Below are 54,959 nucleotides of genomic sequence, written 5' to 3'. Positions count from 1 at the left end.
AAATCCTCGCGCCGGCCCGACGACTTGATGACCACCAGATCGCGCAGCTGCACCCGTTCATAGGTGGTGAAGCGCCCGCCGCACGCCGGGCAGAAGCGGCGCCGGCGGATGGCCACGTTATCCTCGGCCGGGCGGGAGTCCTTGACCTGGGTATCGACGTTCCCGCAGAACGGACAGCGCATGGGTGGTTCCCGTCCCCGATTGATCTACAGCCAGTATACAGGGAGGCACGGGGTTGGGTAGCGGGCGCGTGCGCCCACAACATGATCGTTCGCGGCGCCTGGTCGTCCGGCGCCCGCCTGTGGCTCGGTTCAGGACTCCAGCCAGCCGTGCCAGTCGAAATCGCGCACCCGGTCCTGTTCGGCACGGGCGGCGGCCTCGCCCTCGAAACGGTCGACGATCGCCTGCGCGGGCAGCATCACAAAGCGTTCGGCGTTCTCGGGCGGGATGACGGCTGTCGTGGCGTCCGGCAGGCCGGTGGTCGCAAACCACGCGCTGAGCGTGGCCATCGCCTCGCCCACGGCACTGGCCTGGACGCCCGCGCCGACATGATGGGCGAGGTCTTCGTAGGTCAGGTGCAGCTTGCCGCCAGCGACGCGGCTGCGGACCAGCGCGACCAGGATGCGTTTTTGAAGATCGGTCAGTTCCATGAAGGCCTCCGGTTAGGACACTCCAATGCCGGGCGGGCGCGGGGGTTCCCTTGGCGCGGCGCTGTCGGGTCACGGGCGCTGGCAGGGCGGGACGGCGTGGACGACGATCAGAGGTGCGGCAGGCCCTTGTCGTGACAGGTGGCCCAGCGGCCGGCGCGGTCCCGCGGTGGCCCGGACCGTGCTGAACGCCCGCAGGCGGCCAGCCGCCATGCGCCTGCGGACCTTGCCGCAGCGCCGTTCATCTGCGCTTATCCCGCGACGGATCTACCCTGATTTCCATTCGCAGTTCCGGACGGGTGGGCTGTCGCCACAGCCCCAGCCGTTCGGCGGACCCTCATGAAAGGACTGATTGCCATGACCCCCACCGTCGCCGTTCTTGTCGGCTCGCTTCGCGCGGGCTCGATCAACCGGACCCTCGCCCATGCGCTGGGCAAGCTTGCCGAAGGGACGCTGGCCTTCGACTTTGTCGAGATCGGCGATCTGCCGCATTACAATGACGACCTGTGGCAGGACGGCAAGGGGCCCGCGCCGGTCGAGCGGTTCAAGGCGCAGCTTGCGCGGGCTGATGCGGTGCTGCTGGTGACGCCGGAATACAACCGCGCGGTGCCCGGCGTGCTGTGCAACGCCTTCGACTGGGGCAGCCGCCCCTATGGCCGGTCCAGCTGGGACAACAAGCCTGCCGCCTGCTGCGGCGCCTCGCCGGGTGCGATCGGGACGGCGGCCGCGCAGGTCCATCTCAAGGCGCAGATGGTCACGCTGGGCATGGTGCCGATGGGCAAGCCGGAATTCTATCTGGCGTTCAAGGCCGACCAGTTCGCCGCCGACGGCCGTGTGACCGACGACAGCACGCGGGGTTTCCTGCAGGGCTTCGTCAACGCCTTCGCCGCCCATGTCGAGCGCCTGCGCCCGCACTGACCGGACGGCGCCGCGCTCAGCCCCGGGCCGCGGCGCTGCGTTCCAGAAGGAACGACAGGACACAGGCGGCATAGCCACGCCTGTCGTAGGGGGCAACCCCGTGATCGGCGAGCCACGCCAGGATTGAATGGTCGGCACGTGTCGAATATCCCATGTCCCAGCCGCGAAACGCGCGGCTGGTCTGACCGCCCCCGGACAGGGGCATCAGGTTGGAATGGCGCGGATCGCGCCACAGCCGTGTCACGATCCGGTCCAGAGGTCCGGGCGGTCCCTCGATCCACTGGAAGAAAAATCCGTCCTCGTGGTGCAGAAAGCCGGTGAGTCCCAAATCGGCGTTGGTGCGCGCGGCTCTGGCCCTCAGGTCCCGCGCGCTGTCGCTGTCGGGGGCCAGCGCCGTTTCGCTGCGATATAGGAAGAACGACAGCTTCGTCATCGGCACGGGTCCCGCTTTCCTGTCCAGGATAGCGGGAAAACGCGCAGGTTCAACTCGCCCGGCCGGGGGCGAGCGCGGGTATCCGCCCGCCTACTGATCCAGGAACGACCGCAGCTTGCGCGACCGGGACGGATGCTTGAGCTTGCGCAGCGCCTTGGCCTCGATCTGGCGGATGCGTTCGCGGGTGACGCTGAACTGCTGGCCCACCTCCTCAAGCGTGTGGTCGGTGTTCATGCCGATGCCGAAGCGCATCCGAAGGACGCGTTCCTCGCGCGGCGTCAGGCTGGCCAGAACCCGGGTGGTCGTCTCCTTCAGGTTCTCCTGGATGGCGCTGTCCAGCGGCAGGACGGCGTTCTTGTCCTCGATGAAATCGCCAAGCTGGCTGTCCTCCTCGTCCCCGATGGGGGTTTCAAGGCTGATCGGCTCCTTGGCGATCTTCATCACCTTGCGAACCTTTTCCAGCGGCATCTGGAGTTTCTCGGCCAGTTCCTCGGGGGTCGGTTCGCGGCCGATCTCGTGCAGCATCTGGCGGCCGGTGCGGACCAGCTTGTTGATCGTCTCGATCATGTGGACCGGGATGCGGATGGTGCGGGCCTGATCCGCGATGGACCGGGTGATCGCCTGCCTGATCCACCATGTCGCATAGGTCGAGAACTTGTAGCCGCGGCGGTATTCGAACTTGTCCACCGCCTTCATCAACCCGATGTTGCCCTCCTGGATCAGGTCAAGGAACTGCAACCCACGGTTCGTGTATTTCTTGGCAATGCTGATGACCAGGCGCAGGTTGGCCTCGACCATTTCCTTCTTGGCCTGGCGCGCCTCTTTCTCGCCGCGCTGGACCTGGTTCACGATGCGGCGGAATTCCTCGATGTCCACGCCGACGTGCTGGCCGACCACGGCCATGTCGGACCGCAGCCCTTCGACCTGCGCGCGCGATCGGTCGAACAGGGCCTGCCAGCCGCGGCCCTTGTTGCCTGCCATGCGGTCCACCCAGGTCGGGTCCAGTTCACTGCCGCGATAGGCCTCGATGAACTCGCGCCGGTTGATGCGGGCGGCGTCGGCCAGCTTGACCAATCCTGAATCGATGGTGACGATCCGGCGGTTGATGCCATAGATCTGGTCGACCAGGGCCTCGATGCGGTTGTTGTGCAGGTGCAGCTCGTTGACCAGCGCCACGATCTCGGACCGCAGCGTCTGATAGGCAGCCTCGTCGGTCGCCGAAAAGCTCGCATCCTCGTTCAGCGTGGCCGACATGCGGTTGTCCTGCATGTGGGCCAGGCCCTCATAGTTGCGGGCAATCGCCTCGAGCGTTTCAAGGACGCGCGGCTTGAGGCTCGCCTCCATCGCCGCCAGCGACAGGTTCTGGCCGTCGTCGTCCTCGTCCTCGTCGGTTTCGCGGCGCAGGGGGTTGCCGTCGGCATCGACCTCGTCGCCCGTCCAGGCGGTCGTCTCGACCGGCTCGGCAGGCACGGACCCCAGCGGAAGATCGACCGGCAGGTCCTCGTCCTCGTCCTCGCCCATGGTGCGGCCAAAGGTCGTTTCCAGGTCGATGACGTCGCGCAGCAGGATGTCTTCGTTCAAAAGCTCCTGCCGCCACATGGTGATGGCCTTGAAGGTCAGCGGGCTTTCGCAAAGGCCCGCGATCATCGTGTTGCGGCCGGCCTCGATGCGCTTGGCGATGGCGATCTCGCCCTCGCGGCTCAGCAGCTCGACGCTGCCCATCTCGCGCAGGTACATGCGCACCGGGTCGTCGGTGCGGTCCAGCTTTTCCGTTTCGGTGGTCGAGACGGCGATCTCGCGGCTGGTCGAGGCCGGGACGACCTCGTTGCCGGTCTCGGCGCCGTCCTCGGATTCGTCGTCCTCGATGACGTTGATGCCCATCTCGGACAGCATCGACATCACGTCCTCGATCTGCTCGGACGACACCTGCTCGGGCGGCAGGACGGTGTTCAGCTGGTCATAGGTGATATAGCCGCGCTCGCGCGCATCCGCGATCATCCGCTTGACCGCCGCCTGGCTCATGTCGAGCGAGGGGTCCTCATCCTTGGCGTCCGGCTTGTCGTCGTCGTCCTTGGCCATCGGGCATCCTTCCAAAGATGATTCGCATCGCGGGGTGATTCGGTGCGAATCGGCGCCGGTCTGCAGGCTGTTCTAGTGCAGGCTACGCCCACGGTCAAAGCGCGCCCAAATGATTCGGGGCAGTCGTCCCGCCCCTGATTCGTTCCATGCCACGCGGGGGCCGTGCGCCTGCTGCCGTCAGGGCTTGCGGCGCAGCATCAGCGCCTCGGCCTGCGCGCGGGCGGCGGCAAACTGGTCGGCCAGGGATCGCTGGTCGCCCACGACGCCGCTGTCCCCTCCCAGGTCGGGGTGATCGGCCTGCTGGCGCGCGCGCGCCGATTGCGTCACCCGCCAGGTCAGCCCCTCGTCCGCCAGACCCTCGATTTCGGTCTCGGCGCGCGCGATCTCGTCGCGTGCGGCGCGATGCGCTTCGATGCGGTCAAAGGCGTTCAGCAGCATCGGCTCTGCCATGTCCTCGCCTGCGCCAAGCCGCGTGACGGCCGGCGCAGCGCGGACATGGGGATCGGCCATGATCGCGTCAAGGGCGGCCCGGCCCGCCGGGCTGGACGAGCCCGCCAGCAGGTCATGGACCAGCGCCGCGCGTCCGGGGTCCGCGGGGTCAAGCCGCTCGAGGCGCGATTCGACGCGCCCGATCAGCGCCGGATGGGCCGCGCAGATGGCCAGGATCATCGCCTCGATCAGCGATTCGCCCAGGTCCCCGGCCACCAGGTTCGACGCGCGCGTCTGCGGGCGCGCGGGCTGCGGCGCATCGCGGCGGGTGAAACGCCCGCGCTCGGTCCGCACGGGGGCGAACTGCGCCCAGCGCTTGGACCTGATCTCGCGCGTGTAATGCTCGCGCGTGGCAGGGTCGGGGATGCGGGCCACCGCCTCGGCCAGCGCCCGGTCCAGCGCGGCCTTTCGCTCGGGGCTGTCGAAATCCCGGCCCTCCGTCTCGCGCCGCCACAGCAGGTCGACCAGGGGCTGCGCCTGGTCCAGAACGGCCCGGATCGCCGCCGGCCCGCCGGCGCGGATCAGGTCGTCGGGGTCCTGCCCGCCCGGCAGCAGCGCAAAGCGCAGCGCCTGCCCCGGCCCGGTCAGCGGCAGCGCCATGTCGATCAGCCGCATCGCCGCGCGCAATCCGGCCGCGTCGCCGTCCAGTGCGATGATCGGTTCGGGCGAGACGCGCCACATCAGGCGCAACTGATCCTCGGTGATGGCGGTGCCCAGCGGCGCCACCGCGCCCTCGATGCCCGCGCGGACCAGCGCGATCACGTCCATGTAGCCCTCGGCCACCACCAGCCGCCCGCCCTTGGCCACCGCCGCGCGGGCGGGCCCCAGGTTGTAGAGGGTGCGTCCCTTGTCGAACAGCGCGGTTTCCGGGCCGTTGAGGTATTTGGCCCGCGCGCCCGGGTCCATGGCCCGCCCCCCGAACGAGATGCAGCGCCCGCGCGCGTCCCGGATCGGAAAGACGATGCGGCCGCGAAAGCGGTCATAGACCGCCCCGCCATCGTCGGGGCGCGCGGCAAGGCCCGCATCCACGATCAGCGCCTCGGGGACGCCGGCGTCGCGCAGATGGCGGGTCAGGGCCTGGCGCTGGTCGGGCGCGAAGCCGATCTCGAACCGATCCAGCGCCGCGGCATCCAGCCCGCGCCCGGACAGATAGTCGCGCGCCGCCGCCCCGCTGCCTGTCTGCAGCTGCAGCCGGAACCAGCGCAGCGCCCGGTCCATCACCTCGACCAGCTGGGTGCGGCGGTCTGTCTGGCCCTGCTCGCGCGGCGAGCGTTCGGGCATCGGAACGCCCGCCTCGGACGCCATCAGGGCGACCGCGTCGATGAATCCCATGCCCTCGGCCTCGCGCAGAAAGCCCAGCGCGTCACCCTTGGCGTGGCAGCCGAAGCAGTAATAAAATCCTTTCTGGTCATCGACATGAAAGGACGCGGTCTTTTCGGCGTGGAACGGACAGGGCGCCCACCAGTCGCCCTTGGCCTGGTTCGACTTGCGCAGATCCCAGGTCACGCGTCGGCCCACGATCCGGCTGATGGGAACGCGGGCGCGCAGGTCGTCCAGGAATCCGGGTGGCAGACTCATGCCCCGACTATCGCGGCGCGGCGCACCGGCGGCAAGGGCCGCAGCCGCCACGACCGGCCGCGCGGCGCCCGGGGCCGCGCGTCACGCAGGCCGTGGTCGCGCCCGGGACGGTCGGGCTCGAAGCGGCCCGGCCATGCGCGCCCTGGGCGTGGGCAGGGGCGGCCCCGGTGGTGCCGCCCGTTCCCGCAGGATCACCCGAGCAGGGCGTCGAACGCGTCCAGGTGGTTCAGCGATCCGTCCAGCAGGTTGCCGTAGACCCGGGCCAGTTGCGTGCCCGCCACATCGTCCATGGCCTCGCGCAGCTCGGTGGCGTCGGTCTGTTCGATGTAGCGCCCCACCTCCAGCGCGTCGATGGCCGACTGGCTGCCTTGCGCCAGCAGGTCGTCATACATCTGCTGAACCTCGTCGTTGACATAGCTGCCGGCGGGCTTGAAGACGATCTCGTCCACGTCCAGCCCCAGCTTTTCCGCCTGCTTCAGCATCGCGTTGAAGTGACGGTCCTCGGACTTGGCGATGTTTCCGAAGACGGACAGGCCAGTCTGCTGCTGGAAGATCTCGTAGAGATCGCCCGCCATCTTTTCCTCTTCCAGGATGTAGAGGACCGTCGCCCGGTCGTCTGCGTCGATGGTCTGGGTGGATGCGTTGTCGCGGGCGACCTTGCCTTCGCCGCCCATCCCATGTCCGAAACCGTGGCCTTTTCCGAAGTTGCGTCCCATGTCTGCTCTCCCAAGGTCTGATCACTCGGTGGCGACGGCCGCATGCCGCCCTCAACCCGACCATATTCACTTTTGTGAATATGATAAGTGACACCTAGGTGCCGCTCTGCTTCGTGCAACCCCCGGGCCGCAACGCCGCGCTGCGACAAGATGGCACGGCCTGCGTCAGGCCCCGACAGCCCCGCGCACAAGCCCCCAGTAATGGTCAGCGACCGCCGTCCGGTCCAGCCGCCCCCCTTCGCGGAACCAGTTGGTTACGCCGGTCAGCATGGCGATCAGGGCCATGGCGGTCAGGCGGGGGTCCTGGATGCGCATCGTGCCCTCGCGCGCGCCGTCCTGCAGGATGGCGGTCAGCGCGTCCTCGTACCGGCGTCGCAGCGCGGCGACGGTGGCGTGATTGTCGGGCGTCAGGTTGCGCAGTTCCATGTAGCTGAGGAACACCTCGTCGGGGTGATCCAGCGAATAGGTCAGGTGAAAGCGCGCAAAGCGTTCAAGCCGGTCCAGCGGCGGATCGTCGGGACGATCGTCCCAGGCGGCCAGCAACAGCTCCATGTGTTCGATCAGCAGGTCCGCCAGCAGCGCCTGCTTGTCGGGCGTATAGGCATAAAGCGCGCCCGCCTGGACGCCGACCGCCGCCGCGATCTGGCGCATCGACACCGCCGCATAGCCGTGCCGCGCAAACAGGCGCCGCGCCGCCTTGCGGACAAGCGGGCCGGTGATCTCGGCGCGGGAACCTGCGGTGCGGGCCATGGCGGCAGGTCTAGGGCAGCCTGCCCGTCGGGGAAAGGGGCGCGACCGCGGCGGGGCGCACCACCCGAACGGGCAGGGCGACAGCGGGATCGGGCGCCCTATGGGGCCTGCGCCGATGCGGCGCGGGTCTGCGGCCGGTGCTTGCCGACCCTGCCGCAGGAACCTATCGTCCCCCCATGCGTCCGGCCCCCGCCCCCCGAACCCTGTCTTTCCTGGCGTTGCTGGCGCTGGGCCTGGCAGCGTGCGGGCCCAGGGACGACACCTATCCTCGGCTGTTGCCGCTGTCCGAACTGAACCGCCCGCCGGCGATTCCCGCCCATGCGGCCGACGCGGCGGCCGACCCGCAGGCGGTCGGCGCGGCCTTGCAGGCGCGCCGGGAGGAGGCCGCGGCGCGGGCGGACGACGCACGCGGGGCCGTCACGGACGCAGACGCGCTGGCTGGCCGGGCCGGTGCCCTGCGAAGGCGGGCTGACGCGCTGGCCGCAACCGAACTGCCGCGCGACCCCGCGCCTGCCGCCGCCCGCGAGTCCGCGCCGGCACCCGATCCCGCGACCGCGGCGCGTGCGCAGGCCCTGCGCGACCGCGCCCGTGCCCTGTCGGACAATCCCGTGGCGGGCGACCTTGCGCCGCTGCCGCCCTGCCCGCCCGGCACCGTCGATGCGGCGGCCAGCCGGTGCAATCCCCTGTCCGGTTCCCCGGATCCCCGCGCGCCCTAGAGAGGACATCATGCCCGTCATCACCTGCATCGACGATCTCAAGCGGATGCATCGCGCGCGCACGCCGCGGATGTTTTACGACTATGCCGAATCCGGCAGCTATACCGAGCAGACCTTCCGCGACAACACGACCGACTTTCAGCAGATCCGCCTGCGCCAGAAGGTTGCGGTGGACATGTCCGGCCGGACCCTGGCCAGCGAGATGATCGGCTTGCCCGTGTCGATGCCGGTGGGGCTGGCGCCCGTCGGGCTGACCGGGATGCAAAGCGCCGACGGCGAGATCAAGGCCGCCCGCGCCGCCGAAAAGGCGGGGGTGCCGTTCTGCCTGTCCACCATGTCGATCTGCTCGCTGGAGGACGTGGCGGCGCATACGACCCAACCCTTCATGTTCCAGCTTTACGTCATGAAGGATCAGGAGTTCCTCGAGGGGATCATCGCCCGCGCCAAGGCGGTCAACTGTTCGGCCCTGGTGCTGACGCTGGACCTGCAGATCCTGGGCCAGCGCCACAAGGACCTGAAGAACGGGCTGTCCGCGCCCCCCAAGCTGACGGCGTCGTCCATCGCCGACCTCGCCACCCGCTGGCGTTGGGGAATCGAGATGCTGCAGACAAAGCGGCGCTTTTTCGGCAACATCGTGGGTCATGCCAAGGGCGTGACGGACACCGCCAACCTGGCAAGCTGGACGGCCGAGCAGTTCGACCCGCAACTCGACTGGACCAAGATCGCGCGCATCCGCGACCTGTGGGGCGGCAAGCTGATCCTCAAGGGCATCCTGGATGCCGACGACGCGCGGATCGCGGCCGACTTCGGCGCGGACGCCATCGTCGTCAGCAACCACGGCGGCCGCCAGCTGGACGGCGCGCTGTCGTCGATCCGCATGCTGCCCGAGATCGTGGCCGCCGTGGGCGACCGGGTCGAGATCCACCTCGACAGCGGCATCCGGTCGGGCCAGGACGTGCTGAAGGCCATCGCGCTGGGGGCGCATGCGACCTGGATCGGCCGCGCCTATATTCACGGCCTGGGCGCCATGGGCGAGGCGGGCGTGACCGCGGCGATCGAGGTGATCCGCAAGGAACTGGACGTCTCGATGGCGCTGTGCGGCGAACGCGACATCGGCAATGTCGGTCGGCACAACGTGCTGGTGCCGACCGAGTGGGCGACCGCCTACGCCTGAGCGTCAGGCCCGCAACAGCTCCAGCAGATCGCGGTTCAGATCCGCGGCGTGCGTCGCCGGAATGCCGTGCGGCGCGCCGTCGTAGTCCTTGAAGGTCGCGTGCGGCAGCAGGCTGGCCAGCCGCGCGCTCGTGGCCTTGATCGGCACGTTCTGGTCGCCGCTGCCATGCACGATCAGGGTCGGGCAACGGATCGAGCCGACATCGCCGGTGAAATCGGTGCGCCCGAAGGCATCGACGCAGGCGATGGTGGCAATAGGGCTTGCCATCATCGCCATGCCCCAGGTCCAGTCCAGCACCGCCTGGCTGACGGGCCGTTTCACCCAGCCCATGCCATAGAACGAAGGAAAGAACTCGCGGAAGAACGCCGGGCGGTCGGCCCGGATGGCGGCCTTCATCTGGTCCAGCACGGCGCCCGGCGCGCCCTCGGGGTTGGCCTCGGACTGCACCACGCCGGGCACGACCGACGAGATGAACGCCACCCGCGACACGCCCCGTCCCGCATGGCGCGACATATAGCGGGCGACCTCGCCCCCGCCCATCGAGAACCCGACCAGCGCCGCGTCCGTCAGGCCCCGGTCGTTGATGACGGCGGCCAGGTCGTCGGCCAGCGTGTCATAGTCATAGCCGGCGTCGGGCTGGTCCGACCGGCCAAAGCCGCGCCGGTCATAGCTGACGACGCGATAGCCCGCATCCACCAGCGCCTGGGCCTGCTCCTCCCAGGCATCGGCGTTCAGCGGCCAGCCGTGGATCAGCACCACGGGCCGGCCCTGCCCCCAGTCCTTGACATACAGCTCCACATCGTCGCTGGTCCTCACGCGGGTCATCGCCACCTCCTGTCGGCTTCACTGCCCGGGCAACGCCGCAGGCGGCCGCGGGGGTCCCTGCCCGCCCCCTTCACAAATGCGCGGCTTTCGGCTATGGGCCACGCTTCCGGCCATGCACCCTTGGAGGATGGCCGGTCGAAACCTGAAAGGAACACAACATGGCCAAAGAGATCCCAGATCTGGTGGCCGAGGCACGCACGGGGACAGGCAAGGGGGCCGCCCGTCAAGCTCGCCGCAATGGCAAGGTGCCCGGCATCGTTTACGGCGACGGCAAAGAGCCGACGCCGATCCAGCTCGACTTCAACCCGCTGCTGACCCGCCTGCGCGCGGGCCGCTTCATGTCGACGCTGTTCAACCTGAAGGTGGCCGGCCAGGACGACGTCCGCGTCATCTGCCGCGGCGTCCAGCGCGACGTCGTCAAGGACCTGCCGACGCATATCGACTTCATGCGCCTGCACCGCAACACGCGGGTCAACCTGTTCATCCACGTCGAGTTCATCAACCACGAGGAGGCCCCCGGCCTCAAGCGCGGCGGCACGCTGGTCGTCGTGCGCCCCGAGGTCGAACTGGTGGTGACGGCGTCGGACATTCCCGACCACATCACCGTGGACCTGTCGGGCAAGAAGATCGGCGACGTGATCCACATCGAGGACGTCGTGCTGCCGGCCGGCGTCAAGCCGACGATTGACCGCAACTTCGTCATCGCCAACATCGCGGCGCCCTCGGGGCTGCGGTCGTCCGACAACGAGGATGAGGCCGAGGCGGAAACCGCCGAGGCGTGAGCGATCCCTGTCCGCACCGGGTGCGGACCCTGATGCAGGGCGGTGCCGCAGGGCGCCGCCCTTTTTCCTGCGCAGCATCGCGGCCTGCGCGCGTTCGGGGATCGGGCGCATCCCCGCACTTTCACGCCCCGCGCGGGGCTGATAGATCACCCGGATGATCGAACCTGTCCACATCATCGGCGCGGGCCTTGCCGGGTCCGAAGCCGCATGGCAACTCGCCCGCGGCGGCGTGCCCGTGATCCTGCATGAAATGCGCCCAGGCGTCGGCACCTTCGCCCACCGCACCGGCGACTGTGCCGAGATGGTCTGTTCCAACAGCTTCCGGTCCGACGACGACCAGATGAACGCCGTGGGCCAGCTGCACTGGGAGATGCGCGCCGCGGGCGGGTTGATCATGGCGATGGCCGACCGCCACAAGCTGCCTGCGGGCGGCGCGCTCGCGGTGGATCGCGACGCCTTTTCCGCCGACGTCACCGCCGCCCTGCGGGCCGAGCCGCTGGTCACGTTCGCCCCCGGCGAGATCGCGGACCTGCCCGCCGAGGGGCGCTGGATCGTGGCCACGGGGCCGCTGACCTCGGATGCGCTGGCGCAATCGATCCGCGCGGCCACCGGGGCCGAGGCGCTGGCCTTCTTTGACGCCATCGCCCCCATCGTCCACGCCGAGACGATCGACATGGGCGTGGCATGGCGGCAGTCGCGCTATGACAAGGGCGACACCGAGGAGGAGCGCACCGCCTATATCAACTGCCCGATGACGCGCGACGAGTACGAGGCCTTCATCGATGCGCTGCTGGCCGCCGACAAGGCCGAGTTCCGGGAGGGCGAGACCGCGGGCTATTTCGACGGCTGCCTGCCCATCGAGGTCATGGCCGAGCGCGGCCGCGAGACGCTGCGCCACGGGCCGATGAAGCCGGTGGGCCTGACCAATGCCCACAAACCCACCGAAAAACCTTATGCGGTGGTTCAGCTTCGACGAGATAACGCACTGGGAACACTTTATAATATCGTTGGTTTTCAGACCAAGATGAAATACGGCGCGCAGACGCAGGTGTTCAGGATGATCCCCGGATTGCAGGACGCGGGCTTTGCCCGGCTGGGGGGCATCCACCGCAACACCTTCCTCAACGCGCCGACGCTGCTGGACGACCGGATGCGGCTGCGGACCCGCCCGCACCTGCGCTTTGCCGGGCAGGTCACCGGGGTCGAGGGATACGTCGAGAGCGCCGCGATGGGGCTGCTGGCGGGCCGCATGGCGGCGGCCGAAGCGCGGGGACAGGACCTGCCACCGCCGCCCGGCACGACGGCGATGGGGGCATTGGTCCATCACATCACCGGCGGGGCCGACGCCCGGACCTTTCAGCCGATGAACGTCAACTTCGGCCTGTTCCCCCCGATCACGGCCAAGGGTGGCCGGCGCGGCCGCGCGGCGCGCTATCCCGCCTATACGGAGCGTGCCAAACAGGACTTTGCGGCATGGCTGGCCACGGCCCCCGCGCAGGCGTGATCCGCACGCGCTTTGCGCCGTCCCCCACCGGGCCGCTGCACCTGGGTCACGCCTTTGCCGCACTGACGGCCGCGCGGCTGGCCGATCCCGGTCAGTTCCTGCTGCGCATCGAGGACATCGACCGCAGCCGCTGCCGCCCCCAGTGGGAAAGCGCCATAGTCGACGACCTGCGTTGGCTGGGTCTGGACTGGCCGCAGCCGGTCATGCGGCAATCCGAGCGCCTGCCTGCGTATCGTGCCGCACTGGACCGGCTGGCGGCACTGGGCTTGGTCTATCCGTGCCGCTGCCGGCGCGCCGACATTGCAGCCGCGCTGTCAGCCCCGCAAGAGGGCGCCACAGGCCCTGACGGGCCGGTCTATCCCGGCACCTGTCGCGGCCGGTCGATGGCCGAGGCGGGGCCGGACGATGCCATCCGCCTGAACGTCGCGGATGCCTTTGCCCATCTGGGAACCGACCGGATCGCATTCTGCGACCGCGCCCATGCGCCCGCCACGCAGCACGGCCTTATGGCGGACGACTTCATCGCCGGCATCGGTGACGTGGTTCTGGCGCGGCGCGGCATGGGCACCAGCTATCACCTGTCGGTTGTCGTGGACGATGCGGCGCAGGGGATCACGCTGGTGACGCGCGGAGAGGATCTTTTCGAATCAACCCATATCCATGTTCTTCTTCAGGCTCTTCTGAACCTTCCGCAGCCGGAGTATCACCATCACCGCCTGATCCGCGACGCAGGCGGCAAGCGGCTTGCCAAGCGCGACGATGCCCGCGCCCTGTCTTTGTACCGCGCCCAGGGCGCGACACCGGCCGACATCGCGGCGATGGTCGGGCTTCAGCCTTCGGGCGACAAAAGCTCGACCTCGGCCCCGGATCGGACGGCGGTGTAAAAGCACGAACGCCGGTTCGTGTGGCACGCCGGGCCGGTCTGCTCGACGCGCAGCAACAGGCAGTCGCGGTCGCAATCCACCCGCATCTCGACCAGCCTCTGCGTGTGGCCCGACGTCTCTCCCTTGGTCCAGAAGGCCTGACGCGAGCGGGACCAATAGGTTACGAACGGACCCTCAAGTGTTTTCCTGACCGCCTCCAGGTTCATCCAGGCCAGCATCAGCACCTCGCCCGTCGCATGATCCTGGGCGATGGCGGGGATCAGGCCATGGCCGTCAAGACGCAGGCTGGCAGGGTCGAACATCGGGTTTTCCTTTCGCGCTGTCGTGCCTATCTAACGGCGCAACGGGGCGCGTGAAAGCCGCGGGACAGCCGGGGACCGCCATGGCCGACGACGATCTGATGGCACTGTATTCGCGCCGCCTGCTGGCGCTGGCCGCCGACATCCCGCATCTGGGGCGCCTTGCCAAGCCGACGGGCACGGCGACGCGCCGCTCGCCGCAATGCGGGTCGACGATCACCGCGCATGTCGTTCTTGCCGATGGGCGGGTGGCCGAGTTCGCGCAAGAGGTGCGGGCCTGCGCCCTGGGGCAGGCCTCAGCCGCCGTGCTGGGCACAGGGGTGATCGGGCGCACCCCGGCCGAACTGGCGGCGGCCCGCGACCGCCTGCGCGCAATGCTGACCCAGGCCGGCCCGGCACCGGACGGGCCGTTTGCCGGGGCGGATGCATTGATGGCCGCACGGGATTTTCCGAACCGCCATGCCTCGATCCTGCTGGCGTGGGAGGCCGCGGCCGAGGCCGCCGGCGCATGAAAAAGGCCGACCCGGGGGACGGGTCGGCCAGGTGCGCGTGACCAATGCCGAGGGACGGCGTCGCGATCAGGCGGGATCGCGGGGGCAACGCGGGGCAGGACGGAAATCAGGCGGCTGTCAGGGCCGGCAGCCACAGCGCCGCGACGGTCGCGGCAGAGATGGCCGCGACGCCCAGGGCATCGGCGATCACATCGGACAGGGTTGTCAAAGGGCTCATCGGGTGGCCTCCACTACAATGTTGCCACTTTGTTCTCATTTTGGCGCGAGTCTGTAAAGAACTTTTTAAGAACTTTCCTGCTACCCTGCCGACATCAGGCGCAGCGCGCGATCCTGTTCCATCAGCCACAGCAGCGTTCGCACGGCGCGCCCGCGGTCGGACGCAAGCTGCGGGTCCGTCTCCAGCAGCGCGCGCGCATCCTGACGGGCCATCGCCATCAGATCGGCCTGCCGTTCCAGGTCCGCCACGCGGAACCGCGGCAGACCCGACTGTGCCGTACCGATCACGTCCCCCGCCCCGCGCATCGCCAGATCCTCCTCGGCGATGCGGAAGCCGTCGTCGCTGTCGCGCAGGATCTGCAACCGCCGACGCCCGGCCTCGGACAGCGGCTCGTGATACAGCAGCAGGCAGCTGGACGAGGCCGTCCCCCGCCCCACGCGGCCGCGCAGCTGATGCAGTTGCGCAAGGCCAAAGCTTTCCGCCCGCTCGATCACCATGATCGTCGCCTCGGGGACGTTCACGCCCACCTCGATCACCGTGGTCGCTACCAGCAGCTGGGCCCGCCCGGCGGCGAAATCGGCCATGGCCGCATCGCGCGCCTCGGGCGGCATCTGGCCGTGAACCAGCCGTACCCGGTCCCCGAACCGGGCCCGCAGCGCCTGGAACCGCGCCTCGGCGGCGGTCAGATCGACCGCCTCGCTTTCCTCGACCAGCGGGCAGACCCAATAGGCCCGTGCGTTGCGCGTCAGGGCCGCGTCCAGCCGCGCCACGACGTCGTCCATGCGCCCGTCCGGCAGCGCGGTCGTCACGATCGGCTGCCGGCCGGGGGGCTTTTCATCAAGAACCGACAGGTCCATGTCGCCGAACTGCGCCAGCGCGAGGCTGCGGGGGATCGGTGTCGCGGTCATCACCAGCATGTCGGGCCGGTCGCCCTTGGCCCCCAACTCCAGCCGTTGCGCCACGCCGAAGCGGTGCTGCTCGTCGATCACGGCAAGCCGCAGGTCATCGAACACGACGCCGGGCTGGAACACGGCATGGGTGCCGACCAGGATGTGGATCAGCCCGGCCGCCAGATCCGCCAGAACCTGATCGCGCCCCTCGCCCCGGTCGCGCCCGGTCAGCAGCGCCACCCGCACCCCCGCCGCATCCGCCAGCGGCGCCAGGGCGGCCAGGTGCTGGCGGGCCAGGATCTCGGTCGGTGCCATCAGCACGCCCTGCCCGCCCGCCTCGACCGCGATCAGCAGGGACAGCAGCGCCACCAGCGTCTTGCCCGACCCGACATCCCCCTGCAGCAGCCGGTTCATGCGATGGGGCGACGCCATGTCGGCCGCGATTTCCTCGACCGCGCGGCGCTGCGCCGCCGTGGGGGGCCAGGGCAGCGCCGCCAGCACCTGCGCCCGCAGCCGCCCGTCCCCGACCGAGGCGCGGCCCGCCGCGCGCCGCCGGTCGCGGCGGACCAGAGCCAGCGTCATCTGATGGGCGAACAGCTCGTCATAGGCCAGGCGCGTGCGGGCCGGCGCCCGCAGCGACAGGTCCTGTGGCCCCGTGGGGGCGTGCGCGGCGGCCAGCGCGGTCGTCCAGTCGGGCCAGCCCTCGCGTGATTTCAGCGCCGGGTCGATCCAGTCCGGCAACGCCGGGGCGCGGTCGATGGCCGCCGCCGCGGCCCGTGCGACCGTGCGCTGCGTCAGCGTGCCGGCCAGCGGATAGACGGGTTCAAACGCGGGCGGGGGGGGATCGCCGGGGCGCAGGATATGGTCTGGATGCACCATCTGCGCCAGGCCGTCGAACAGCTCGACCTTGCCCGAGACGACACAAGGCTGGCCCAGCGGCAGCTGCGATTCGATCCAGTGCTGGCGGGCATGGAAAAACACCAGCGTCAGATCGCCCGTCCCATCCGTGCAGACCACGCGCCAGGGCCGGCCGCGCTGTGCGGGGGCGATGTGGCGCTGAACGGTCACGGTTACCGTTGCCGTCTCGGGCGGGCGCAGATCGGCCAGCCGCGCGACGGCGCGTCGCGAGATGCCGGCCGACGGCAGATGGAACAGGACGTCGCGGGGACGGGATATTCCCAGCCCGGCGAACGATTCGGCAGCCTTTGCCCCCACGCCGGGCAGCGTGTCGGCTGCCGCAAACAACGGAAACAGAACCGGCGGCCGGCCACGCGGCGGACTCAGGCCTTCGCGATCGCCAGCCATTCGTCCTCGTCGATGACGCGCACGCCCAGTTCGGCCGCCTTTCGGCCCTTGGACCCTGCGCCCGGTCCCGCCACCACCAGATCGGTCCTGGCCGAAACCGATCCCGCAACCTTGGCGCCCAGCGCCTCGGCCCGCGCCTTGGCCTCGGCGCGCGTCATGCGCTCCATCGTGCCGGTGAAAACGACGGTCAGGCCAGCAATGGCGCTGTCGGCCTGAACCGCGCCCGAATCAGGCTGGATGTCGAGATGGGCCACCAGGCGGTCGATCATCGCCCGTTCCGCCGGCTGGTGAAAGGCCGTCACCAGCGCGCGCACCAGCACGGGCCCGACGCCGTCGATGCTGGACAACTCGGCCCAGCAGGGACTGTCGGCCAGGGCGGCCCGGCGCGTCCGGTCGTCGGCGGCCTGCGCGGCAGGCTCGGCCGCGGCGCCGTCGACCGCTGCCACAAAGGCGGCCCAGTTGCCGAAATGGCGCGCCAGGACGGCCGCAGCAACCTCGCCCACATGGCGGATGCCCAGCGAAAAGATCAGCCGCGCCAATGGGATCGTGCGCCGCCCCTCGATTGCGGCGAGCAGGTTCGCCACCGATCGTTCGCCCCACCCCTCGGACGCGCGCAACTCGTCCGCATGGTCGCGGGCAAGCGTGAAGATGTCGGCCGGCTCGCGCAGCCAGCCCGCGTCCCAGAACGCCTCGACCTGCCGGGTGCCCAGCCCCTCGATGTCAAAGGCGTTGCGCGAGACGAAGTGGCGCAGCCTCTCGATCGCCTGCGCGGGGCACGCAAGGCCGCCCGTGCAGCGGCGCACCGAATCGCCCTCCTCGCGGATCGCGTCGCTGCCACAGTCCGGGCAGCGCGCCGGAAAGACATAGGGCACCGCATCGGCCGGCCGGCGGGCCAGGTCCACGTCGGCGATCTTGGGGATGACGTCGCCCGCGCGATACACCTGGACCCAGTCCCCTTCCCGGATGTCGCGGCCGTCCCGGATCGGCGTGCCGCGAGAGTCGCGCCCGGCGATGTAATCCTCGTTGTGCAGGGTGGCGTTCGACACCACGACACCGCCCACGGTCACGGGCGCAAGCCGGGCCACCGGCGACAGCGCGCCGGTGCGCCCGACCTGGATCTCGATCCGCTCAAGGCGCGTCCAGGCCAGTTCGGCCGGGAACTTGTGGGCCAGCGCCCAGCGGGGCGTGGTGGATCGAAAGCCCAGCCGCGCCTGCAGCGCCAGATCGTCCAGCTTGTAGACGACGCCGTCGATGTCATAGCCCAGCGTCGCGCGGCGCTGTTCGATGTCGGTCCAGGCCGCCAGCATCGCGTCCAGATCGTCCACCCGCCGGGTCAGCGGGTTCACAGGGAACCCCAGGCCGGCCAGTCGGTGCACGGCATCGAACTGCGTGTCGGCCAGCGGCGCCGACAGCTCGCCCCAGCCATAGGCGAAAAAGCGCAGCGGTCGGCGGCGCGTCACCTCGGGGTCGAGCTGGCGCAGCGATCCGGCCGCGGCGTTGCGCGGATTGGCAAAGACCCGGTCGACCCCGCTGGCGTTCAACCGCGCGAAGTCGTCGTGCGCCATGTAGACCTCGCCCCGCACTTCGACCACGGCGGGGGCGCCGGTCAGCTGCTGGGGGATCTCGGCGATGGTGCGGGCGTTGGCCGTGACGTTTTCGCCCGTCGTGCCGTCGCCGCGGGTGGCCGCCTGCACCAGACGGCCGTCCTCGTAGCGCAGCGACAGCGAAAGCCCGTCGATCTTGGGTTCGGCGGTGAACGGCAGGGCGGCGCCGGGGGCCAGGTTCAGAAAGCTGCGGATGCGCGCCACGAAGTCCGCCACATCCTGCGCGGCGAACGCGTTTTCCAGCGACAGCATCGGGCGGGCGTGGCGCACCTTGCCGAAGCCCTCGGCCGGCATCGCGCCGACCCGGCCCGTCGGGCTTTCCGGGGCGGCGAGGTCGGGGAACGCCTGTTCAAGCGCGCGCAGACGACGCTTGAACGTGTCATACTGCGCGTCGCTCAGCGTCGGCGCATCGCGGGTGTGATAATCGACGTCCGCTGCCGCCACCACCCGCATCAGGTCGGCGATTTCGGCGGCGGCCGTGGCCGGGTCCTGCGGCAGCGGGGCGGCGGGATCAGGCAGCGGCATTCGATCGGGATCGGACAGGGCGCGGTTGTCCGCCGCCCGGTCCGGCCGGTCCTGGTCGTCTGCTGTCCTGTGCATCGTTCTGCCCACCGTCGTGCCGGCCGGTTTGAAAGCACGGGCCAGGGCCCTGCCGGTCGGTCCGTGATAACGAGGGCCGCCGGCCGTTGTCCAGACGCCGCCCTGCCGCCGCTCAGGCCCCGACGGCCAGACGTTCAGGGTGCAAAGCCGCCGCGTCGGGCGCCTCTCGCAGGACATAGCCCCGACCCCACACGGTTTCGATGTGGCTTTCGCCGCCCATCGCCTCGGCCAGTTTCTTGCGCAGCTTGCAGATGAACACGTCGATGATCTTCAGCTCGGGCTCGTCCATGCCGCCGTAAAGATGGTTCAGGAACATCTCCTTGGTCAGCGTCGTGCCCTTGCGCAGGCTCAGCAGCTCGAGGATCTGGTATTCCTTGCCCGTCAGATTGACCGGCCGGCCATCCACCTCGACCGATCGGGCGTCGATGTTGACCTGCATCCGGCCGGTGCGGATGACAGCCTGGCTGTGCCCCTTTGACCGCCGGATGATGGCCTGGATGCGGGCAACCAACTCCTCTCGGTGAAAGGGCTTGGTCATGTAGTCGTCAGCGCCGAAGCCGAAGCCGCGCAGCTTGATCTCGGTGTCGTCCGCCCCCGTCAGGATCAGGATCGGGGTGTCGATGCGCGACATGCGGATCTGGCGCAGCACCTCCATCCCGTTCATGTCGGGCAGGTCGAGGTCCAGAAGGATCAGGTCATAGTCGTACAGCTTGGCCAGATCGACGCCTTCCTCGCCCATGTCGGTGAGGTAGACGTTGAAGTTCGCGTGGGTCAGCATCAGTTCGATGCTGCGTGCGGTGGTCGGATCATCCTCGACCAGCAGGATCCGCATGGGCCGTTCCTCCGAAAATCGTTCTGTCGCCGACCATTGCAGACAATTGGTTAATTTCCGGTGAATTCGTCAACAGATTTCGCGTCAAAGTTGTGGATGCCCGCGGAACTGCTGCAGGGCCGTCACCTTCAGCCCCGCCAGGCCGTGCCGATGCACGGCAGCCGCCCAGCCGTCCAGCTCCTCGTCGGTCAACCCGTACCGGCGAAGCGCATCCTCTCGCGCCAGCAGCCCGTGCTCGACCGCGCGCACCACGACGGCCTTGCGCCGGGCGATCCAGCGCGCATCCGCCGCAGGCAGGTCGGCCATCGTCAGGATCGTGCCGTCGGGCAGCGTCACCGTGCGTGGACCTGCTGATTTCCTGACGAACATTCCCTGCTCCCTTGCCCGCGTCCCGTTCAGACCACTTTCCACAAACACCTTAAGTCCCGGTCAACGTTGCCGCCACGGCGGGTTGCGTTCCACCACGTTTTTCCTATATTTTTCCGCAATCGCCGCGCTGACCCCCGCGCCGCTTGTGCCGCCAGGCTGGAATTGCCCGTGACCGTTCAGACTCCCCTGCCGGCTTTTGCCGCCAATTCGCTGGGCTTTGCCAAGCCCTGTGCCCAGACCCGCGTCGTCGTGGCCATGTCCGGCGGCGTGGACAGTTCGGTCGTGGCCGCGATGCTGAAGGCCGAGGGCTATGACGTGATCGGCGTCACGCTGCAGCTTTACGACCATGGCGCGGCGCTGAAAAAGATAGGCGCGTGCTGCGCCGGGCAGGACATTCACGATGCGCGGCGGGTGGCCGAGCGCATCGGCATTCCGCATTACGTCCTGGACTATGAAAACCGCTTCCGCGAATCGGTCATCGACGAGTTTGCCGACGCCTATCTGGCGGGCGCGACGCCCGTGCCCTGCATCCGCTGCAACGAACGGGTCAAGTTCCGCGACCTGCTGCAGACCGCGCGCGACCTGGACGCGGACTGCATGGCCACGGGGCATTATATCCGCCGCCTCGATGGGCCGCACGGGGCCGAGCTGCACGCCGCCGCGGACCCCGGCCGCGACCAAAGCTATTTCCTGTTCTCGACCACCCGCGAACAGCTTGACTTCCTGCGGTTTCCCTTGGGCGGACTGGCCAGCAAGGCCGATACGCGCGCGCTGGCGGCCGCCCACGGCCTGGCCGTGGCCGACAAGCCCGACAGCCAGGACATCTGCTTTGTCCCGGACGGCGACTATGCCGCGGTGATCGAGAAGCTGCGGCCCGGTGCCGCCGATCCGGGCGAGATCGTCGACATGGACAGCACGGTGCTGGGCACCCATCGCGGCGTGATCCATTATACCATCGGACAGCGCCGGGGCCTTGGCATCGGCGGGCTGGACACACCCCTGTACGTGGTTCGCCTGGACCCGGCCGCACGCCGCGTGGTCGTGGGCCCCCGCGAGGCCTTGGCGACGCGGGTGATCCCCGTGGCCGAGGTCAACTGGCTGGGCGACGGTGCGCTGACCGACGTGGCCGAACGCAGCGTCGCGGTGCGGGTGCGCTCTACCCGCCCGCCGGTGCCCGCCCTGCTGCGGCCGACCGGCGCCACGACCGCGCATGTCGAGCTGCTGACCCCCGAGGAAGGGGTCAGCCCCGGACAGGCCTGCGTGTTTTACGAACCCGGCGCGACCCGCGTCCTGGGTGGCGGCTGGATCACGGCGAAAGAGGTGCGGCGATGAACGACATGGGCAACATCCCGTTGCGGATGAACGACGGGTCCGACCTGACCCTGAACGATCTGCGGGGCGAGGTGGTCCTGATGGTCAACGTGGCCTCGAAATGCGGGCTGACGCCGCAGTATGCGGGGCTGGAGCGGCTGTGGCGCGACCGGCAGGCCGCGGGGCTGCGGGTGCTCGCCGTGCCCTCGAACGACTTTCTGGGCCAGGAACCCGGCACCGACGCCGAGATCGCCGCGTTCTGCGCCACAACCTATGACGTGACGTTTCCCCTTGCCGCCAAGGCCACCGTGTCAGGGCCGGACAAGCATCCGGTCTATGCGGCGCTGGTCGCCACCCGCCCCGAGGCCGAGGGCGACGGGCCGATGCGGCAGCGGCTGGCGGGCCATGGCATCCAGACCAATACCGCGCCCGAGGTGCTGTGGAATTTCGAGAAGTTCCTGATCGGCCGCGATGGCCGCGTGGTCGGCCGTTTCGCACCCGACGTCACGGCCGAGGACCCGCGCCTGCTGGCCGCGATCGACAAGGCACTGGCCGAGACCGCGCCGGCGCCGGTCTCGGCATAAATCCGCGGCCCGGACCGGCGCCCACATGCGGCACCGGCCCGGCAGAGCGGCGCCGTGCCGCTCAGCTTGCCGCCGCCGCCGCGGATTCGCGGATGCGGCCGACCATCGCGCGCACGCCGTTCGACCGCTGCGCCGACAGATGCGCGTCCAGCCCCAGCCGGGCCAGTTCGGCCGGGGCGTCCACGGCTGGCACCTGGGCGACGGGCAGACCGGAATACAGCGCGTGCAGCACGGCGATCAGGCCGCGCACGATCAGCGCGTCGCTGTCGCCCTGAAAATCGAAGGTGCCATCCTCGATTCGCGGCATGATCCACACCTGGCTGGCGCAGCCCTCGACCTTGGTGGCGGGGACGTGCAGCGCAGGGTCCATCGGGGGCATGGCGCGGCCCAGTTCGATCACGTGGCGGTACCGGTCCTCCCAGTCGTCCAGAAAGGCGAAGGTCTCGGCAATCTCCTCGAAGGCGGGGGTGGCCATCTCGGGTCCTTTCGTTCTTGCGGCGGCGGCTCGCAGTTGCCGGGGATATCCCTTGGCGGCGGCAAGGTCAAAGCGCCCCCTTCCGGGTGCGGCGCGGATCGCCTAACAGGGACGGCGACGCTTATTGGAAAGGCCGCCCGCATGACCCGAACCGCGCCGACCAGACGCCGGTCGCCCCTCACGCCGGCCCTGCTGATCGCCTGTGCGGCGCTGACGCTGGCGGGCTGCGGCAGGGGTGACAGCAGTTGGAACCCGCGGACATGGCTGGGCATGGGGGCCGGCCCGCGGGGGCCGCAGACGCTTGAGCCCGCCAAGGGCTATGGACGCGCGGACCCGCGCGCGCCGGTGGCGCAGATCCTCTCGGCCCGATGGGAGCCGCTGGTCGAAGGCCGGCTGCTGGTCGTGACGGCCCTGCCCGCCACCCAGGGCTGGTGGGATGCCGCGCTGGTCACTGAAACCCCGCAGCCCGAGGGGCAGTTGCGCCCCGACGCGGACGGAGTGCTGCGGCTGCGGCTGGTCGCCTCGCCGCCGCTGGCAGAGTCGGCCCTGGCCGCGACGCCCGCGCGGCCGGGTCCCGACACGCTGACGGCGGCCGTGGCGGTCAGCCACGCCGAGCTTGCGGCGATCACCGGCGTCGTCGTGGCCGGGGCGGGGAACGCGGTTACGCTGCGGAACTGACCCCAGGCGGCGCGGCCGGGGCGGGCCCCCGCGCCCCCCTCAGCCCATCAGGCGCAGATAGGTCCAGGTCGGCACCCGCGCATTGCGCGCCACCGACCAGCTTTCCGCATCGCCCAGATAGGAAAACCCCGCGTTCGTCAGCACCTTGGCAGAGCTCGGGTTGTCCTGGAACGCCTCGGCGAACAGGGTGCGGGCGCCATGGGGGTTGGCGGCGACCAGGGCCTGGACCGCCTCGGTCGCAAAGCCCGTGTTCCAGAACCCGGCGCCGATCCAGAAGCCAAGCTCGGATTGCGCGTCCTCCAGCCGGGTCAGCGACACCACGCCGACCAGTTCGCCCAGCCCGGATTCGGTGCCGTCGATGGCCCACACGTCCTCGACCCGGTCGGGCGCGGACGCCCGCGCGACATAGGCGGCGGCGGCGCCCGGGGGCAGCGGGTGGGGTATGGCGCGCGTGCCCTGCGCCAGGCGGCGGTCGGCGGTGTAATGCTGGATCAGCCCCTCGTCGGACCGGCGCAGCGGCCGCAGCAGAAAGCGGCCGGCGGGAATCTCGGGCTGGGGCGCGTTGGCCGCGTCAGCGGGAACGCCTGTCGCGCGCAATGCGCGCGCCTCGGCGGATGTCGTCAGGGCCATCGGTCTCCTCCTCCGGGATCGCGGCTGGACGGCGACGGCTGGCGCCGCCGGAATGTGATCAGGGGGACCGGCCGAACCGATCCCCCTGCGCCTTTGCTGTACGAGACCGGCTTATTCTGCTGCGATCGCCGCGGGCTGGACCGAGATGAAGGTCCGCCCCTTCAGCCCCTTGCGGAAGGTCACATGGCCATCGACCAGCGCAAACAGCGTGTGGTCGCGGCCCATCCCGACGTTCTGGCCCGGCCACCAGGTGGTGCCGCGCTGGCGGACGATGATGTTGCCGGCAATGGCCTTCTGGCCGCCGAACAGCTTGACGCCCAGCCGGCGACCCGCGGAATCGCGGCCGTTCCGGGACGAGCCGCCTGCTTTCTTGTGAGCCATGACTCAGGCCTCCTGAACTTCGGCGACCGTGGTCGCCGGCTGCTTCTTGACGGGCTTGGCCGAGGCCTGCGCCGCAACCGGGGCCGCGCCGACCGAGCCATGCTCGGCCACGCGCGCCAGGCGCGCGCCGACGGCGGTCTTGACGGACGAGGCGTCCGCGCCCGATTCCAGCAGCTCGGTCACGCGCAGCAGAGTCAGTTGCTGGCGATGGCCGCGGGTGCGCTGCGACGAATGCTTGCGGCGGCGCTTGTGGAAGGTGATGACCTTGTCGGCCTTGATGGTGTCGATGACCTCGGCCACCACGCCCGCACCGGCCACCATCGGTGCCCCGATGGTCGAGCCGATCATCAGAATGTCGTTGAACTGGACCTTGTCGCCGGCTTCGGCGTCCAGCTTCTCGACGCGCAGCACGTCGCCGGGTTGAACCCGGTACTGCTTGCCGCCCGTCTTGAGGACTGCGAACATCGTGTCGTTCTCTTTCTTCTGCCGCGTCCTGTGGCCCCCGGTTGCCGGGTGTTCCAGGGCCTTCGGCCCGCCTCGGACAGCGCACCCGCCATGGGGTGGTGTGAACATGAATGTCCGGTCAAAGGCGGATGCCCTGCCGGTCGCGGGGCTATGCCGCATCCGGGGCGCAAAGTCAACATCCGCGCCCGCGCGCGGGATGGCGCCGTTCAGGTCCCGGCGCCCCAGCGCGCCAGGGCCTCGGTGGGTGCGATCGGGCGGCCCGCGCGCAGCGCAGCCGCCGTCGCCGACAGCCGGGGCGCCGGCGCGGGCTCGCCCTGCGCAAAGGCGGCGCGGGCCACGGCATGGGGATGGTGCGGGGCCTCGTCGATCGACAGCACCGGGGCCGCGCAGGCGTCGGTCCCCTCCAACACGGCAGCCCAGTTGTCCCGGGTCCGCAGGGCGATCGCCGATCCCAGCACGGCGCGCAGCGCGGGCCAGTTCGCCACGTCCATGCGGTCGGGCAGCGCCGCCGCGTCAAGCCCCAGGCGCGCAAGCAGCTCGGCCCAGAACTGCGGCTCGATCGCACCGACGGCCAGGTGACGACCGTCGGCACAGGGATAGCAGGTATAGAACGGGCAGTTGCCGTCCAGCAGGTTTGCGCCGCGCCGGTCGTCCCACCGGCCGGCCAGCCGCATCCCGGATATCATCGCCATCAGATGGACGACCCCGTCGCTTATGGCGGCGTCAACCACCTGTCCGCGGCCCGTGCGCGCCGCCGACAGCATCGCGGCCAGCATGCCCGCCACCAGATACATCGACCCGCCCGCGAAATCGCCCAGCAGGTTCAGCGGCGGCACCGGGTGGTCGGCGGGACCGATCGCATGCAGCGCGCCCGTGATCGCCAGATAGGTCAGGTCATGGCCCGCCGAATGGGCCAGCGGCCCCGTCTGGCCCCAGCCTGTCATGCGGCCATAGACGAGCCGCGGGTTGTCGGGAAAGTCGCCCGGGCCCAGGCCCAGCCGCTCCATCACGCCGGGGCGCATGCCTTCGATCAGCGCATCCGCCTGGCCGATCAGCGCGCGCACGGCGGCGCGGCCGTCGTCGGATTTCAGGTCAAGCTCGACCCAGTCGCGGCCCCGGTCCAGCACGTCGCGGTCCAGCCCAAGCACGTGACGGGCACCCGGCCGGGTCACGCGGATCACCTCGGCCCCGTGTTCGGCCAGCCACATGGCCGCAAAGGGCGTCGGACCAAGGCCCGCGATTTCCACGATGCGAAGTCCGTCAAGCGCGCCCATGCCATCCCCCGTCGTGCCGGTCTTCAGGATGGGGCGCGCGGGATGGATGCGCCAGCCGGAAAGACCTGTGCGGCACGCCAGCCGTCACCACCGCGGCCCTGCGCGGGCGGCGTCAGGCCTCGGCCCGTTCCGCCAGCGCCAGCCATTCCTCCTCGGCGGCGGCCAGGGCCTGCTGGCGTTCGGCCAGCGCGGCAGAGGCCTTGGCGAACTTGGCGGGGGCGGTGGCGAACAGCTGTGGATCGGCCAGGAAATCGGTCAGCCTGGCGATCTCGGCCTCAAGACGCGCGATCACGTCGGGCAGCGACTCGAGCCGGTGCCGCTCGGTGAAGCTCAGGCCCCCGCGCCCGGGCGCGCCGCGCGCCGGGGCGGGCCGTGCGGCGGCGGGCCGCGCCTCGGCCGCGTCAGCCTCGGGGGCGTCCTCACCCCGCTGGGCGCGGTAATCGGTCCATCCACCGGCATAGACCACGGCGCGGCCATCGCCCTCCATGGCGACGGTCGTGTCCGCCACGCGGTCGATGAAGTCGCGGTCGTGGCTGACCAGCAGCACGGTGCCGTCGTAATCGCCCAGGATGTCCTGCAGCAGGTCCAGCGTCTCGATGTCCAGGTCGTTCGTCGGCTCGTCCAGCACCAGCAGGTTCGACGGCCGCGCCATGATCCGCGCCAGCAGCAGCCGCGCCTTTTCGCCGCCCGACAGGCTGCCGACCGGCGCGCGGGCCTGCGCGTCGTCGAACAGGAAATCCTTGAGATAGGCAATGACGTGCTTGGGCTGGCCGCGGACCATCACCTGATCCGACCGGCCGCTGACGCGCATGGCCGGGTCCCCCGTCAGCGCATCCCACAGCGACACCGTGTCGTCGATCGCGGCGCGCGCCTGATCGAAGACGGCGACCTCAAGGTTCGTGCCATGCGCCACGGTGCCGGTGTCGGGCGCGATCTCTCCGGTCAGCATCTTGATCAGCGTGGTCTTGCCCGCGCCGTTCGGACCGACAAAGGCGATGCGGTCGCCGCGCTGCACGCGCAGATCGAACGGATGCAGGATCACCCGGTCGCCGAACGCCTTCGAGATGCCCTTGGCCTCGATCACCCGCTTGCCCGACTGGGTCCCCGACTCCAGCGCCATCGCGGCCGTTCCCTGGCGGCGGATCTGGCCCGCCCGCTCGGCGCGCAGGGCAGCCAGCGCCCGAACGCGGCCCTGGTTGCGCTTGCGCCGGGCGCTGATCCCCTCGACCGCCCAGCGGCCTTCGGCCTTGATCTTGCGATCCAGCTTGTGGCGGGCCTCGTCCTCGGCGGCCCAGGTGGCCTCGCGCCACTCCTCGAAGCCGTCGAAGCCGCGCTCCTGCCGGCGCACCTCGCCCCGGTCGATCCACAGGGTTGCCCGCGTCAGGCGGCGCAGAAAGGCGCGGTCGTGCGAGATCAGGACAAAGGCCGTGCGACTGTCGGACAGCTGTTCCTCGAGCCAGCCGATCGCCTCGATGTCCAGGTGGTTCGTCGGCTCGTCCAGCAGCATCAGTTCCGGCGCCTGGGCCAGCAGCCGGGCCAGCGCCGCGCGGCGCCGCTCGCCGCCCGAGGCGGTGGCGACCGGGCGGTCGGGGTCGAACTTCAGCCCCTCGGCCGCCATCGCCACGCGATAATCCTCGCCCAGGGGCAGGCCGGCTGCGGCAAACTCGCCCAGCGTGGCAAAGCCCGACAGGTCGGGGTCCTGCTCCATGTAGCCAACGGTCGTGCCCACCGGCACGATCACCTCGCCCCGGTCCGGCTCGACGAGGCCCGCCATCACCTTCATCAGGGTGGACTTGCCAGACCCGTTGCGGCCGACCAGGGCCACGCGGTCGCCGGGCTGGACGGTCAGCGACAGGTCGTCGAAAACGGGATTGCCGCCGAAGGTCAGCGAAATGCCGGTCAGTTGCAGAAGGGGTGCGCGCGCCATGCGCGGCGGTTAGCGCGGCAGGCCCGGGGCGTCAACGCCGCCTCAGGCCGCCAGCGCGGCAACGACGCGCCCGGCCAGCCGGTGCAGGTCGTCGCGGTATCCGCTGCGGGCCGAGGGCCGGTCGGGGTCGCTGGTCATCGCGACGGCCGCGGCGGGCGTGCCCGGTGCGGCGGGAAAGACATAGATCATCTGGCCGCCATAGCCCCAGCCATAGCGCACCGGCCGCCCGCCGATCCGCGACAGGAACCAGCCATAGCCGTAATCCTCGCCCGTGAAGAACGAGGCCGTCCGCCGCCGCCAGCTTTCCAGGACCCAGCCGGACGGAATCACGCCCGCGCCGCCCGCCGCATAGGCCGCGCCGAACGCCAACAGCGACCGCGTGCTCATCGCCATCTGGTTGCCGCCCAGGTGAATGCCCTGCGGGTCGCGTTCCCAGTCGGCAATGGCAAAGCCGGGAATGCCGCCCAGCCAGTCGCGGGCCAGCGCCAGCGTCGGCCGTCCGCCGACCTGCGCCAGGATCGCCGACACCAGATGCGACGAGGCGGTCGAATACAGCATCCGTCCGCCCGGCTCGGTCTCGAACGGGGCGGCCGGCGCCGCGCGGACCCAGTTCCGGCTGCCGACCCAGCGCCCGTAATTCGGCCCCGACTGGCGCTGCAGGCCGGCCTGCATGGACAGAAGGTGCCCCAGCGTGATGCGCGCCAGCCGCGGATCGGGATCGGGCGGCAGGTCCGCCGCCAGAAGGGGCGCGATGCGCTGGTCAGGACCCTGCAACAGGCCCCGCGCGATGGCGATACCGGCCAGGGCCGAAATCACCGACTTGGACGCGGACTTGATGTTGGTGGGCCGGTCGGGATCAAAGCCGCCATAGCCGCGCGCGGCCACCTCGGCCCCGTCGCGCCACACGGCGACGGCGCGCAGGCGGTCCAGCCCCTGCGCGTCGTCCAGCACGGCGCCCACGGCGGCGGCGGCAGCCCGCGCCGTCCGCGCGGTCGCCAGGATGGCGGGTGCGGCCAGCACGGCCAGCCCCGCCCGAAGAAGATCACGGCGCTGCATCCCGGCGATATGGGCACTCGTCCCGACCCCGCAACCGCCCGGGCGCATCGCCGGACCGGGCCTGTCAGAAATAAAGCAGTTTAGTCGGGTATTGACGGCTCGCACCGGCTGCGCCACACCAGCCCCATAGCTTGACCAAAGGACTCAACCATGACCCGACTGATCCTGGCCGCCCTCATCGGCTCGACCGCGATGCCCGCGCTGGCGCAAGAGGTGAACATCTATTCCCACCGCCAGCCCGAGCTGATCCAGCCGCTTCTGGATGCGTTCACCGCCGAAACCGGCATTCCCGTGAACGTGGCCTTCGTGGACAAGGGCCTGGTCGAGAAGCTGAAGGCCGAGGGCGACCGCTCGCCCGCCGACCTGATCCTGACCGTGGACGTGGCGCGCCTGGGCGAGGTCAAGGACGCGGGCGTGACCCAAGCCGTGCAGGACGCGGCCCTGGACGCGGCCATTCCCGCCAACCTGCGCGACGCGGACCATCACTGGTACGGGCTGACCACGCGCGCGCGCATCGTCTATGCCAGCAAGGACCGCGTGGCCGACGGCGAGGTCACGACCTACGAGGATCTGGCCGATCCGAAATGGAAGGGCCGCATCTGCACCCGGTCGTTCACCAACGACTATAACGTCGCCCTGACCGCGGCTTATCTGGCCCACCACGGCCCCGAGGCGACGACGCAATGGCTGGAAGGGATCAAGGCCAACCTGGCGAAAAAGCCCGAGGGCGGCGACCGCGACCAGGTCAAGTCGATCTGGGCCGGCGAATGCGACATCAGCCTGGGCAACACCTACTACATGGGCAAGATGCTCGAGGACCCGGAACAGAAGGCATGGGCCGAATCCGTCCGCATCGTGTTTCCGAAGTTCGAGGACGGCGGCACCCATGTGAACGTCTCGGGCGTGGCGATGACAACATCGGCGCCCAACAAGGACGCCGCGCTCAAGCTGATGGAGTTCCTGGCCAGCGACACCGCGCAGAAGATCTACGCCGAGACGAACTATGAATTCCCGATCAAATCGGGCGTGGCGCTGTCCCCGGTGGTGCAAAGCTGGGGCGAGTTCACGCCCGACAGCGTCGATCTGACCGAGATCTCGCGCCTGCGGCCCGACGCGCTGAAGCTGATCCAGCAGGTCGATGTCGATGGCTGACGCCACGGCGGCGGCGGCGCCCAAGCCAGAGGCCTTTGACGGGCGACCGGCCTGAGGCCTATCAAGGCGGCTCATCCAGTCCCGGGGGGCCGCCGATGCCATGCAAGATCATCATCGACACCGATCCGGGGCAGGACGATGCCGTCGCCATCCTGCTGGCGCTGGCCTCGCCCGAACTGCAGGTCCTGGGCATCACGGCGGTCGCGGGCAATGTCCCGCTGCCGCTGACCGCGCGCAACGCGCGGATCGTGTGCGAGCTGGCCGGCCGCCCGGATGTGCCGGTCTTTGCCGGCTGCGACGCACCGCTGACACGCCGGCTGGTCACGGCCGAACATGTCCACGGCAAGACCGGGCTGGACGGCGTGGACCTGCCCGCGCCCGCCATGCCGCTGCAGGATACGCACGCCGTCGATTTCATCATCGACACGCTGCGGCGCGAGGCGGCGGGCACCATCACACTGGTCCCGATCGGCCCGCTGACCAACATCGCATCGGCCTTTCGCCGCGCCCCCGACATCATCCCGCGCGTGGCCCGGATCGTCATGATGGGCGGCGCCTATTTCGAGGTGGGCAACGTCACCCCCGCCGCCGAGTTCAACGTCTTCGTCGATCCCGAGGCCGCCGCCGAGGTCCTGGCCGCCGGCGTGGACCTGGTGATGATGCCGCTGGACGTGACGCACCGGGCGCTGACCAGCCGGGCATGGGTGGACGCGATGGCCGCCACCGGGCCGGTCGGACGCGCGGTGGCCAGCTGGACCGATTTCTTCGAACGCTTCGACAAGGCGAAATACGGCCACGAGGGCGCGCCGCTGCACGATCCCTGCGCGGTCGCCTGGCTGGTCGCGCCCGAGCTGTTTTCCGGCCGCCGCATCAACGTCGAGATCGAGACGCAGGGCCGGTGGACCACCGGCATGACCGTCGCCGACTGGTGGGGCGTCAGCGGGCGGGCGGCGAACGCCCTGTTCATGCGCGATGTGGATGGGCCTGCGTTCTTCGACCTGCTGACCCGGCGCATCGGGGCGCTGGACCGGCCGGGCTGACGCGCCGGCGCGGGGTGGACAAGATCACGGCCGCGCGGCATGGACGGCCCCATCGCTGCCCGCGCAGTCCCGCCCGGTCGGTCCCGCCGCTTGCTCCCCCTGGCCCTTTCTCCCTGGTCCCGTCGATGCCGCCCCATACCGCCCCCTTGCTGCCCCCTGCCCGCCACACGGCCGCCGAGGACGCACAGGGCATGGTCTTCGGTGCCGCCATGGCGGGCTTTGGGGCGTTCCTGCTGGCCAGCGCCGGGCTGATCACCGGGCAGATGGCGGGGCTGGCGCTGCTGATTTCCTATCAAAGCGGCTATGCGTTCGGGCCGGTCTATCTGGTCCTCAGCCTGCCGTTCTATGGCTTCGGCTATCGTCGCCTGGGACTGGCCTTCACGGTGCGGACACTGGCCTGCGTGCTGATCATGGTCGCCGTCAGCCTGGTGCTGCCGGCGCTTGTGGGGTTCGACCGGCTGCATCCCGGCGCGGCGGCAGTGCTGGCAGGCTTCACCTCGGGGGCGGCGTTGCTGGCCCTGTTTCGCCACCGCGCCAGCCTGGGCGGCATCGGCATCGTGGCGGTGGACCTGCAGGACCGGTTGGGCATCAGGGCCGGCTGGGTGCAGATGGGCTTTGACGCGGTGCTGTTCGCTGCCGCCGCGATGATCCTGCCCTGGGACCGGGTGCTGTGGTCGGCGCTGGGGGCGGGCGTCGTCAACCTGGTGATCGCGATCAATCACCGGCGCGACCGCTATGTGGTCTGACGGGGCGCCCCGGGCGTCAGGCCGGCACGCCCATCGCGCGCTTGACGGTCGCGGTCCAGCCCAGCAGGCGCTGGTCGCCCGCAAGGATGACCGGACGCTTCATCACCGAGGGACGCTCGCCCAGCATGGCGACCGCATCGGCGGCGCGCTCCTCCTCGGACATGGCGCGCCAGGTCAGGCTGGCGCGGTTCACCAGGCGGTCGCCGAACGCCTCAACCAGCGTGCGCCGCTCGTCCTCGGACAGCGGCTCGTCCTTGACGTCGCGGAACGTGACGGTCCAGCCGGCGTCCTGCAGCGCGGCCTGCGCCTTCTGGCAGGTCGAGCAATGGGCCAGACCCAGCATCCGCAGCGTGCCGGCCATGTCAGATCAACGGCACCAGCGGAACGCCGCAGGCCGACAGCACCAGCAGGGCGGCAAGGGCAAGGTATCGGGTCATCGTCGGCTCCTTCACCATGGGGGGCCATCCTGCCCGCAGGCCAGGGGCTGGGCAAGTCACGGCGGCGCGAGCGTCACAGATCCCCATGCCCCGCGTGGTCGCCGGCGGCGCGATGCAGCCCGGCGCGGACACGGCGCATCGCCCACCAGACCGCCCCCACCACCAGAGGCGTCAGCGCCGCAATCACCACCGCCTTGTCGATCGCCAGCGCATGGGCCAGCGGATAGGCGGCATAGCCGATCAGCCCGACGGCATAATAGCTGATCGCCACCACCGACAGCCCCTCGACGGTGTGTTGCAGCCGCAGTTGCAGGTCGGCGCGGCGGTCCATGCGTTCCAGCAGCGCCTGGTTCTGCGCGCTGCGCTGCACATCGACGCGGGTCCGCAGCAACTCGCCCGCCCGCGCCGCGCGGTCCAGCATCTCGGCCAGGCGCCGCTCCGCGGACCGGATCGTCCGCATCGCAGGCTCGAACCGGCGCGTCATGAACTCGGCGATGGTCTGGCGGCCCTGGAACCGCACCTCGCGCAGGGCCTCGATGCGGTCCGAGACGATGGCGTCATAGGCGGCGGTGGCGCCAAAGCGGAACTGATGCTGGGTCGCGGCGGCCTCAAGCTCGGCCGAGACGGCCAGCAGGTCGGCCAGCACCTGGTCGGGCTGGCGGGCCTGGTCGGGGGCGATCAGCGCGGCCAGCCGCGGCTCGAGCGCGTTCAGCCGCGCGGTCAGCGCCCGCACGCGCGGCAGGCCCAGCATGGACATCGCGCGATAGGTCTCCAGCTCCAGCAGGCGCTGGACAAGGCGGCCGATGCGGCCCGGCCCCACCTCGGGGCGAACGAAAACGGCAAAGCGCGTCCAGCCCGCCGCGTCGATGCGAAAATCGGTCGCGATCACCCCCTGCCCGTCCAGGACGCCCGCCACGCTCAGCCCGTCCTCGGCGAACATCCCCGCCAGCCGGTCGCCGATCCGGGTCGTATCCTCGGGCAGCAGGTCGATCTGGACCATGGCCGCCACCACGCGGCGGCCGGGGGCGGTCGCCTGCCAGGCGGCCGGCAGGATCGCCGCCGCGGACGGATCGAACGGCCGCTCTGGCAGCCCCGGCGCGAAGGCCACGTAGCTCACGAATTCCGTATGATTCTCCCACCGCAACTGGTGGCGGCCCAGCATCGCGGCATAATGGCTGGCGCCGGGCTGGGGCGCGGGGGCGCCGTAACGCACGGCCAGGGCCGCCAGATGGGCAATGTCGGCGGCCGGGTCGCGGTTCGCGGCGTCACGGGGTTCCTTGAACGCCACCAGCACGGCCGTCGCCGGCGCCTGCAGCCGCGGGGACGGGCGGGCATGAAGCTCGTTCACCATCGCATAGCGCAGCGGATGATCGACCGGGTCCATGACGCCGGGCGCAGCGAGGTCGGCGGGCTGGTGCGGGTCGGGGTTCGGATCGCTCATCCGCCGCAAACAAACCGCAAACCGCGCCCTGTGCAAGCCCCGCGCGCGGCGTCTGCGCCGACAGTCGCAGGGCACGGGCGGCCTGCCCCGGGGCGCCGAATGCGGCCCTGGGGTAGACCCCTGCGGACCTTTCGCGCCCGCGGGGCCCGGATGTTCCCTTCGCAGTTGTGATCGCCGCGGCGTTGCGCGGGGTCACGACGTGGGCCATTGTCGCCAAAAACGCGGGTCAAGCGGGGACGGACCATGACCATTCACATGCGGGCCGTGTCGGCCGCGATGCTGCTGGCGCTGGTCGCCTCGTGCGGGCCGGGCAAGTTCAAGCAGTATTCCGGCCCCCCGGTCACGCAGGTCGTGGTGAACAAATCGGCCCGGCAGATGCTGCTGTTCAGCGGCAGTTCGATCATCGGGGCCTACAACGTCAGCCTGGGGAACGAGCCGCAGGGCCACAAGCAGTTTTCCGGCGACGGCAAGACGCCCGAGGGGAACTACTTCATCGACCGGCGCAACCCGGACAGCCGCTATCACCTGTCCATCGGGATTTCCTATCCCGACCCGCAGGACGTGGCGTTCGCGGCGTCGGTGGGACAGGACCCCGGCAACGACATCTTCATCCACGGCCAGGGCCCCGAAGGGCGCGCGCTGGCGCCCATCCGGGGCGACTGGACGGCAGGCTGCATCGCCGTGACCGATGCCGAGATCGAGGACATCTATGCCATGGTCCGGGACGGCACGCCGATCCAGATCAATCCCTGACAGGACCGCCGCCCGCTTTCGGCATCAAGGCCCCTGCGTCCCGCGCGGGGGCCTTCCCGTTCAAGGACCGCGCCAAAGGAAAACCCCCGCCGGTCGGGCGGGGGCTTGGGCCTGCGTGCGGTCCGGTCAGTCGATCATCGGCAGCAGCGCGTCGATCGACTTCTTGGCGTCGCCATAGAACATCCGCGTGTTTTCCTTGTAGAACAGCGGGTTCTCGATGCCGGAATAGCCGGTGCCCTGCCCGCGCTTGGACACGAACACATGCTTGGCCTTCCAGACCTCCAGCACCGGCATCCCGGCGATGGGGCTGTTGGGGTCTTCCTGCGCGGCCGGGTTCACGATGTCGTTCGAGCCGATGACGATGGCGACGTCGGTGGACGGGAAATCCTCGTTGATCTCGTCCATCTCCATCACGATGTCATAGGGCACCTTGGCCTCGGCCAGCAGCACGTTCATGTGGCCGGGCAGGCGACCGGCGACCGGATGGATCGCAAAGCGCACCTTCTTGCCCGCCGCGCGCAGCTTGCGCGTCAGTTCCGACACGGACTGCTGCGCCTGCGCCACGGCCATGCCATAGCCGGGGACGATGATGACGCTGTCGGCCTCGTTCAGGGCCGCGGCCACGCCCTCGGCGTCGATGGCGATCTGCTCGCCCTCGATCTCCATCGCGGGGCCCGTCTCGCCGCCGAAGCCGCCCAGGATCACGCTGATGAAGCTGCGGTTCATCGCCCGGCACATGATGTAGGACAGGATCGCACCCGAGGACCCCACCAGCGCGCCCACCACGATCAGCAGGTCGTTGGACAGGGTGAAGCCGATCATCGCCGCCGCCCAGCCCGAATAGCTGTTCAGCATCGACACCACGACCGGCATGTCGGCCCCGCCGATCCCCATGATCAGCGACCAGCCGATGAAGCCCGCGATCAGCATGATGACCAGCAGCCACAGCATCGCCGGACCCCAGCCCGCGACGTAGAACAGCGTCAGCAGCAGCGCGACCAGCGCCGCGGCAAGGTTGGTCCAGTGGCCGCCCCGCACCTTGCGCGGCTTGCCGTCGATCTTGCCGGCCAGCTTGCCATAAGCGACGACCGACCCGGTGAAGGTCACGGCGCCGATGAACACGCCCAGCGCCACCTCGATCTTGAGCATGGCGATCTCGGCCGGGGTCTTGTGCGCCAGCACGGCGGCAAATCCGCGGAAGACGTCGGTGACGCCGTTCGCGCGGGCCCACATCACGCGGCCCATCTCGATCTGGGCGTTCAGGCCGATGAACACGGCCGCCAGACCGACAAGGCTGTGCATCGCCGCGACAAGCTGCGGCATCTCGGTCATCTGCACGCGGGTCGCCAGGACATAACCGCCGGCCCCGCCGATGACGATCATCAGCAGCGACAGCCACCAGTTGTGCAGGCCCGGCCCGAACAGCGTGGCCACGACCGCAAGAGCCATGCCGACGATGCCGTACCAGATCGCGCGCTTGGCGCTTTCCTGGCCCGACAGCCCGCCCAGCGACAGGATGAACAGCACGGCCGCGACGACATAGGCGGCGGTGGTAAAGCCGAAGGCGGGCAGCGCCTCGACCATGGACGACGGAATGCCGGGGCTGACGACAGGGTCGAGGCCCGGTGCAGGCGTGGTGATCACGGTGGTGGCCATCGACGCCTCCTTACGATTTCTGGAACATGGCAAGCATCCGGCGCGTGACCAGGAAGCCGCCGAAGATGTTGACCGCGGTCATCAGCACGGCCAGCGCGCCAAGGATCACGACCCAGGCCGACCCCGACCCGATCTGAAGCAGCGCCCCCAGGATCACGATCGAAGAGATCGCGTTGGTGATCGCCATCAGCGGCGTGTGCAGCGAATGGGCGACGTTCCAGATGACGCTGAAGCCGACGAAGCAGGCCAGCACGAACACGATGAAGTGCGACAGGAACGACGCCGGGGCGAACAGTCCGATCAGCAGCATCACCAGCGCGCCCACGCCCAGCAGCGTGACCTGGCTGCGGGTCTGCGCGCGGAAGGCCGCAAGCTCCTGCGCGCGGCGTTCCTCGGGGGTCAGTTCGCGCGGCTTTTCCTTGGGCTTCTGCACCGCGATCGCCTGGATCTTGGGCGGCGGCGGCGGCCAGGTCACGTCACGGTCCTTGGTCACGGTCGCGCCGCGGATCACGTCGTCGTCCATGTCGTGGACCAGCGTGCCGTCCTTGGCCGGCGTCAGGTCGGCCAGCATGTGGCGGACGTTGTTGCCGTACAGCTCGGACGCCTGCGCGCCCATCCGCGACGGAAAGTCGGTATAGCCGATGATGGTGACGCCGTTGTCGGTCACGATCTTTTCGTCGGGCACCGTCAGGTCGCAGTTGCCCCCGCGCTCGGCGGCCAGGTCGATGATGACGCTGCCCGGCTTCATCGCGGCGACCATGTCCTCGGTCCACAGCTTGGGCGCAGGGCGGCCGGGGATCAGCGCCGTGGTGATGACGATGTCCATCTCGGGCGCAAGCTCGCGGAACTTGGCAAGCTGCGCCCCGCGGAACTCGGGCGACGAGGGCGCGGCATAGCCACCCGTGGCGGCGCCGTCCTGCAGCTCGTCCTTGAAGTCGAGATAGACGAACTCGGCCCCCATCGATTCGATCTGCTCGGCCACCTCGGGGCGAACGTCGAAGGCATAGACCTGCGCGCCCAGGCTGGTCGCGGCGCCGATGGCGGCCAGGCCCGCCACCCCCGCGCCCACGATCAGCACCTTGGCCGGCGGCACCTTGCCCGCGGCTGTCACCTGCCCCGTAAAGAACCGGCCGAAGTTGTTCGCGGCCTCGATCACGGCGCGATAGCCGGCGATGTTGGCCATGGACGACAGCGCGTCCATCTTTTGCGCGCGGCTGATGCGCGGGACCATGTCCATCGCGATGGCGTTGACGCCGCGGTTGCGCGCGGCCTCCAGCAGCTCGGCGTTCTGCCCGGGGTAGAAGAACGAGATCAGCGTCTGGCCTTCGCGCATGGCCGCCATTTCGGCGTCCGAAGGCGGACGCACCTTGGCCACCACGTCCACCGCCGCGATCAGCGCCGCCGCGGTGGGATGCACCGTCACGCCGGCCCGCTCGTACGCCGCGTCCGAAAAGCCGGCGCGGGCGCCTGCGCCCGATTCGACGTGGACCTCGTGACCCAGCTTTTGCAGATGCCCGGCCGAGGACGGGGTAACGGCAACCCGCGCCTCGCCTTCGGTCGTTTCCTTCAACGCGCCAATTCGCACCGGCCGGCCTCCCTGTATCGCCACCTTCGCAACCGCGGAATGGATAGCATCGCGCAATAATGTTTCACAAGCGGCCCGGCAGCGTTTCGTTGCTGTCGCCCTCAAAGCAGGCGCGTCACGCACCCGCGCCGCGGGGGCCGCCCTGGGCCGGCGGCTGTCCTGCGCCAGCCAGCGCGGCTGCCGCGTCGACTGGCAACGGTCCCCGACGAGGATGCGACCCCGAACCGCTTCCTGAGCGTGCGGACGCCGTCCGACAACGGCAGGGGACGCACGCGCGGCTCACCCGCCTGACGCACGCAGCGCCAAGGCACAAGGCGCGGCCCTGGGGGTCATGCGAAAACCGCCGCACCCGGGGGCGCGGCGGCTGTCGTGGAACCGTGTGGCTGGTCCGTCCTCAGTTCGTCGGGGCCGGCGTGGTGACCGGGGCCGTGGTCGTGGTGGTCGTCGCGGCATCGGCCGCGGCGTCGGCGGCATCGGCCGCAGTTTCGGCAGCGGCGTCCGCGGCGGCGCCCGTGGCGGTGGCGGCGTCCTGCGCAGCCTCGCCCGCCGTTTCGGCAGCTTCGCCCGCGGCGGTGGCCGCGTCAGCCGCGGTCGTGGCCGCGGCGCCGGTGGTCGCCGACGTGTCGGTGGCGGTGGTGTCGGTCGCCGTGGTCGTGGCCGTGTCGGTCGTCGTCGTGGTCGCCGGCTCGGTCGTGGTGGTCGCAACCGGCGCGGTCGTCGTCGCGGTCGACGAGGTCGTCGTCGATTCGGTCGTCGTGGGCTCGGTGGTGGTGGTCGTGGTCTCGGTGTCGCCGCCCATGAACGTCGACAGCAGCCACCAGGCCAGCGCCAGCGCCAGCAGGATACCGATGATCAGCGGCAGCGGAGAGGCCTTCTTCTCCACCGGCTCGACATAGGTTTCCGTCACGACCGTCGACCGGCCGCTGGGGTCGACCGGGCGATGCGGATCGGTGGCGTCGGTGCGGCGGGGATCGTTCGGGTCGTAATGGGCCATGAATGGTCTCCTTGAAGATATGCGAACACGGTCGGGGGTCCCCTTGCCACGCACCGCAGTCGGACGGCACGGCCTTGGCTTGCGACCCGGCTATCCTGCGCTTAACACGCCGTTACAGCACAAGTTCCGCGCACAGACCACTTTTTCGGCAGTGAGGCAAGCAATGGCAGAAACGCGCCGCCTTGGCGATTACCGCCCCTGGGCCTTTGCCCTGACCGCCACGCGACTGGCGTTCCGCCTGGACCCCGACGCGACGCTGGTGCGGTCGGATCTGCACCTGAGGCGGGCCGGACCCGGCCCCCTGGTGCTGGACGGCGGCCCCGGGCTGATCACCCGCGCGCTGACCATCGACGGCGCGGACATCGACCCGGCGCACATCACCCTGGGCGACGGGCGGCTGACCATCGACGCTGCCGCCCTGCCCGCCGGGCCGTTCGTCTTTTCGGCCGAGGTCGAGATCGCGCCGGCCGCCAACACCGCGCTGGAGGGGCTGTACCTGTCCGGCGGCATCTATTGCACCCAGTGCGAGGCCGAGGGCTTTCGCCACATCACCTGGTATCCCGACCGGCCGGACGTCATGGCCCCGTTCCGGGTCCGCATCGAATCCGACCTGCCGGTGCTGCTGTCGAACGGCAATCCCGCGGCCGCGGGGCCGGCCTGGGCGGAATGGGACGACCCCTGGCCCAAGCCCGCCTATCTGTTCGCGCTGGTGGCGGGCGATCTGGCCGCCGCCAGCGACCGGTTCGTGACACGTTCGGGCCGCGACGTGGCGCTGAACGTCTGGGTGCGGCCTGCCGACGTGGACCGGGCGGGCTTTGCGCTGACCTCGCTGAAAAAGGCCATGCGTTGGGACGAGGACGTCTATGGCCGGGAATACGACCTGGACGTGTTCAACATCGTGGCCGTCGACGATTTCAACATGGGCGCGATGGAGAACAAGGGCCTGAACATCTTCAACGCGCGCCTGGTCCTCGCCAGTCCCGAGACGGCGACCGACGCCGACTACGAGCGCATCGAGGCGGTGATCGCGCACGAGTATTTCCACAACTGGACCGGCAACCGCATCACCTGCCGCGACTGGTTCCAGCTGTGCCTGAAAGAGGGCCTGACGGTGTTCCGCGACCAGCAGTTCACGTCCGACATGCGCTCGGCCGCGGTCAAGCGGATCGAGGATGTCGTGACCCTGCGCGCCCGCCAGTTCCGCGAGGATGCCGGACCGCTCGCCCATCCGCCGCGCCCCGACCATTACCAGGAGATCAACAACTTCTACACCGCCACGGTCTATGAAAAGGGCGCCGAGGTGATCGGGATGCTCAAGCGCCTGGTGGGCGACGACGGCTATCGCGCGGCGCTGGACCTGTATTTCGACCGCCACGACGGGCAGGCCTGCACGATCGAGGACTGGCTTCAGGTGTTTCAGGACGCCACGGGCCGCGACCTGACGCAGTTCAAGCGCTGGTACACCGACGCGGGCACCCCGCGCCTGCGGCTTGCCGAGGACTGGGATGCGGACGCAGGCCGCCTGACCCTGCGCTTTGCCCAGTCCACACCCGCGACGCCGGGCCAGCCCGACAAGCCGCCGCGCGTGATCCCCATCGCCTTGGGTCTGATCTCGCAGAATGGCGACGAGGTGATGGCGACCCGCGTGCTGGAGATGACCGAGGCCGAGCAGGACTGGCGCTTCGACGGCTTGGGCAGCCGCCCGGTCGTGTCGCTGCTGCGCGGCTTTTCCGCGCCGGTCACGGTCCAGCGCCAGATCGGCCGCGACGACCGCGCGGTGCTGCTGGCCCATGACACCGATCCGTTTGCGCGCTGGCAGGCGGGCCACGATCTGGCGATGGAATCGCTGGCAGCCCTGGCGCAGGGCGGCGAGTCCGATCCGGCGCTGAGCCATGCGCTGGGGGGCCTGCTGGCCGACGCGGGCCAGGACCCCGCCTTTGTCGCGCTGGTCCTGCGCCTGCCGTCCGAGGATGAGATCGCGGCCGAGATCGTCACCCACGGCGGCGTGCCCGACCCCGATGCCGTCCACCGCGCACGCGAGGGGCTTGCGGCAGAGATCGCCGCCCGGCACGCCGGCGTGCTGGGCCGGATCTATGCCGAGATGACCGTGGCCGATCCTTACGCGCCGGATGCGGCGCAGTCGGGCGCGCGCAGCCTGCGGCTGGCGGCGCTGTCGCTGCTGTCGCGCATCGACGGGGGCGACCGCGCGCGGGCCTTGTGGGACAAGGCCGGGAACATGACCGAACGGCTGGGCGCGCTGGCCGCGCTGGTCAGCCTGGGCGCCGCCGATGCGGCGCTGGACGACATGCGGGCGCAGTTCGGGGCCAACCGCCTGGTCATGGACAAGTGGTTTGGCGTGCAGGTGACGGCCGCGCCCCCCGCCACGGCGGTCGCCACCGCCCGCAGGCTGGCGGCACGCGACGATTTCGACTGGCAGAACCCCAACCGCTTTCGGGCGCTGGTGGCGGGGCTGGCCGCCAACCCGGCCGCGTTCCATGCCGCCGACGGGTCGGGATATGATTTCGTCGCGGACTGGCTGATCCGAATGGACCCGGTCAACCCGCAGATCGCCGCCCGCGTCAGCACCGTGTTCGAGACCTGGACCCGCCACGATGCCATGCGCCGCGATCGTGCCCGCGCGGCGCTGTCGCGGATCGCCGCGGCGCCGGGTCTGTCGCGCAACACCGCCGAGATGGTGTCGCGCATTCTTGCCACTGGCGGCTGACCCGGCTTGCGGCCCCCCCGGACCCCATGGATAATCGCCTGACCATGACCACGCGCCCGCCCGTCAAGCCCGCCGCGTCCGCAGCCGCCACGGGGCGACTGCCTGCCCGGACCGAGATGCAGCAGCGGCTGGACCCGCTGATCGCCGAACGGGCGCCGTGGTTTTATTCGGGCAAGCCGCATCACACGCTGGCCAAGGCGATGATGATGCGGCTGCTGCGCTATCCCCGTTCGATCGAGCTGGCGACCGAGTTCCGCGACCTGCCCACGGACGAGATCATGCGCCGCGTCTCGGCGCTGATCGTGCGCGACCTGCGCGTCGAGGGCATCGAGAACCTGCCCGCGACGGGTCCCGCGCTGATCGTGGCGAACCACCCGACTGGCATTGCCGACGGCATCGTGCTGCACGCCGTCGTGTCGGCGGTGCGCGACGACCTGTTCATCTATGCCAACCACGACATGATCCGCGTGCTGCCCCAGACCGAGGAGCTGATCGCCCCGGTCGAATGGCGGCTGGAAAAGCGCAGCCACGCCAAGACCAAGGCCACGATGGACTATACCCGCGCCGCGCTGGGTCAGGGCCGGATCGGACTGATCTTCCCGTCGGGGCGGCTGGCCAAGCGCCGCGGGCTGACGCTGCACGAACGCCCGTGGATGGCCAGCGCCGTGATGATCGCGCGCAAGTTCGGCGCCCCGGTCATTCCGGTCCACATCCGCGCCCGCAACTCGGCGCTGTTCTATCTGCTGGACGCGATCCACCCCACGCTGCGCGACGTGACCCTGTTCAACGAGGTGCTGAACAAGGCCGGGCACACCTATCGCATCAGCATCGGCGAGCCGATCGACCCCGCCACCCTTCCCCCCCGGTCCGAGGACGGGATCGAGGCGCTGCGCCGGGCCGTCCTGTCGCTGCCGCCGCCGAGCACCTCGGCGGCGCACCTGTCGCACCTGCGCGAGGCACGCCGCCGCCGCCGCGCCACCCGCCAGCCGATGGGCGAAAAGCTCTAGCCCGCGCCACGCCCGTGCCAGCCCCGCAGCCGGACCTTGCCGCGGCCTTGTCAGCGCCCCACGGCCATGTCGTCGCGGTGGACCAGCGCGCTGCGCGGGTCATAGCCCAGGATCGCGGCGATCTCGTCGCTGCGGCGGCCCGCGATCTTCTGCGCCTCGGTCGAATCGTAGCGCGCCAGGCCCTGCGCCAGCGCGGCACCCTGCGGCCCCCGGATCGTCACCGGGTCGCCGCGGTGAAAGACCCCGGCGACCGCCGTGACCCCCGCGGGCAGCAGCGAGCGGCCCTGCGCCAGCGCCGCCGCCGCGCCCGCGTCAATGGACAGCTCGCCCCGCGGCTTCATCGCGGCGATCCAGCGCTTGCGGGCCGCCTGGGGGTCGCTTTCGGGCAGGAACCACGTCACCCGCGCGCCGCCCGCGACCGCCGACAGGGGCCGCAGCACGGACCCCTCGGCGATCGCCATGGCGCAGCCGCCGCTGGTCGCGGTGCGGGCGGCCATCAGCTTGGTCTTCATGCCACCCTTGCTCAGACCGCTGACCGGATCGCCGCCCATCGCCTCGATCTCGGGCGTCAGATGCGCGACCAGCGGCAAATGGCGGGCCTCCGGGTCGGTCTTGGGGTTGGCGGTGTAAAGCCCGTCCACGTCCGACAGCAGCAGCAACTGGTCGGCCCCGCAGGTGACGGCGATCTGCGCGGCCAGCCGGTCGTTGTCGCCAAAGCGGATCTCGTCGGTCGCCACGGTGTCGTTCTCGTTGACGATGGGCACCACGCCCAAGCCAAGCAGCGTCTCCATCGTGGCGCGGCTGTTCAGATAGCGGCGGCGGTTTTCGGAATCCTCCAGCGTGACCAGGACCTGCGCCGTGGTGACGCCATGCGGGGCCAGCATCTCCTCATAGGCGCGGGCCAGGCGGATCTGGCCCACGGCCGCGGCGGCCTGCGCCTGCTCCAGCATCAGGGCGCCCGCGGGCAGGTTCAGCACGCGGCGCCCCAGCGCGATCGACCCCGAGCTGACCAGCACCACGTCCGCCCCGCGCCTGCGCCAGTCGGCCACGTCGTCGCACAGGCCCCGCAGCCAGTCGGCCCGCAGGCCCTGCGGCCCGACCAGCAGCGCACTGCCGATCTTGACCACCAGCCGGCGGGCGGCGGCGATGTCCGGCGTCACGGCTGCCATGGCGCGGGGTTTTCCACCTTGCGGACGCGGGTCGGCGCGATGCGCTCCCACAGCGCGCGCAGCACCTCGGTCACGCCGGTGCGCGCGACCCCGGACATGACCATCACCGGCGTTCCCAGTTCCGCCTCGAGCGCGGCGCGCCGTTCGGCCACGACGTCTGGCGTCAGCGCGTCGATCTTGTTCAGGACGGTGATGCGCGGCTTGGCGGCCAGCACGTCGGAATAGGCCTCAAGCTCGGTCAGGATCGTGCGGGCGTCGGCCGCCACGTCCTCGGCCGTGCCGTCCACCAGGTGCAGCAGCACGTTCGAGCGTTCGACATGGCCCAGGAACTGGTCGCCCAGACCCCTGCCCTCGCTCGCGCCCTCGATCAGGCCGGGAATGTCGGCCATCACGAACTCATGCGAGTCGATGCCGACAACGCCCAGGTTCGGGACCAGCGTGGTGAACGGGTAATCCGCGATCTTGGGCCGGGCATTGGACACCGCCGCCAGAAAGGTGGACTTGCCCGCGTTCGGCAGGCCCACCAGCCCCGCGTCCGCGATCAGCTTGAGCCGCAGCCACAGCGTGCGTTCCACCCCCGGCAGGCCGGGGTTTGCGTGGCGCGGCGCGCGGTTGGTCGCGGACTTGAAGTGCAGGTTGCCAAAGCCGCCGTTGCCGCCCTTGGCCAACAGCACCCGCTGGCCCGCATCGGTCAGGTCGGCGATCACCGTCTCCTGGTCCTCGTCCAGGATCTCGGTCCCGGCCGGCACCCGCAGCACGATGTCGTCGCCGGACGCGCCGGTCATCTGGCTGCCCATCCCGTGCTGGCCGGACTTGGCAAAGAAATGCTGCTGATAGCGGAAATCGATCAGCGTGTTCAGCCCGTCCACGGCCTCGGCCCAGACATCGCCGCCGCGGCCCCCGTCGCCCCCGTCCGGCCCGCCGTATTCGATGAACTTCTCGCGCCGGAACGATACTGCCCCCGCGCCGCCACCGCCGGACCGGATGTAGACCTTGGCAAGATCGAGGAACTTCATGGCACTCTCCGGGCGCAGGCAAGGCGCAGGGATACGCCCGCGCGGTGCTGGCCGCAAGCCGGGTCGGGGGACCGCGCCGCGCAGACCGCCGTGCGGGCCGGGGCGGTCGGCAGGTCGCGGGCCTGCCTGCGGCCGGACAGGCCAGGGTCTTCCATTTGCGCGCACCCGGCCCCACATCGCGGTCATGACCATGACCCATGCCCCCATTCCGTTCGACAACTCCTATGCCCGGCTCGGGACGGGGTTCTTCACGCGCACCTTGCCGACGCCGGTGGCCCAGCCCGGGCGCGTCGCGCTGAACCGCCCGCTGGCCGCGCGGCTGGGGCTGGACGCCGACTGGCTGGACAGCGACGAGGGCCTTGCGATGCTGGCCGGCAACGCCGCGCCCCCGGGCGCCGAGCCGATCGCCCAGGCCTATGCCGGGCATCAGTTCGGCGGCCTGTCGCCGCAACTGGGCGACGGGCGCGCGGTGCTGCTGGGCGAGGTCGTGGCGCCTGACGGCGCGCGCTTCGACATCCAGCTGAAGGGGTCGGGGCCGACGCCCTTTTCGCGCCGCGGCGACGGGCGTGCGTGGCTGGGGCCGGTCCTGCGCGAATACGCGGTCAGCGAGTTCATGGCGGCGGCCGGGGTGCCCACCACCCGCGCGCTGGCCGCCGTCACCACCGGCGAGGCGGTGTGGCGCGAAACCGCGCTGCCGGGCGCGGTGCTGACGCGCGTGGCGTCCAGCCACATCCGGGTCGGCACGTTCGAGTTCTTCGCCATCCGCGGCGACATCGACCGGCTGCGCGCCCTGACCGATCACGTCATCGCGCGCCACTACCCGGACGCAGACGGCGCGCTGGGGATGCTGCGCGGCGTCATCGCGCGCCAGGCCGAGACGGTGGCGCACTGGATGGCCCTGGGGTTCATCCACGGCGTGATGAACACCGACAACATGGCCGTCAGTGGCGAGACGATCGACTATGGCCCCTGCGCGTTCATGGACGCCTATCATCCCGACACGGTGTTTTCCTCGATCGACCGGAGCGGCCGGTATGCCTGGGCCGAACAGCCGCAGGTCGCGGTCTGGAACCTGGCGCAGCTGGCCAGCTGCCTGATTCCGCTGATGGGCGAGGACACCGACCGCGCCGTCACGGCGGCGACCGAGGCGGTCCACGGCTTTCCGGCGCTGTATCAGGCGGCATGGATGCGGCGTTTCGGGGCCAAGCTGGGGCTGGCCGACCCCCACCCCGACGATCGCGCGCTGGTCGAACGCCTGCTGACCCTGATGGCCAACGCCGGCGCCGATTTCACCCGCACCTTCCGCGGGCTTGTCACGGGCGAGGCCGCGGCCGAGTTCGCCAACCCGGCGCCCTTCCTCGACTGGCAGCGCGACTGGCAGGCGCGCGGGCCGGACCTTGCGGTTGCGGCCGCGGCGAACCCCGTGCGCATCCCCCGCAACCACCGCATCCAGGCGGCCATCGACGCGGGCGTGACCGGGGATTTCGCGCCGTTCCACCGGCTTGTGGCGGCCGTGACCGCGCCCTTCGACGACCGTGCCGAGTGGCGCGACCTGTCGGCCCCGCCGGCCAGCAGCGAGGCTGTGCGAGTCACCTATTGCGGCACCTGAGATCCGCGCCCGCCACTGGAAACCCGGTCGCGGGCGTGGCAGCACTGGCCCATGACACCCACCCGATCCCTGCGCGTCGCCAGCTATAACCTGCACAAGTGCCGCGGCTTGACCGGGCCTCATGCACCCGAGCGCAACCTTCAGGTCATCGCCGACCTGCGCGCCGACATCGTGGCGCTGCAAGAGGTCGATTTCCGTTTCGGCGCCCGGCCCGAGGCACTGCCGCGCCGGATGATCCAGGACATGACGGGCATGGTGCCCGCGCCCCATCTGACCACCAGCGAGCAGTCGCTGGGCTGGCACGGGCAGACGATCCTGCTGCGCCCCGACCTGGCGCAGGTGGCCAGCGTGCGCCGCCTGCCCCTGCCCGGCATCGAGCCGCGCGGCGCGCTGGCGCTGCGGCTGGCCGAACTGACCGTCGTGGTGGTGCATCTGGGGCTTGCGCGGTCGTCGCGGCGCGCGCAACTGGCCCGGCTGGCGGCCAAGGCGGCGCGGATCGGGGGGCAACGGTTCATCCTGACCGGCGACTTCAACGAATGGCACGACGACCGCGGCCTCGAATCGCTGTCCGGGCTGGACGTGCTGGCGCCCGGACCAAGCTGGCCCGCCCCCTTTCCGCAGCTGCGCTATGACCGCATGGCGCTGTCGGCCGGGATCGCGGTCCTCGACAGCGGCGTTCACGACAGCCCGCTGGCGCGACGCGCATCCGACCACCTGCCGATCTGGGTGGATATCGCGCTATAATCCGGGCGACCGGGTTCCCCCCTGCCCGCCGCGCGGCTATGAGGCTGCAGCGTTCGGCAAAAAGAGGGCCCCATGACCGCCATCATCGACATCTTCGCCCGCGAGATCCTGGACAGCCGTGGCAACCCCACCGTCGAGGTGGACGTCACGCTGGAGGACGGGACCATGGGCCGTGCGGCCGTGCCGTCGGGCGCATCCACCGGCGCGCACGAGGCGGTCGAAAAGCGCGACGGCGACAAGGGGCGTTACCTCGGCAAGGGCGTGCTCGAGGCCGTGGCGGCCGTCAACGGCGAACTCTCCGAGGCGCTGATCGGCGAGGACGCGACCGAGCAACTGGCCATCGACCGCATGATGATCGAACTGGACGGCACCCCCAACAAGGGCCGGCTGGGCGCGAACGCGATCCTGGGCGTCAGCCTCGCCGTGGCCAAGGCCGCGGCCGAGGCGACCGGCCAGCCGCTGTACCGCTATGTCGGCGGGACCGGGGCGCGGCTTCTGCCGGTGCCGATGATGAACATCATCAACGGGGGCGAGCACGCCGACAACCCGATCGACATTCAGGAATTCATGATCATGCCCGTCGCGGCCGAGAACATCCGGGACGCGATCCGCATGGGGTCCGAGGTGTTCCACACGCTGAAGAAAGAACTGTCGGCGGCGGGCCTTGCCACCGGCGTGGGCGACGAGGGGGGATTCGCGCCCAACCTGTCGTCCTCGCGCGACGCGCTGGACTTCATCCTGCGGTCGATCGAAAAGGCCGGCTACACGCCCGGCGACGACATCATGCTGGCGCTGGACTGCGCCTCGACGGAATACTTCAAGTCCGGCCGCTACGAGATGACGGGCGAGGGGAAATCCCTGACCCCGCAGCAGAACGTGGACTATCTGGCGGCGCTGTGCGCCGACTATCCGATCCTGTCGATCGAGGACGGCTGCGCCGAGGACGACTGGGACGGCTGGCGGCTCCTGACGGAACGGCTGGGGGCATCGGTCCAGCTGGTGGGCGACGACCTGTTCGTGACCAACCCGGCCCGCCTGGCCGAGGGCATCGCCAAGGGCTGCGGCAACAGCCTGCTGGTCAAGGTCAACCAGATCGGCACGCTGTCGGAAACGCTGGACGCGGTGCGGATGGCGGATCGCGCCGGCTACACCAGCGTCATGTCGCACCGTTCGGGCGAGACCGAGGACGCGACCATCGCGGACCTCGCCGTCGCCACCAACTGCGGCCAGATCAAGACCGGCAGCCTGGCCCGGTCGGACCGGCTGGCCAAGTACAACCAGCTGATCCGCATCGAGGAGATGCTGGGCGCGACGGCGGAATACGCCGGCCGGTCCATCCTGCGGGGCTGATCCGCGTCGCGTGCCCGCGCCGGGGGCTGCCCGCCCCCGCGCATCGGCCCCGGGCCCGGTCGAAGGCGCCAGCATGCGGCATTCTGCATCTTTTGATGCAGCCTGCCCGGCTTGCGCTGGCCAAACGGCACCATGCTTCCTATCTCTGTCCGGACGCTGTCCGTGCCTGAGGTGCCCATGCCTGCGACCACCGCCCCCCCGACCCACGCCGCCAACCGCCCGGTTGGCCAAGCCATGCGCCGAGGGGCCGCCGGCCGCTGCCCCGCCTGCGGCGAGGGGCGGCTGTTCACCGGCTATCTGCGGGTCAAGGACCACTGCCCGTCCTGCGGGACGGACCTGCATCACCATCGTGCCGACGACGGGCCGGCGTATGTGACCATCCTGATCGTCTCGCACCTGGCGGCCTCGCTGATGCTGACGATCTATACGCTGTATCGTCCGTCGACTCTGGTGATGCTGGGGGTGTTCGTCGGCGGATCACTGCTGCTGTCGCTGCTGATGCTGCCGCGCGTCAAGGGCGCGTGGGTCGGCTTTCAGTGGGCCAAGCGGATGCACGGCTTCGGCCAGGCCGCCGAGGACCCCGCCCACGCTGTCAGCCCGCAAAGCGCCGAGTCGCGACGGTGAGCGACGGGCAGCACGCCCCGGCCGCGCCGTTGGCCGATACGCCCGCCGCGCCGGCCCCCGACCGGCTGCGCGATGCGGCGACCGTGATCCTGCTGGACCGCTACGCGGACGGGGGGCCGGCCGTGCTGATGGGGATGCGCGGCGCGGCCGCGGCGTTCATGCCGGCGAAATACGTCTTTCCCGGCGGCGCCGTTGACCCGGACGACCGTCACGCGGTGGCGGTGCCGCTGGCCGATGCCTGCGCGGCCCGGCTGGCGGCCGAGCGTCGCACCGATTCGGACATCACCCCCACGGCGCTGGCCCATGCCGCCCTGCGCGAGTTGGAGGAGGAGACCGGGCTGCGGCTGGACCCTGCGGCGGACGGCGCGCTGATCTTTGTCTTTCGCGCGATCACCCCGCCGGGCCGCACGCGGCGGTTCGATGCCCGCTTCTTCCTGATCGACGCGCGGCACATCGAAGGCGACCGGCATGATTTCTCGCGCGCCTGCGACGAGCTGAGCCACCTGCACTGGGTTGCGCTGGCCGAGGCCCGCGCCCTGGACCTGCCCTTCATCACCGAAGTGGTTCTGGCCGAGATCGAGGCGATGGCCGCGGCGGCGGGGAATGGCCCGCTGACCGCCCCCTCCACCGTGCCGTTCTTCGACAATCGCGGCGCCGAGCCGCGGTTCGTTCAGCTGTCCTGATCCATCAGGCTTTTCAGCCGCGCCCGCTCCTCGACCGTCAGGGCCACGACGGGGGTCGCCGTCTCGCGCCGCCGGCGCAGGAAACCCCACGCCCCCAGCGCCGCGACCAGTGCCATCAGCGGACCGGCCGCATAGAGGATCAGGTTGCCCCCCTCGGCCCGCGGTTCGAACAGGACATATTCGCCGAACCGGGTCGTGACCGCGTCGATCACCTGCGCGTCGCTGTCGCCCGCCACCAGCCGCTCGCGCACGTAAAGCCGCAGGTCGCGGCTGATCGGGGCGTTCGATTCGTCGATGTTCTCGCCCTGGCAGACAGGGCAGCGCAGCGACTGGCTGATCTCTCGCGCACGGGATTCGAGGGCCGGGTCGGCCAGAACCTCGTCGGGCTGCACCGCCAGCGCGGCCACCGGCAGCGACAGCGCCAGGGCAAGGCCGAGGATCGCGCGCCTCATTCCGCGGGGACCATGCCGGGCGTGCGCCGGGCCGCGGCGGCGACCCGCCAGCGGCGATCCGAAAGGCTGATCAGCCCCCCCAGCGCCATCAGCCCGCTGCCCAGCCAGATCCAGAAGGCAAAGGGCTTGATATAGCTGCGAACCGCCCAACCGCCGTCCTGCTGCGGGTCGCCGATCACCAGATAGATGTCGCCGAACGGGCCGCTGTGGATCGCGGCCTCGGTCGTGGGCATCGCCTGCACGGGATAGACGCGCTTTTCGGGGTGCAGCGTCGCCACCGGGCGGCCGTCGCGGGCGACCTGCATGACCGCGGTCGTCGAGGTATAGTTCGGGCCGGGCAATTCCTCGACCTCGGCCAAGGTGATGTCGTACCCGGCGACGGTGAAGGTCTCGCCCACGCGCGCGACGCGGATGTCCTCGACCTGCCAGGCCATCAACAGGCTGATGCCGATGAAGGTGACGCCAAGGCCCGCATGCGCCGTGACCCGGCCCCAGTCGGCGCGCGGAAGGCGTGTCAGCCGGCCCGCCTGACGTCCGGCGCGCTGCCAGATGTCGATGGCCGCGCCGCCGATCAGCCAGGCCCCCAGCGCCGCGCCGACCACGGCCAGCGCCGAGTGGCCCGTCGAGACCGCGAATGTCAGCGCCGCCACCGCGACCGCCAGGATCGCCGCCGGCCGCAGCGTGGCGACGGCCCGGCCGATGCGGCCCCGCTTCCACGGCAGGATCGCCCCGATCGGCAGGGCGACGGCCAGCGCGATCATGAACGGCGTGAACGCCTGTTCGAAGAACGGCGCCCCCACTGACAGCTTACGTCCCCAAGCCAGTTCGGCCACCAGCGGCCAGATCGTGCCGACGAACACCACAAAGGCCGCCACCGCCAGCAGCAGGTTGTTCAGCAGCAGCGCGCCCTCGCGCGAGACGGGCGCGAACACGCCGCGCGCCGTCATCGTACCCGCGCGCGCCGCATACAGCGTCAGCGCGCCGCCGACGAAGAACGCAAGGATCGCCAGGATGAACACGCCCCGCGACGGGTCCGACGCAAAGCTGTGGACCGAGGTGATGACGCCCGACCGCACGATGAACGTGCCGATCAGCGAGAACCCGAAGGCCATGATCGCCAGCAGGATCGTCCACGCCTTCAGCGTCTCGCGCTTTTCCACGACGATGGCGGAATGCAGCAGGGCCGCGGCCAGCAGCCAGGGCATGAAGCTGGCATTCTCGACCGGGTCCCAGAACCAGAACCCGCCCCAGCCCAGTTCGTAATACGCCCACCACGAGCCCAGCGCGATGCCGATGGTCAGGAACACCCAGGCGGCCAGCGTCCACGGCCGCACCCAGCGCGCCCAGGCCGCGTCCACCCGCCCCTCGATCAGGGCGGCGACGGCAAAGCTGAACGACATCGAAAGCCCGACATAGCCGAGGTAGAGAAACGGCGGGTGGAACGCGAGGCCCGGGTCCTGCAGCAGCGGGTTCAGGTCGCGCCCGTCGAACGCGGCCGGGTTCATCCGAAGAAACGGGTTCGAGGTGAAGATGATGAAGGTCAGGAACGACGCCCCGATGGCTCCCTGGACCGACAGCACGCGGGCGCGCAGCGCGGGCGGCAGATGTTCACCAAAGCTGGCGGCGGCCGCGCCGAACAGCGCCAGGATCAGCACCCACAGCAGCATCGAGCCTTCGTGGTTTCCCCAGACCCCGGTGATCTTGTAGAGCATGGGCTTGGCCGAGTGGCTGTTTTCATAGACCAGCGCCACCGAGAAGTCCGACGTGACGAACGCCACCGTCAGCGCCGCGAACGCGATGCCGATCAGCCCGAACTGCGCCAGCGCCGCGGGGCGGGCAGAGTCCATCCAGGCGGGCCAGCCGCGGGTTGCGCCGACCAGCGGCACGACCGTCTGGAACAGCGCCACGGCCAGCGACAGGATCAGCGCAAAATGGCCAAGCTCGGCGATCATGTGAAAAGCCCCCCGGAACGCTTCCGAGGGGCAAGGTAGTCTTTTGGGGGCGCAGGGGCCAGTGCCTGTGCTGCGGCCTGGCGTCACGGACCCGTCATCGACCGGCCCGACCCGCGCGCCAGTCGCGCAGCGCGGCGTTGTCGGCCAGATCGTCGTCGTGGGCGGGACGGGCCGGGGCGGCGGGCGCGGCATCGCCCGTGACCGTGACGGTCGCCACCGCCCCGGTCAGCGGCGGCGGCGGCGGTGCGCGCCAGCCATCGTCGGCGGCCACGGGCGACGCGGGCGCGCGCCAGCCGTCGTCGGCGGGCGTCGTCCTGCGAGTCCCCGCCGCAACGGTGGCGGACACCCGGGTGCCGGGCCACACACGGCCCCGAAAATAATGCGCCTCGCGCGCCCCGAAGTAGAAGCTGACGATCGCCCCCATCAGCCACCACAAGGGCTCCGGGACCAGCGCCAGCCCCTGCATGCGGTGCGAAAAGCCGACAGGCTCGACCATCGCATAGATGAACAGCCCGATCGTTCCCAGCGTCAGCAAGGGGCGCGGCAACCGGTTCAGCCCGTTCATCAGCCCGTCGAACCAGCCAGACGGCGCCCGGCCGAACTCGGCCTGCAACTGGTCCATGGCCTGTCCATACGCCTGTTCGTCCAGCTCCATCCGGCGGGTCGAATTGGGGGTGAACACCTCGGCCACGCCCGTGGCCGCATTGGACACGGCGGTCACGGTCTGGCCTACGTTCAAAAAGCGGTCGATCATGCCCATGATGCAGTCCTTGCGTGGTGCTCAGTCAGGGTCAGGTGATAGCGTGGCGCGATGAAGGCCTCGGCGCGGGTGATCCAGCCGCCCTTTCCCCCGTCCTGCCGGCGGGCGTACTTGCGGCTGGCGGGACGCGCGTCGGCCAGCGCATAGTAATGGTTGCGGCGCGCGATCCCGTAGGCGTCGGCCAGGTGCCGGGGCGCAGCCTCGGCCGCGGCGCGGGCCGCCGCGATGGTGCGCGGCCCCACGATCCCGTCGTCGCGGCAGGAAAACCCCATGCGCGTGACCAGCCGCTGCAACAGCCGGACGGCCTGGCTGCCGGCGTTCACCTGCATGTCGAAGACGCTGGCCTGCACGATGGACGGCAACTGGTCCAGGTGCGGCGCGCGGAAATAGTGCTGCACATAGATCGCGGCCGCACGACCCCGGGTCAGCCGCCGCAGATCGTCGGTGCCGACGCGGCCGTCGCCGTTCAGATCGATCCCAAGCCGGCGCAGCGTGCCGATGGTGACGCCGTGGTTAGTGGCCCCGCCGGGATCGTCGGGGTCATCCACATAGCCCCCCTCGCGCGCGACGATCTGCGCCGCGATCTCCTCGACCGTCTGCATTCCTGCCCCCCTTCCGCTGAGGGGATCAGGCTGCCTCGGGGCCGTTAACGGGCTGTTAACCCTGCGCGCGTTGCGTCAGGAGTTCGGACCCTTGTAGAGCCCCTGCTCCTTGAGCGAATCCGCCACCTCGCGCGGCATATAGTTCTCGTCGTGCTTGGCCAGGATCTCGTCGGCGACAAAGACACCGCCCTGCATCTGGCCGGTGCCGATCATGCCGGCGTCCTCGGCGAACAGGTCGGGCAGCACACCCGTAAAGCGGACCGGCACCGCCTCGGCCCCGTCGGTCACCGTGAAGGTCACGGTCTCGCTTTCCCCACGCACCAGAGAGCCCGCCTCGACCAGCCCCCCCAGGCGGAAGACCTCGCCTGTCTCGGGCGGCTCGCTCGCCACCTGGCTGGGCGATCGGTACAGGTTGATCCCGTCGCGAAAGCCATAACCGATCAGCGCGGCCGACAGGGCCAGCGCCACGGCGGCGGCGGACAGAACCTGGATGCGGCGCTTTTTCTTGAGAGATTTCATTCTGGTGCCCTCATCGTCTCAGGCGGGTTCAAAGGTGATCTGCCGGCGCAGGAACTGCGTGGCCTTGGTGGATACGCGCGCCGGATCGCCGGTCGTCAGATAGCGCGAGACGGTTCCCTTGCCGCGGAACCCGGGGCGCCGCGCCAGATAGTCGGCAAGGCTTTCCGCCACCAGGTCGGCCTGCGAGAAAACCTTGACCCCGTCGCCCAGGGCGGACTGGAAAGTCCTTTCCATCAACGGGTAATGGGTGCATCCCAGAATCGCGGCCTGCGGGTGGGGCATCCGGCGCTTCAGCGCCTCGACATGGGACCGGACCAGCGCCTCGGCCAGCATCTCGTCGCCGTCCTCGATGGCGTCCACCACGCCGCCGCAGGGCTGTGCCTCGACATCGACGCCGATGGCGCGGAACGCCAGCTCGCGCTGGAACGCGCGGCTGGCCACGGTGGCGGGCGTGGCGAACAGGGCGACGTGCTTGACCTCGACCTCGCGCGGGGGGCTGTTGTCGCCCCAGTGGCGTTCGGTCAGCGACTCGATCAGGGGCACGAAGACGCCCAGCACGCGCTTGCCGGGGGGCAGCCAGCTTTCCTGCATCCGGCGCAGGGCGGCGGCGCTGGCGGTGTTGCAGGCCAGGATCACCAGATCGCAACCCTCGGCCCACAGCCGTTCCACGCCGCGGCAGGTCAGGTCATAGATGTCGTCGGCGGTCCTGACGCCATAGGGCGCATGGGCGTTGTCGCCCAGATACACCAACGGCAGGTCCGGCATCCGGGCGGCGATGGCCTGATGCACGGTCAACCCGCCCAGACCCGAATCGAACACGCCGACCGCCATGCACACCCTCCTGGTTGCTGCGGATCATGTAAGGGCTGAGGCCCCCAAGCGCCATGACTTCGATCAGGTCGCGTCATCAAACTCGCGCGCGCCGGGGGGGGGGACCGCCCCGGCGCGGCCGGTCACTCGGCGGCGATGCGCATCGCCTCGCCGCCCTGGCCCTGCGGCCAGCCGCCGGCCCGGAAGGCGGCGATCAGCTCGTCGCGCC

54 protein-coding genes and 1 pseudogene (2 of these 55 cut by a window edge) are annotated in these 54,959 nt (G+C 70.2%); 21 read left to right on the top strand and 34 right to left on the bottom strand.

What is annotated here, in order from left to right:
• Nucleotides 1-182: the beginning of a transcriptional regulator NrdR gene (gene nrdR / locus DPQ23_RS11955; RefSeq protein ID WP_112875017.1), read on the bottom strand. Its footprint begins 283 nt before the window's first position; 182 of the gene's 465 nt are visible here — the first part of the coding sequence; it begins with the start codon at nt 180-182; its stop codon lies beyond the left edge, outside the window.
• Between the two features lie 129 nt (nt 183-311).
• Nucleotides 312-650 (bottom strand): hypothetical protein, encoded by a 339-nt coding sequence (locus tag DPQ23_RS11950; protein ID WP_112875016.1) that lies wholly within the window; start codon nt 648-650, stop codon nt 312-314.
• Between the two features lie 354 nt (nt 651-1,004).
• Between DPQ23_RS11950 and DPQ23_RS11945 the strand changes: the two genes are divergently transcribed.
• Nucleotides 1,005-1,565, top strand: a complete 561-nt coding sequence (locus DPQ23_RS11945; protein WP_112875015.1) for an NADPH-dependent FMN reductase — start codon at nt 1,005-1,007, stop codon at nt 1,563-1,565.
• 16 nt (nt 1,566-1,581) lie between these two features.
• On the opposite strand, the gene DPQ23_RS11940 is transcribed toward DPQ23_RS11945, so the two are convergent.
• The 5 genes from DPQ23_RS11940 to DPQ23_RS11920 form a co-directional block, all read right to left on the bottom strand.
• Nucleotides 1,582-1,998, bottom strand: coding sequence for a BLUF domain-containing protein (locus DPQ23_RS11940; RefSeq protein ID WP_112875014.1), 417 nt, complete (start codon nt 1,996-1,998; stop codon nt 1,582-1,584).
• 90 nt (nt 1,999-2,088) lie between these two features.
• Nucleotides 2,089-4,077 (bottom strand): RNA polymerase sigma factor RpoD, encoded by a 1,989-nt coding sequence (gene rpoD, locus DPQ23_RS11935; protein ID WP_112875013.1) that lies wholly within the window; start codon nt 4,075-4,077, stop codon nt 2,089-2,091.
• 177 nt (nt 4,078-4,254) lie between these two features.
• Nucleotides 4,255-6,144, bottom strand: a complete 1,890-nt coding sequence (gene dnaG / locus DPQ23_RS11930; RefSeq protein ID WP_112875012.1) for a DNA primase — start codon at nt 6,142-6,144, stop codon at nt 4,255-4,257.
• A gap of 191 nt (nt 6,145-6,335) precedes the next feature.
• Entirely contained in the window at nt 6,336-6,860 is a 525-nt protein-coding gene (locus DPQ23_RS11925; RefSeq protein WP_112875011.1) for a DUF2202 domain-containing protein, read from the bottom strand.
• Between the two features lie 165 nt (nt 6,861-7,025).
• On the bottom strand, nt 7,026-7,610 hold the full coding sequence (locus DPQ23_RS11920) for a TetR/AcrR family transcriptional regulator (RefSeq protein WP_112875010.1): 585 nt from the start codon (nt 7,608-7,610) through the stop codon (nt 7,026-7,028).
• 176 nt (nt 7,611-7,786) lie between these two features.
• Here DPQ23_RS11920 and DPQ23_RS15750 point away from each other — a divergent pair, with 176 nt between their 5' ends.
• The gene (locus DPQ23_RS15750) at nt 7,787-8,326 is read left to right on the top strand and encodes a hypothetical protein (protein WP_205961454.1); all 540 of its coding nucleotides are present in this window, start codon (nt 7,787-7,789) and stop codon (nt 8,324-8,326) included.
• Between the two features lie 10 nt (nt 8,327-8,336).
• Nucleotides 8,337-9,500, top strand: coding sequence for an alpha-hydroxy acid oxidase (locus tag DPQ23_RS11910; protein ID WP_112875009.1), 1,164 nt, complete (start codon nt 8,337-8,339; stop codon nt 9,498-9,500).
• 3 nt (nt 9,501-9,503) lie between these two features.
• Here DPQ23_RS11910 and DPQ23_RS11905 read toward each other — a convergent pair whose 3' ends face one another.
• On the bottom strand, nt 9,504-10,325 hold the full coding sequence (locus DPQ23_RS11905) for an alpha/beta fold hydrolase (RefSeq protein WP_112875008.1): 822 nt from the start codon (nt 10,323-10,325) through the stop codon (nt 9,504-9,506).
• Between the two features lie 158 nt (nt 10,326-10,483).
• On the opposite strand from DPQ23_RS11905, the gene DPQ23_RS11900 reads away from it, so the two are divergent.
• The 3 genes from DPQ23_RS11900 (at nt 10,484) to gluQRS (ending at nt 13,495) form a co-directional block, all read left to right on the top strand.
• Entirely contained in the window at nt 10,484-11,107 is a 624-nt protein-coding gene (locus DPQ23_RS11900) for a 50S ribosomal protein L25/general stress protein Ctc (RefSeq protein ID WP_112875007.1), read from the top strand.
• A gap of 154 nt (nt 11,108-11,261) precedes the next feature.
• Complete coding sequence (gene trmFO / locus DPQ23_RS11895; RefSeq protein ID WP_112875006.1) at nt 11,262-12,611, top strand: methylenetetrahydrofolate--tRNA-(uracil(54)-C(5))-methyltransferase (FADH(2)-oxidizing) TrmFO; 1,350 nt, start codon at nt 11,262-11,264, stop codon at nt 12,609-12,611.
• Nucleotides 12,581-13,495 carry a tRNA glutamyl-Q(34) synthetase GluQRS gene (gluQRS, locus tag DPQ23_RS11890; RefSeq protein WP_112875005.1) on the top strand — a complete coding sequence of 305 codons (915 nt, stop codon included), beginning with the start codon at nt 12,581-12,583 and terminating at the stop codon, nt 13,493-13,495. Before trmFO ends, gluQRS begins: the two co-directional genes overlap by 31 nt.
• On the opposite strand, the gene hisI is transcribed toward gluQRS, so the two are convergent.
• A complete protein-coding gene (gene hisI / locus DPQ23_RS11885; RefSeq protein ID WP_112875004.1) occupies nt 13,441-13,797 on the bottom strand; it encodes a phosphoribosyl-AMP cyclohydrolase in 357 nt (118 codons plus the stop codon). The genes gluQRS and hisI overlap by 55 nt on opposite strands.
• 80 nt (nt 13,798-13,877) lie before the next feature.
• Between hisI and DPQ23_RS11880 the strand changes: the two genes are divergently transcribed.
• Entirely contained in the window at nt 13,878-14,306 is a 429-nt protein-coding gene (locus DPQ23_RS11880) for an iron-sulfur cluster assembly scaffold protein (protein ID WP_112875003.1), read from the top strand.
• Between the two features lie 297 nt (nt 14,307-14,603).
• On the opposite strand, the gene recG is transcribed toward DPQ23_RS11880, so the two are convergent.
• The 4 genes from recG to sciP form a co-directional block, all read right to left on the bottom strand.
• Nucleotides 14,604-16,718 (bottom strand): ATP-dependent DNA helicase RecG, encoded by a 2,115-nt coding sequence (gene recG, locus DPQ23_RS11875; RefSeq protein WP_112875002.1) that lies wholly within the window; start codon nt 16,716-16,718, stop codon nt 14,604-14,606.
• Nucleotides 16,694-18,847, bottom strand: a complete 2,154-nt coding sequence (gene ligA, locus DPQ23_RS11870; protein WP_112875042.1) for an NAD-dependent DNA ligase LigA — start codon at nt 18,845-18,847, stop codon at nt 16,694-16,696. Before ligA ends, recG begins: the two co-directional genes overlap by 25 nt.
• Nucleotides 18,848-19,034: 187 nt before the next feature.
• Nucleotides 19,035-19,754 carry a response regulator transcription factor CtrA gene (gene ctrA / locus DPQ23_RS11865; protein ID WP_112875001.1) on the bottom strand — a complete coding sequence of 240 codons (720 nt, stop codon included), beginning with the start codon at nt 19,752-19,754 and terminating at the stop codon, nt 19,035-19,037.
• A gap of 84 nt (nt 19,755-19,838) precedes the next feature.
• Complete coding sequence (gene sciP, locus DPQ23_RS11860; protein WP_112875000.1) at nt 19,839-20,123, bottom strand: CtrA inhibitor SciP; 285 nt, start codon at nt 20,121-20,123, stop codon at nt 19,839-19,841.
• Between the two features lie 186 nt (nt 20,124-20,309).
• Here sciP and mnmA point away from each other — a divergent pair, with 186 nt between their 5' ends.
• Both mnmA and DPQ23_RS11850 read left to right on the top strand, forming a co-directional pair.
• Entirely contained in the window at nt 20,310-21,455 is a 1,146-nt protein-coding gene (gene mnmA / locus DPQ23_RS11855; protein ID WP_240602673.1) for a tRNA 2-thiouridine(34) synthase MnmA, read from the top strand.
• Nucleotides 21,452-22,018 carry a glutathione peroxidase gene (locus DPQ23_RS11850; RefSeq protein WP_112874999.1) on the top strand — a complete coding sequence of 189 codons (567 nt, stop codon included), beginning with the start codon at nt 21,452-21,454 and terminating at the stop codon, nt 22,016-22,018. Before mnmA ends, DPQ23_RS11850 begins: the two co-directional genes overlap by 4 nt.
• Before the next feature lie 61 nt (nt 22,019-22,079).
• Here the strand turns inward: DPQ23_RS11850 and DPQ23_RS11845 are convergent, their stop codons facing one another.
• Nucleotides 22,080-22,493 carry a SufE family protein gene (locus DPQ23_RS11845; protein WP_112874998.1) on the bottom strand — a complete coding sequence of 138 codons (414 nt, stop codon included), beginning with the start codon at nt 22,491-22,493 and terminating at the stop codon, nt 22,080-22,082.
• A 141-nt stretch (nt 22,494-22,634) separates the two neighbouring features.
• Between DPQ23_RS11845 and DPQ23_RS11840 the strand changes: the two genes are divergently transcribed.
• Entirely contained in the window at nt 22,635-23,171 is a 537-nt protein-coding gene (locus DPQ23_RS11840; protein ID WP_240602657.1) for a hypothetical protein, read from the top strand.
• Between the two features lie 39 nt (nt 23,172-23,210).
• Here DPQ23_RS11840 and DPQ23_RS11835 read toward each other — a convergent pair whose 3' ends face one another.
• The 6 genes from DPQ23_RS11835 to DPQ23_RS11810 all read right to left on the bottom strand — a co-directional run bounded on the left by DPQ23_RS11835 (nt 23,211) and on the right by DPQ23_RS11810 (nt 28,904).
• Nucleotides 23,211-23,801: a GNAT family N-acetyltransferase gene (locus tag DPQ23_RS11835; protein ID WP_112874997.1), complete on the bottom strand. Its 591-nt coding sequence runs from the start codon at nt 23,799-23,801 to the stop codon at nt 23,211-23,213.
• Nucleotides 23,802-23,912: 111 nt separating this feature from the next.
• Entirely contained in the window at nt 23,913-24,182 is a 270-nt protein-coding gene (rpmA, locus tag DPQ23_RS11830) for a 50S ribosomal protein L27 (protein ID WP_112874996.1), read from the bottom strand.
• 3 nt (nt 24,183-24,185) lie between these two features.
• Nucleotides 24,186-24,647 carry a 50S ribosomal protein L21 gene (gene rplU, locus DPQ23_RS11825; RefSeq protein WP_112874995.1) on the bottom strand — a complete coding sequence of 154 codons (462 nt, stop codon included), beginning with the start codon at nt 24,645-24,647 and terminating at the stop codon, nt 24,186-24,188.
• Nucleotides 24,648-24,853: 206 nt separating this feature from the next.
• A complete protein-coding gene (locus DPQ23_RS11820; protein WP_112874994.1) occupies nt 24,854-25,921 on the bottom strand; it encodes a CaiB/BaiF CoA transferase family protein in 1,068 nt (355 codons plus the stop codon).
• 112 nt (nt 25,922-26,033) lie between these two features.
• Nucleotides 26,034-27,848 carry an ABC-F family ATP-binding cassette domain-containing protein gene (locus tag DPQ23_RS11815; RefSeq protein WP_112874993.1) on the bottom strand — a complete coding sequence of 605 codons (1,815 nt, stop codon included), beginning with the start codon at nt 27,846-27,848 and terminating at the stop codon, nt 26,034-26,036.
• A gap of 42 nt (nt 27,849-27,890) precedes the next feature.
• A complete protein-coding gene (locus DPQ23_RS11810; RefSeq protein WP_112874992.1) occupies nt 27,891-28,904 on the bottom strand; it encodes a serine hydrolase domain-containing protein in 1,014 nt (337 codons plus the stop codon).
• Between the two features lie 150 nt (nt 28,905-29,054).
• Between DPQ23_RS11810 and DPQ23_RS11805 the strand changes: the two genes are divergently transcribed.
• The 3 genes from DPQ23_RS11805 to DPQ23_RS11795 all read left to right on the top strand — a co-directional run bounded on the left by DPQ23_RS11805 (nt 29,055) and on the right by DPQ23_RS11795 (nt 31,842).
• The gene (locus tag DPQ23_RS11805) at nt 29,055-30,056 is read left to right on the top strand and encodes a Fe(3+) ABC transporter substrate-binding protein (RefSeq protein WP_112874991.1); all 1,002 of its coding nucleotides are present in this window, start codon (nt 29,055-29,057) and stop codon (nt 30,054-30,056) included.
• A 95-nt stretch (nt 30,057-30,151) separates the two neighbouring features.
• Nucleotides 30,152-31,096 carry a nucleoside hydrolase gene (locus tag DPQ23_RS11800; protein WP_112874990.1) on the top strand — a complete coding sequence of 315 codons (945 nt, stop codon included), beginning with the start codon at nt 30,152-30,154 and terminating at the stop codon, nt 31,094-31,096.
• A gap of 125 nt (nt 31,097-31,221) precedes the next feature.
• A complete protein-coding gene (locus DPQ23_RS11795; protein WP_112874989.1) occupies nt 31,222-31,842 on the top strand; it encodes a YitT family protein in 621 nt (206 codons plus the stop codon).
• A 16-nt stretch (nt 31,843-31,858) separates the two neighbouring features.
• On the opposite strand, the gene DPQ23_RS11790 is transcribed toward DPQ23_RS11795, so the two are convergent.
• Both DPQ23_RS11790 and DPQ23_RS11785 read right to left on the bottom strand, forming a co-directional pair.
• Nucleotides 31,859-32,203, bottom strand: coding sequence for an arsenate reductase family protein (locus tag DPQ23_RS11790; protein WP_240602655.1), 345 nt, complete (start codon nt 32,201-32,203; stop codon nt 31,859-31,861).
• Nucleotides 32,204-32,352: 149 nt separating this feature from the next.
• Nucleotides 32,353-33,663, bottom strand: coding sequence for a DUF3422 family protein (locus tag DPQ23_RS11785; RefSeq protein WP_112875038.1), 1,311 nt, complete (start codon nt 33,661-33,663; stop codon nt 32,353-32,355).
• Between the two features lie 300 nt (nt 33,664-33,963).
• On the opposite strand from DPQ23_RS11785, the gene DPQ23_RS11780 reads away from it, so the two are divergent.
• Complete coding sequence (locus DPQ23_RS11780; protein ID WP_112874988.1) at nt 33,964-34,473, top strand: L,D-transpeptidase family protein; 510 nt, start codon at nt 33,964-33,966, stop codon at nt 34,471-34,473.
• 126 nt (nt 34,474-34,599) lie between these two features.
• Here DPQ23_RS11780 and DPQ23_RS11775 read toward each other — a convergent pair whose 3' ends face one another.
• The 3 genes from DPQ23_RS11775 to DPQ23_RS15745 all read right to left on the bottom strand — a co-directional run bounded on the left by DPQ23_RS11775 (nt 34,600) and on the right by DPQ23_RS15745 (nt 38,708).
• Entirely contained in the window at nt 34,600-36,057 is a 1,458-nt protein-coding gene (locus tag DPQ23_RS11775; protein ID WP_112875037.1) for an NAD(P)(+) transhydrogenase (Re/Si-specific) subunit beta, read from the bottom strand.
• Nucleotides 36,058-36,139: 82 nt separating this feature from the next.
• Nucleotides 36,140-37,714, bottom strand: coding sequence for a Re/Si-specific NAD(P)(+) transhydrogenase subunit alpha (locus tag DPQ23_RS11770; protein WP_112874987.1), 1,575 nt, complete (start codon nt 37,712-37,714; stop codon nt 36,140-36,142).
• A gap of 394 nt (nt 37,715-38,108) precedes the next feature.
• Nucleotides 38,109-38,708 (bottom strand): hypothetical protein, encoded by a 600-nt coding sequence (locus tag DPQ23_RS15745; protein WP_205961453.1) that lies wholly within the window; start codon nt 38,706-38,708, stop codon nt 38,109-38,111.
• A 163-nt stretch (nt 38,709-38,871) separates the two neighbouring features.
• Between DPQ23_RS15745 and pepN the strand changes: the two genes are divergently transcribed.
• Nucleotides 38,872-41,433, top strand: a complete 2,562-nt coding sequence (pepN, locus tag DPQ23_RS11760; RefSeq protein WP_112874986.1) for an aminopeptidase N — start codon at nt 38,872-38,874, stop codon at nt 41,431-41,433.
• A 116-nt stretch (nt 41,434-41,549) separates the two neighbouring features.
• Complete coding sequence (locus DPQ23_RS11755; protein WP_112875036.1) at nt 41,550-42,440, top strand: lysophospholipid acyltransferase family protein; 891 nt, start codon at nt 41,550-41,552, stop codon at nt 42,438-42,440.
• A 50-nt stretch (nt 42,441-42,490) separates the two neighbouring features.
• Here the strand turns inward: DPQ23_RS11755 and proB are convergent, their stop codons facing one another.
• Both proB and obgE read right to left on the bottom strand, forming a co-directional pair.
• Entirely contained in the window at nt 42,491-43,609 is a 1,119-nt protein-coding gene (proB, locus tag DPQ23_RS11750; RefSeq protein WP_112874985.1) for a glutamate 5-kinase, read from the bottom strand.
• Nucleotides 43,597-44,625, bottom strand: a complete 1,029-nt coding sequence (gene obgE, locus DPQ23_RS11745; RefSeq protein WP_112874984.1) for a GTPase ObgE — start codon at nt 44,623-44,625, stop codon at nt 43,597-43,599. The genes proB and obgE overlap by 13 nt, the downstream gene beginning before the upstream one ends.
• 190 nt (nt 44,626-44,815) lie before the next feature.
• On the opposite strand from obgE, the gene DPQ23_RS11740 reads away from it, so the two are divergent.
• The 5 genes from DPQ23_RS11740 (at nt 44,816) to DPQ23_RS11720 (ending at nt 49,635) form a co-directional block, all read left to right on the top strand.
• Nucleotides 44,816-46,234, top strand: coding sequence for a protein adenylyltransferase SelO (locus DPQ23_RS11740; RefSeq protein ID WP_420818585.1), 1,419 nt, complete (start codon nt 44,816-44,818; stop codon nt 46,232-46,234).
• Between the two features lie 51 nt (nt 46,235-46,285).
• Complete coding sequence (locus DPQ23_RS11735; RefSeq protein ID WP_112874982.1) at nt 46,286-46,978, top strand: endonuclease/exonuclease/phosphatase family protein; 693 nt, start codon at nt 46,286-46,288, stop codon at nt 46,976-46,978.
• A 72-nt stretch (nt 46,979-47,050) separates the two neighbouring features.
• The gene (eno, locus tag DPQ23_RS11730; RefSeq protein WP_112874981.1) at nt 47,051-48,328 is read left to right on the top strand and encodes a phosphopyruvate hydratase; all 1,278 of its coding nucleotides are present in this window, start codon (nt 47,051-47,053) and stop codon (nt 48,326-48,328) included.
• A 177-nt stretch (nt 48,329-48,505) separates the two neighbouring features.
• The gene (locus DPQ23_RS11725; protein ID WP_112874980.1) at nt 48,506-48,952 is read left to right on the top strand and encodes a DUF983 domain-containing protein; all 447 of its coding nucleotides are present in this window, start codon (nt 48,506-48,508) and stop codon (nt 48,950-48,952) included.
• Nucleotides 48,949-49,635, top strand: a complete 687-nt coding sequence (locus tag DPQ23_RS11720) for an NUDIX hydrolase (protein WP_420818584.1) — start codon at nt 48,949-48,951, stop codon at nt 49,633-49,635. The genes DPQ23_RS11725 and DPQ23_RS11720 overlap by 4 nt, the downstream gene beginning before the upstream one ends.
• Here DPQ23_RS11720 and DPQ23_RS11715 read toward each other — a convergent pair.
• From DPQ23_RS11715 to DPQ23_RS11685, 7 genes and pseudogenes are all read right to left on the bottom strand, one after another.
• A complete protein-coding gene (locus DPQ23_RS11715) occupies nt 49,623-50,087 on the bottom strand; it encodes a cytochrome c-type biogenesis protein (protein WP_112874979.1) in 465 nt (154 codons plus the stop codon). The genes DPQ23_RS11720 and DPQ23_RS11715 overlap by 13 nt on opposite strands.
• Nucleotides 50,084-52,039 carry a heme lyase CcmF/NrfE family subunit gene (locus tag DPQ23_RS11710; RefSeq protein WP_112874978.1) on the bottom strand — a complete coding sequence of 652 codons (1,956 nt, stop codon included), beginning with the start codon at nt 52,037-52,039 and terminating at the stop codon, nt 50,084-50,086. Before DPQ23_RS11710 ends, DPQ23_RS11715 begins: the two co-directional genes overlap by 4 nt.
• A gap of 363 nt (nt 52,040-52,402) precedes the next feature.
• Nucleotides 52,403-52,799, bottom strand: a pseudogene (locus tag DPQ23_RS16200) (holin family protein); the annotation flags it as partial.
• A complete protein-coding gene (locus DPQ23_RS11700) occupies nt 52,790-53,401 on the bottom strand; it encodes a holin-associated N-acetylmuramidase (RefSeq protein WP_112874976.1) in 612 nt (203 codons plus the stop codon). The gene DPQ23_RS11700 and the pseudogene DPQ23_RS16200, both read right to left, overlap by 10 nt.
• Before the next feature lie 75 nt (nt 53,402-53,476).
• Nucleotides 53,477-53,920 carry a cytochrome c maturation protein CcmE gene (gene ccmE, locus DPQ23_RS11695; protein ID WP_112874975.1) on the bottom strand — a complete coding sequence of 148 codons (444 nt, stop codon included), beginning with the start codon at nt 53,918-53,920 and terminating at the stop codon, nt 53,477-53,479.
• A gap of 18 nt (nt 53,921-53,938) precedes the next feature.
• Entirely contained in the window at nt 53,939-54,751 is an 813-nt protein-coding gene (locus DPQ23_RS11690) for a glutamate racemase (RefSeq protein WP_112874974.1), read from the bottom strand.
• Between the two features lie 122 nt (nt 54,752-54,873).
• Nucleotides 54,874-54,959: the 3' end of an indolepyruvate ferredoxin oxidoreductase family protein gene (locus DPQ23_RS11685; protein ID WP_112874973.1), read on the bottom strand. It continues 3,337 nt past the right edge of the window; 86 of the gene's 3,423 nt are visible here — the last part of the coding sequence; the start codon falls outside the window, past its right edge; the stop codon is at nt 54,874-54,876.

This window comes from Paracoccus endophyticus, assembly GCF_003286075.1.
GTDB lineage: Bacteria > Pseudomonadota > Alphaproteobacteria > Rhodobacterales > Rhodobacteraceae > Paracoccus > Paracoccus endophyticus.
This window is presented reverse-complemented; position numbering and strand designations above follow the sequence as displayed.

Coding starts and splice junctions, on each gene's coding strand:
- ctrA (WP_112875001.1), bottom strand. CDS start 19,754: ATGCGGATCCTGCTGGTCGAGGATGATCCGACCACCGCACGCAGCATC.
- DPQ23_RS11840 (WP_240602657.1), top strand. CDS start 22,635: ATGACCCGAACCGCGCCGACCAGACGCCGGTCGCCCCTCACGCCGGCC.
- DPQ23_RS11815 (WP_112874993.1), bottom strand. CDS start 27,848: ATGGCGCGCGCACCCCTTCTGCAACTGACCGGCATTTCGCTGACCTTC.
- DPQ23_RS11835 (WP_112874997.1), bottom strand. CDS start 23,801: ATGGCCCTGACGACATCCGCCGAGGCGCGCGCATTGCGCGCGACAGGC.
- DPQ23_RS11785 (WP_112875038.1), bottom strand. CDS start 33,663: ATGGACCCGGTCGATCATCCGCTGCGCTATGCGATGGTGAACGAGCTT.
- DPQ23_RS11710 (WP_112874978.1), bottom strand. CDS start 52,039: ATGATCGCCGAGCTTGGCCATTTTGCGCTGATCCTGTCGCTGGCCGTG.
- DPQ23_RS11775 (WP_112875037.1), bottom strand. CDS start 36,057: ATGGTCGAGGCGCTGCCCGCCTTCGGCTTTACCACCGCCGCCTATGTC.
- DPQ23_RS15745 (WP_205961453.1), bottom strand. CDS start 38,708: ATGGCCCATTACGACCCGAACGATCCCCGCCGCACCGACGCCACCGAT.
- DPQ23_RS11810 (WP_112874992.1), bottom strand. CDS start 28,904: ATGCAGCGCCGTGATCTTCTTCGGGCGGGGCTGGCCGTGCTGGCCGCA.
- gluQRS (WP_112875005.1), top strand. CDS start 12,581: ATGGCTGGCCACGGCCCCCGCGCAGGCGTGATCCGCACGCGCTTTGCG.
- DPQ23_RS11940 (WP_112875014.1), bottom strand. CDS start 1,998: ATGACGAAGCTGTCGTTCTTCCTATATCGCAGCGAAACGGCGCTGGCC.
- recG (WP_112875002.1), bottom strand. CDS start 16,718: ATGGCTGGCGATCGCGAAGGCCTGAGTCCGCCGCGTGGCCGGCCGCCG.
- obgE (WP_112874984.1), bottom strand. CDS start 44,625: ATGAAGTTCCTCGATCTTGCCAAGGTCTACATCCGGTCCGGCGGTGGC.
- rplU (WP_112874995.1), bottom strand. CDS start 24,647: ATGTTCGCAGTCCTCAAGACGGGCGGCAAGCAGTACCGGGTTCAACCC.
- hisI (WP_112875004.1), bottom strand. CDS start 13,797: ATGTTCGACCCTGCCAGCCTGCGTCTTGACGGCCATGGCCTGATCCCC.
- DPQ23_RS11925 (WP_112875011.1), bottom strand. CDS start 6,860: ATGGGACGCAACTTCGGAAAAGGCCACGGTTTCGGACATGGGATGGGC.
- ccmE (WP_112874975.1), bottom strand. CDS start 53,920: ATGAAATCTCTCAAGAAAAAGCGCCGCATCCAGGTTCTGTCCGCCGCC.
- ligA (WP_112875042.1), bottom strand. CDS start 18,847: ATGCCGCTGCCTGATCCCGCCGCCCCGCTGCCGCAGGACCCGGCCACG.
- DPQ23_RS11900 (WP_112875007.1), top strand. CDS start 10,484: ATGGCCAAAGAGATCCCAGATCTGGTGGCCGAGGCACGCACGGGGACA.
- DPQ23_RS11800 (WP_112874990.1), top strand. CDS start 30,152: ATGCCATGCAAGATCATCATCGACACCGATCCGGGGCAGGACGATGCC.
- proB (WP_112874985.1), bottom strand. CDS start 43,609: ATGGCAGCCGTGACGCCGGACATCGCCGCCGCCCGCCGGCTGGTGGTC.
- pepN (WP_112874986.1), top strand. CDS start 38,872: ATGGCAGAAACGCGCCGCCTTGGCGATTACCGCCCCTGGGCCTTTGCC.
- dnaG (WP_112875012.1), bottom strand. CDS start 6,144: ATGAGTCTGCCACCCGGATTCCTGGACGACCTGCGCGCCCGCGTTCCC.
- DPQ23_RS11950 (WP_112875016.1), bottom strand. CDS start 650: ATGGAACTGACCGATCTTCAAAAACGCATCCTGGTCGCGCTGGTCCGC.
- eno (WP_112874981.1), top strand. CDS start 47,051: ATGACCGCCATCATCGACATCTTCGCCCGCGAGATCCTGGACAGCCGT.
- DPQ23_RS11795 (WP_112874989.1), top strand. CDS start 31,222: ATGCCGCCCCATACCGCCCCCTTGCTGCCCCCTGCCCGCCACACGGCC.
- DPQ23_RS11740 (WP_420818585.1), top strand. CDS start 44,816: ATGACCCATGCCCCCATTCCGTTCGACAACTCCTATGCCCGGCTCGGG.
- DPQ23_RS11845 (WP_112874998.1), bottom strand. CDS start 22,493: ATGGCCACCCCCGCCTTCGAGGAGATTGCCGAGACCTTCGCCTTTCTG.
- DPQ23_RS11850 (WP_112874999.1), top strand. CDS start 21,452: ATGAACGACATGGGCAACATCCCGTTGCGGATGAACGACGGGTCCGAC.
- DPQ23_RS15750 (WP_205961454.1), top strand. CDS start 7,787: ATGCGTCCGGCCCCCGCCCCCCGAACCCTGTCTTTCCTGGCGTTGCTG.
- rpmA (WP_112874996.1), bottom strand. CDS start 24,182: ATGGCTCACAAGAAAGCAGGCGGCTCGTCCCGGAACGGCCGCGATTCC.
- sciP (WP_112875000.1), bottom strand. CDS start 20,123: ATGTTCGTCAGGAAATCAGCAGGTCCACGCACGGTGACGCTGCCCGAC.
- DPQ23_RS11700 (WP_112874976.1), bottom strand. CDS start 53,401: ATGCAGACGGTCGAGGAGATCGCGGCGCAGATCGTCGCGCGCGAGGGG.
- DPQ23_RS11880 (WP_112875003.1), top strand. CDS start 13,878: ATGGCCGACGACGATCTGATGGCACTGTATTCGCGCCGCCTGCTGGCG.
- DPQ23_RS11780 (WP_112874988.1), top strand. CDS start 33,964: ATGACCATTCACATGCGGGCCGTGTCGGCCGCGATGCTGCTGGCGCTG.
- rpoD (WP_112875013.1), bottom strand. CDS start 4,077: ATGGCCAAGGACGACGACGACAAGCCGGACGCCAAGGATGAGGACCCC.
- DPQ23_RS11920 (WP_112875010.1), bottom strand. CDS start 7,610: ATGGCCCGCACCGCAGGTTCCCGCGCCGAGATCACCGGCCCGCTTGTC.
- trmFO (WP_112875006.1), top strand. CDS start 11,262: ATGATCGAACCTGTCCACATCATCGGCGCGGGCCTTGCCGGGTCCGAA.
- DPQ23_RS11905 (WP_112875008.1), bottom strand. CDS start 10,325: ATGACCCGCGTGAGGACCAGCGACGATGTGGAGCTGTATGTCAAGGAC.
- DPQ23_RS11945 (WP_112875015.1), top strand. CDS start 1,005: ATGACCCCCACCGTCGCCGTTCTTGTCGGCTCGCTTCGCGCGGGCTCG.
- DPQ23_RS11910 (WP_112875009.1), top strand. CDS start 8,337: ATGCCCGTCATCACCTGCATCGACGATCTCAAGCGGATGCATCGCGCG.
- DPQ23_RS11790 (WP_240602655.1), bottom strand. CDS start 32,203: ATGGCCGGCACGCTGCGGATGCTGGGTCTGGCCCATTGCTCGACCTGC.
- DPQ23_RS11820 (WP_112874994.1), bottom strand. CDS start 25,921: ATGGGCGCGCTTGACGGACTTCGCATCGTGGAAATCGCGGGCCTTGGT.
- DPQ23_RS11715 (WP_112874979.1), bottom strand. CDS start 50,087: ATGAGGCGCGCGATCCTCGGCCTTGCCCTGGCGCTGTCGCTGCCGGTG.
- DPQ23_RS11755 (WP_112875036.1), top strand. CDS start 41,550: ATGCAGCAGCGGCTGGACCCGCTGATCGCCGAACGGGCGCCGTGGTTT.
- DPQ23_RS11805 (WP_112874991.1), top strand. CDS start 29,055: ATGACCCGACTGATCCTGGCCGCCCTCATCGGCTCGACCGCGATGCCC.
- DPQ23_RS11690 (WP_112874974.1), bottom strand. CDS start 54,751: ATGGCGGTCGGCGTGTTCGATTCGGGTCTGGGCGGGTTGACCGTGCAT.
- DPQ23_RS11725 (WP_112874980.1), top strand. CDS start 48,506: ATGCCTGCGACCACCGCCCCCCCGACCCACGCCGCCAACCGCCCGGTT.
- DPQ23_RS11735 (WP_112874982.1), top strand. CDS start 46,286: ATGACACCCACCCGATCCCTGCGCGTCGCCAGCTATAACCTGCACAAG.